We start from the raw sequence: 56,044 nt of genomic DNA, 5'->3' as shown, positions 1-56,044 counted from the left end.
CGGCGTAGAGCAGCATGCTGACGCCCGAGAGGGGTGCCGCGACGAGCACGGGCCACGTGCGGCGCACGATCGTGCCCGGGCGCACGCCGGCGACGAGCAGCCCGGCGAGGCCGAGGACGAGGGCGACCGACGCGCTCACGACGTCGATCGTCGTCAGCAGCGGCAGCGAGAGCACGACGGCGGCGAGGAACGGCGTGACGGGGTTCACGCGATCCAGCAGCGAGGGGCGCTCGATGGCGCGCGTGGCCATCATGCGGCCTCCAGGCGCAGCACGCGGTCGCCGAGGATGCGCACGACGTCGGCGTCGTGCGTCACCGACAGCAGCGCGGCGCCGTCGGCGACGAGCTCGGCCATGAGCGCGACGAGCTCGCGCCACGTGCGTCGGTCCTGCCCGAACGTGGGCTCGTCGAGCACGACGACGCGCGGGCCGGTCGCGAGCACCGTCGCGACCGACAGCCGGCGCTGCTCGCCGCCGGAGAGCGTGAAGGGGTGCGCCGACGCGAGATGGTCGAGGCGCAGCCGGGTCAGGAGCGCGTCGATGCGCGGTGCGTGCTCTGCGACCGGGATGCCGATCGCGCGCAGGCCGACCCCGATCTCGTCGCGCACGGAGCGAGCGACGAGCTGGTGCTCCGGCTCCTGGAAGACGGTGCCGATGCGCGTGGCGAGCGCGCTCGACCGCCACCGTGCCGGATCGGCGCCCAGCCCGTCGGCGAGCGCGGGCTGCGCCACGAGGTCGCCGCCGAGGCGCGGCAGCAGCGACGCCATCGTCAGCGCGAGGGTCGACTTGCCGGCGCCGTTCGCGCCCGTGACGACCGTGGAGGTGCCTGCGGCGAGCGCGAGGTCGACGGGGGCGCCGACGGGCGACGCGCGACCGACGACGAGGTCGGAGGCGACGAGCAGGCTCGCACCGGGGACGACGAGCGGCCGCTCGACGTCGACGGGATGCCCGGGCACCCACACGCCGCGCTCGGCGAGGTCGTCGCCGTGCCGCGCGAAGACCGCCTCGGCGGGCCCGTCGGCGAGCACGCCGCGACCGGGATCGAGCACGACGACCCGGTCGACGACCGGCAGCCACGTGTCGACGCGGTGCTCGACGACCACGAGCGTCGCGCCCGTCGCCTCGAGCATCCGCACGACGGCGTCGCGGACCTCCACGACCCCGGCCGGGTCGAGGTTCGCGGTCGGCTCGTCGAGCAGCACGAGGCCGGGGCGCATGGCGAGGACGCCCGCGAGCGCGAGGCGCTGCCGTTGGCCTCCCGACAGCGCCGACGTCGAGCGCTCGAGCGCGACGTCGAGCCCCACGGCGTCGAGCGCAGCCCGCACGCGCGGCCAGATCTCCTCGCGGGGCACGCGCAGGTTCTCGCAGCCGAACGCGACGTCGTCGCCGACGCGCGACAGGATCGTGTTCGCCTGCGGATCCTGCAGCACGAGGCCCGACGCGCCGCGCGCGGCGGACGGATGGCGGCCGTCGACGGCGAGCGATCCGGTCTCCTCGCCGTCCTCGGCGTCGCCGAGCACGCCCGCGAGCCCCGCGAGCAGCGTCGACTTGCCGGCACCGGAGGGTCCGAGCAGCAGCACGCGCTCCCCCGGCTCGATCGCGAGGTCGAGGCCGGCGACCGCGGGGCGCGTGCGCGCCGCGTGCCGCCAGCCCCAGCCCCGCGCGGCGATGCCGACGGGACGCACGACGTCCGTCACGTGCGGCGCTGCGCCTCGCGGCCGGCCGCGAAGCGCGAGAGCGCTCCCGTCGCCGCGAGCCCGCGGACGATGAGCCAGCCCAGCAGGCCCGCGAGCACGGCGCCGGAGAGGGCGAGCGTGCCGAGGTAGATGCCGAGGAACTCCGGTCCCTTCGCGAGGTTCGCGGACAGGAAGAGCTCGAGCGTCCACGCCGCGACCGCGGCGCCGACGCCCGACGCCATCGCCGCGACGACGCCGAAGCGGCGGTACAGGAGCACGGCGAAGATCAGCTCCGCGCCCAGTCCCTGGGCGAGCCCGGAGTAGACCGTCTCGATCCCCCACTGGCTGCCGAGCAGCGTCGACACGTTGGCGGCGAGCAGCTCGACGAACAGCGCGGCTCCCGGCTTGCGGATGACGAGGCCGCCGATGACGCCGCCGATGAGCCACGGCCCGACGGCGATGCCGCCGAAGCCCGGCGTGAAGGCGTCGGCGATGCCGAACCAGGCGCCGCCGACGCCGTTCCAGAGCACGAAGAGCAGGCCGCACGCGACGGCGAGCACGGATGCCGTGACGATGTCGACGACGCGCCAGCGCAGCCGCGACGCGGTCGGGGCGCCCGTCGGCGCGTGGGTGGTGGTGGTGGACATGCTGTGCCTCTCGTGAGATGGCACGGGTGAGATCGCTCCCTGCGCCGGCATGACCCGGATCAGGTTCGACGGTCGGAGGCTTCGGCCTCCCTCTCAGCCCGGCGCACCGGACTCCCGTGGTTTCCGACCATCGTAGCCGCGCCGTAGCCTGGAGCGATGCATGCGACGCGCCTCGTGGCCATCGGCGACTCGTTCACCGAGGGGTACGGCGACGATCAGCCGGACGGCACCGTCCGGGGCTGGGCCGACCTCGCGGCCGTCGGCATCGCGACGGCGCAGGGCGAGCCGATCGAGTACGCGAACCTCGCGGTGCGCGGACGACTGCTCGCACCGATCCTCGACGAGCAGCTCGACGCCGCCATCGCCCTGCGGCCGTCGCACCTGTCGATCAACGGCGGCGGCAACGACCTCCTGCGCCCGCGCGTGACGATCGAGTGGGTGAGCGGCCGGCTCGAGCAGGCCGTGCATCGCATCCTCGACGCGGGCATCACGCCCGTGATGGTCTCGGGTGCGAACCCATCGGGCGTCATGGCCGGTGGCGGGCTCATGGGCAGGCGCGGCGACGCGCTGCGAGATGCCGTGCGCGCATGGTCGGTCGACCTCGACGTGCCGTTCGTCGACAACTGGACGGATGCGGAGCTGCAGCACGGCCGGTTCTGGACCGACGACCGCCTGCACCTCAACGCGACGGGCCACGCCCGCGCGGCGACGACCTTCCTGGGAGCCCTCGGCCTCGAGGCGCCGGCCGCGTGGCGCGACCTCGTGCCGCGCACGACCGCCGAGGGTCGCCGCGACGCCGTGTACTACCGCACGCACGTCATGCCGTGGATCGGGCGCAGGCTCACGGGCCGCTCGTCGGGCGACGGTCGCGCACCGAAGCTCGCCGCTCCCGTCCTCGTCGAGCCGCTGCGCGCCTGATGGCGGACCCCGGTCCGTCGAGCGGCGATCGACAGGCATCGGCGCAAGGCGCTATCATCGCCACATGACGATGGATGGGACGCGGGTCGCCACGGTGCTGCACGCCCTCTCGGACCCGGGCCGCATCCGGCTCCTCACGCACCTCATGGAGGGCGAGCACCGCGTGCGCGACCTCACCGAGCACCTGCACCTCGCGCAGTCGACCGTCAGCGCCCACCTCGCGTGCCTGCGCGACTGCGGCCTCGTGACCTCGCGCCCCGAGGGCCGCGCCTCCTGGTACTCCATCGTCGCGTCCGACGAGGTCGCGACGCTCCTCGACGCGGCCACGAGCCTCGCGGCGCGCGTCGACGGCGACGCGACCCACGCGCACGAGGGCGCCTGATGGGCGCCGGGCACGACCACGGGCACGCGCACGGCGCGCTCGCGAGCCGTCGCCGCCTCGCGATCGCCCTCGGCATCACGACGAGCGTGCTCGTCATCCAGGCCGTCGGCGCCATCGTCACGGGCTCGCTGTCGCTGCTCGTCGACACGGGGCACATGCTCACCGACGTCGGTGGCCTGCTGCTGTCGCTCGTCGCCGCGACCCTCGCCCTGCGGCCGCCCACCGCGCGCCGCACGTGGGGCTTCGCGCGAGCAGAGGTGCTGAGCGCCGCCGCCCAGGCGGGCGTGCTGCTCGCGATCGGCCTCCTGGCGCTCGTCGAGGGCATCCGCCGCCTGCTCGACCCGCCGGAGGTCGACGGCGGCGTCATGGTCGTGTTCGGCGTCCTGGGGCTCGTGGCGAACGTCGCGAGCATCCTCGTGCTCGCGAGCGCCCGCACGGCGAACCTCAACCTCCGCGCCGCCTTCCTCGAGGTGGTGAACGACGCCCTCGGGTCGCTCGCCGTCATCGTCTCGGCGATCGTCATCGCGATCACGGGCCTCATGCAGGCCGACGCGATCGCCGCGATGGTCGTCGCCTGCCTCATCGTGCCGCGCGCGTTCGTGCTGCTGCGCGCCTCGAGCCGCATCCTGCTCGAGGAGACGCCCGAGGGCATCGACCTGGCCGCCGTGCGCACCCACATCCTTGAGCTCGACCACGTCGCGGCCGTGCACGACCTGCACGCGTCGCAGATCGCGACGGGCCTGCCCGTGCTCACCGCGCACGTCGTCGTCGACGACGGCTGCTTCCGCGACGGGCACGGCGCCGCGATCCTCGCCGAGGTGCAGACGTGCATCGCCGAGCACTTCGACGTCGAGCACTCGACGATCCAGGTCGAGCCCGTGAGCCACGTCGAGCCGCAGGCGCACGCGTAGCGTCGCCGGGCGGCTAGGCCTCGCGCGCGTCGACCGGATCGCGACGACGCCGCGTCGCGACGATGAACGGGATCGCGAGGGCCTGCAGCACCGACGAGGCGACGATCGTCACGCCGTAGCCCTGCAGGTCGGCCGCACGGCCGAACGCGGGCTGCACGAAGCCGCCGACGCTGCCGAGGAGCGAGTCGAACGACAGCACCGTCGCGCGCTGCTGCGACGGGATGACGGCGTTGAGGTACGCGCGCCGCACGGGCATGAGGGTCGACAGCGCGAGCCCCCATGCGGCGAGCGCCACGACGGCGATCCAGAACGACGTCGTGAGGCCGGCGAGGACGAGCGCGAGCGTCGAGGCGATCAGCGCGACGAGCATGAGCGTCGTGCGCCTGCGGACGACGCGTCGCAGGGGTGCGGCGAGGATGCCGCCGATGATCTGCGCCGCCGCGACGAGCGCCGCGACGATGCCCGCGAGCGCGTACGCCTCGGAGTCGCCGTAGAGCTCGAGCAGGTACGGCTGCGCCGCGTAGAAGACGTAGCCCATCGATCCGCCGACGAACGGCCCCGCGAGCATGAGCCATCGCAGCCGACCGTCGCGCAGGCCGACGTCGATCGAGACGCGCAGCAGGCCGCGCATCGCCTCGCCCGCGCGTTGGCGCACGGGCGCGAAGCCGAGGTCGTGCATCCAGATCGCGGCGATGACGAGGCTCGCGAGGAGCAGCGCCGACCGGAGCACGAACGGCAGCCAGAGGCCGACGAGCTGGGCGAGCACCCCGCCGAGCACCGACCCGGCGAGCATCGCGACGCCCGTCGCGGCCTGCGCCCGCCCGAAGACGCCGTCGAGCTCACCCTCGTAGCCAGCCGACCGGAGCGCGTCGACGACCCAGGCCTCCATCGCTCCGGAGAAGAACGTGTAGCCGAAGCCCAGCAGCACCGATGCCGCGGCCCAGGCCCAGAACTGCGCGTCCCACACCCACAGCAGCACGTACAGGCCCGTCGACGCCGCGAGCACGGCCGAGCCGAGCAGGAACGACAGCCGACGGCCGCGCAGGTCGGCGACGACGCCCGTGGGGATCTCGAACAGCAGCAGGCCGACCGTGTAGAACGCGTTCGCCGCGAACGCCTCGAGGTTCGTGAGTCCCGCATCGAGCAGGAAGATCGTGTTGATCCCCCAGATCATGCTCGTGGCGAGCGTCGTCGACCCGGTCAGCAGCAGGTAGGTCGTCTGGATCGCGCGCGGCGTCGTGGCGGCGGTGCTGGCCATGTGCTCAGCATGCACCCCGCCGGGCCTCTCCTCGTGCCGGGATCCCCCGCACGTGCCCGCAGCAGGGCCTAGGCGGTGACGAAGTCGATGAGCTCCTCGACGCGGCCCAGGAGGGCCGGCTCGAGGTCGTTCCAGTCGCGGACGCGGCTCAGGATGCGCTGCCAGCCGCGTGCGACGTCCGCCTGGTCGTCGTGCGGCAGGCCGAGCCTGCGCAGCGTGCCGCGCTTCCAGTCCTCGTCGCGCGGCACGTCGGGCCAGCGCTCGAGGCCGACGCGTGCGGGCTTCACGGCCTGCCAGACGTCGATGTACGGGTGGCCGACGATGCGCACGAAGCGCGCGTGCGGACCGCGCTCGACCTCGGCGGCGATGCGCGACTCCTTCGAGCCGGGCACGAGGTGGTCGACGAGGATGCCGAGCCTGCGCTCGGCGCTCGGCCGGTGGGCGGCGACGAGGCCCGCGAGGTCGTCGATGCCGCCGAGCGGCTCGACCGCGACGCCCTCGACGCGCAGGTCGTGCCCCCAGACCCGCTCGACGAGCTCGGCGTCGTGCGTGCCCTCGACGAGGATGCGGCTCGGCAGCGCGACGCGCGCGCGATGGTCGACGACGGCCCGTGAGCCCGATGCCGTCCTCGTGGGCGCCTGCGCGGCCTCCGCACGCGGCTTCGCGAGCTCGACGGGCTCGCCGTCGACGAGGAATCCGGCGCCGAGCGGGAACAGCCGCACCCGGCCGCGGCGATCCTCGAGCCGCACGTGCCCGACCTCGATGCCGACGACAGCGCCGACGAAGCCGTCGAGCGTCTCGACGACGAGGTCGCGCGTCGCTCCGACGACGCGGGCGGGCCGCGGCGCACGGGCCGCCTTCGCCTCGGCGGAGAGGACGTCGCCGCCCCAGTCGCCCCAGTCGTGCCTCACGAGCGCAGCTCGGCGACCGCCTCGAGCGCCGCGACGTCGCCCTGCACGAGCATGCGCGTCACGACGGTCGACTCCCAGCGCTGCAGGTCGTCGCGCAGCTTCGCCATCGGACCGACGAGGCCGATCTCCTCGACGAGCCGCGTCGGCACGGCGGCGATGGCGCCCGCCCTGTCGCCGGCGAGGTACAGCTCCTGGATGCGATCGCACTCGGCCTCGTACCCGAGGCGCGCGACGGCGTCGAGATGGAAGTTCTGCCCCTTCGCGCCCATCCCGCCCACGTAGAGCGCGATCATGGGCCGCACCTGGTCGGCGGCGCGCTCGACGTCGTCGTCGACGACGACGGGCACCGGCAGCGACACCTCGAAGGCATCGGCGGGCGGCAGCGCCGGATCGCGCCGCGCGAACCCCTCCGCGAGGTTGGCGCGCGCCTCGGCGTCGAGCGCGGGCGAGAGCAGGAACGGCAGCCAGCCGTCGGCGATCTCGGCGGCGAGCGCCGTGTTCCGCGGACCCTCGGCGGCGAGGTGGATGGGCAGGTGCGGCCTCGCGGGGTGCAGCGTCGAGCGCAGCGGCTTGCCGAGCCCCGTCGTGCCCTCGCCCGTGCGCGGCAGCGGCAGCTGCGGCCCGGGCGCCGACACCGGCTCCTCGCGGGCCATGATGCTGCGGAGGATCGCGACGTACTCGCGCGTGCGGGCGAGCGGCCGCGGATACGGCTGCCCGTACCAGCCCTCGACGACCTGGGGCCCCGAGGCGCCGATGCCGAGGATGACGCGGCCGCCCGACAGGTGATCGAGCGTCATCGCCGCCATGGCCGTCGCGGCCGGCGTGCGGGCGGACAGCTGCGCGATGCCCGTCGCGAGGCGGATGGTCGACGTGCCGGCGCCCCACCACGCGAGCGGCGTGAACGCATCCGAGCCGTACGCCTCCGCCGTCCACACCGAGTCGAATCCGAGCCGCTCGGCGGCCTGGATCGTCTCGAGCGCCTGCGGGGGCGGGCCCTGCCGCCAGTACCCGAGCGAGTAGCCGAACTCCATGGCCCCAGCGTACGGGCGCCAGGTGCCGCCGACGCGGGGCGCGCCTAGGCTCGAGGGATGACCCTCCGCATCTTCACCGAGCCCCAGCAGGGCGCCTCCTACGACGAGCTGCTCGCGATGGCGCTGCGTGCCGAGTCCGCCGGCTTCGACGCGTTCTTCCGCTCCGACCACTACCTGCGGATGGGCGACGGCGACCCCGGCCACGGCCCGACCGACGCGTGGACGTCGCTCGCGGGCCTCGCGCGCGACACGTCGACCATCCGCCTCGGCACGCTCGTGTCGTCGGTCACCTACCGACTCCCCGGCGTGCTCGCGATCCAGGTCGCCAACGTCGACGCGATGTCGGGCGGCCGCGTCGAGCTCGGCCTCGGCACCGGCTGGTTCGAGCAGGAGCACGCCGCCTACGGCATCCCCTTCCCGAAGCGCCGCTTCGACCTGCTCGAGGAGCAGCTCGCCGTCGTGACGGGGCTGTGGGAGACGCCGGCGGGCGAGACGTTCTCGCACGAGGGCGAGCACTACCGCCTCGTCGACTCCCCCGCGCTCCCGAAGCCCGTGCAGTCGCCCGTGCCCGTGCTCGTCGGCGGGCACGGTGCGAGGCGGACGCCCGCGATCGCCGCCCGGTACGCGACGGAGTTCAACATCCCGTTCCCCGAGCTCGGCGACGTCGAGGCGACGTTCGGTCGCGTGCGCGACGCCGTCGCGGAGTCGGGTCGCACGGCGCCCATGACGTACTCGGTGGCGCTCGTCGCGTGCGTCGGCGCGACCGAGGAGGCGTTCGTGCGCCGCGCGGCCGCCATCGGCCGCGAGCCCGCCGAGCTGCGCGAGCACGGCATCGCCGGCACGCCCGCCGAGGCCGCCGATCGCCTCGCGCAGGTGCGGGCGATGGGCGCCGAGCGCGTCTACCTGCAGTGCCTCGACATCACGGACCTCGACCACGTCGACGAGCTCGCCGCCCTCGCCTGAGCGCCGACGCGCGCCGCGAGCACGACGAAGGGGGCCGACCGTGACGGTCGACCCCCTTCGAGACGTTCGATCAGGCGCGGGTCTTGCCGCGGCTGCCTCGCGTGATGAGGCCGTAGATCAGCAGCACGATGATCGCGCCACCGATGGCCAGCAGCCACGTGGTGATGTCGAAGAAGCCCTCGAGGCCCACGCCGAAGACGGCAGAGCCGATGAAGCCTCCGAGGAGCGCTCCGACCACGCCGAGCACGAGGGTGATGATCCAGCCGCCACCCTGCTTGCCCGGGAGGATCAGCTTTGCGATTGCGCCGGCGACGAGGCCGAGGACGATCCATCCGATGATGCCCATTGGTGCGTTCCTTCCGTTCTTGGCAGGGCCTGTAGGCCCCGCGAAAGCAACACTGACACCTAGGAGATCCCTAGGACGATCTGGGCCGAGCCCCTTGACGATCGTGAGAAAAGGTGATTCGTCGCCGTCGTCGGCTCGGATGGGATCCGACTCGCGTGTCGGATCCCGACCGATCCTCAGGGCTGTGCGGCGCGCTCCAGCACGATCTCGCGGACGCGTGCGGCGTCCGCCTGACCGCGCATCGCCTTCATGACGGCGCCGATGACGGCACCGGCGGCCTGCACCTTGCCGTCGCGGATCCTCGCGAGCACGTCGGGCTGGGCGGCGAGCGCCTCGTCGACGGCGGCGACGAGCGCCGACTCGTCGGTCACGACCTGCAGCCCGCGGGCCTCGACGACCTCGGACGGGCTGCCCTCGCCCGCGACGACGCCCTCGAGCGCCTGGCGCGCGAGCCGGTCGGTGAGCGTGCCGCCGTCGACCAGCAGCTGCAGCTCGGCGACGTGCGCGGGCGACACGAGCGAGGCGGCGTCGACGCCGCGCTCGTTCGCGACGCGCGCGATCTCGCCCGTCCACCACTTGCGAGCGGATGCCGGGCTCGCGCCGGCGTCGACCGTCGCCTCGATCGTCGCGAGGAGGCCCGCGTTCACGACGTCCTGCAGCTCGAGGTCGGTGAAGCCCCACTCGCCCTGCAGGCGGCGCTTGCGCACGCCGGGCTGCTCGGGCAGCGCCGCACGCAGCTCCTCGACGAGCTCGCGCGTCGGCTGCACGGGCAGCAGGTCGGGCTCGGGGAAGTACCGGTAGTCGTCGGCATCGGACTTCGGACGGCCCGGGCTCGTCGTGCCCGTGTCCTCGTGCCAGTGCCGCGTCTCCTGCGTGATCGTGCCGCCATCGGCGAGGATCGCCGCCTGCCGCTGGATCTCGTAGCGCACGGCGCGCTCGACCGAGCGCATCGAGTTGACGTTCTTCGTCTCGGTGCGCGTGCCGAGGCGCTCCTGGCCGCGCGGCCGCAGCGAGACGTTGGCGTCGCAGCGGAGGTTGCCGCGCTCCATGCGCGCCTCCGAGATGCCGAGGGACAGCACGATGTCGCGGACGGCCGCGACGTAGGCGCGGGCGATCTCGGGCGCGGCGTGCTCGGCGCCGATGATCGGCTTCGTCACGATCTCCACGAGCGGCACGCCGGCGCGGTTGTAGTCGACGAGCGACGAGGACGCGCCCTGGATGCGCCCCGTGGAGCCGCCGACGTGCGTGAGCTTGCCCGCGTCCTCCTCCATGTGCGCCCGCTCGATCGGGATGTCGAGGAGCGTGCCGTCGGCCAGCTGCACCTCGACGGAGCCCTCGAAGGCGATGGGCTCGTCGTACTGCGAGATCTGGTAGTTCTTCGGCGTGTCCGGGTAGTAGTAGTTCTTCCTGGCGAAGCGGCTCGACTCCGCGATCTCGCAGCCGAGCGCGAGGCCGAGCGAGATCGAGTAGCGGATGGCCGTCTCGTTCACGACGGGCAGGCTGCCGGGCAGCCCGAGGCTCAGCGGGTCGACGAGCGTGTTCGGCGGTGCGTCGTGATGGTCCGGGTGCGCCGGATTCGGCGCGGCCGAGAACATCTTCGTGCGCGTGCCGAGCTCGACGTGCACCTCGAACCCGAGCACGGGCTCGTAGCGCTCGAGGGCCTCGTCGAAGTCCATGAGGCGGTCCTTCATCGTGCGACCTCCGTCAGCGTCGGTGCCTGGTGGGCGAGGATGCCGCCCCACTGCTCGGCGAGCAGCGCCTCGATCGTCGCGCCTGCGCGGTAGAGCCGCGCGTCCTCGAAGAGCGGCGCGAGCAGCTGGAGGCCGACGGGCAGGCCGTCGTCGCCGAGCCCCATGGGGATCGACATGCCGGGGATGCCCGCGAGGTTCGCCGGGATGGTCGTGACGTCGTTCGCGTACATCGCGAGCGGGTCGTCGATCTTCTCGCCGAACCGGAAGGCCGTCGTGGGCGCCGACGGGCTCACGAGCACGTCCGCCTGCGCGAACGCGGCGTCGAAGTCGCGCTGCACGAGCGTGCGCACCTGCTGGGCCGAGCCGTAGTAGGCGTCGTAGTACCCGGCGCTCAGCGCGTACGTGCCGAGGATGATGCGGCGCTTGACCTCGGGACCGAAGCCCGCCTCGCGCGTGGCGGCCATGACGTCCTCGACCGTCTGGCCCGGGCGCTCGACGCGCATGCCGAAGCGCACGGAGTCGAAGCGGGCGAGGTTGGAGGAGGCCTCCGCGGGGAGGATGAGATAGTAGGCGGCGACGGCGTGCTCGACGCTCGGCATCGACACCTCGACGACCTCGCCGCCCGCCGACTCGATGACGCGCACGGTCTCGTGGAAGCGCGCCGCGACGTCGGGGGCGATGCCCTCGGCGTCGAGCTCGCGGATGACGCCGACGCGCAGGCCGGCGAGCGACCCGGTCGCGGCGCCCTCGCGGGCGGCGGCGGCGAACGACGGCCAGTCGCGGTCGAGCGACGTGGAGTCGTGCGGGTCGTGCCCGCCGATGACGTCGTGCACGAGGGCCGAGTCGAGCACGGTGCGCGAGACGGGGCCCACCTGGTCGAGGCTCGACGCGAGCGAGATCGCGCCGTAGCGGCTGACGCCGCCGTACGTGGGCTTCACGCCGACGCTGCCGGTGACGGCGGCCGGCTGACGGATCGACCCGCCCGTGTCGCTGCCGAGCGCGAACGGCGCCTCGAAGGCGGCGACCGCTGCGGCCGACCCGCCGCCCGAGCCGCCGGGGATGCGATCGAGCGCCCACGGGTTGCGCGTCGGGCCGTACGCGGAGTGCTCGGTCGACGAGCCCATCGCGAACTCGTCCATGTTCGTCTTGCCGAGCGCGACGAGGCCGGCGGCCTTGAGGCGCGCCACGGGCGTCGCGTCGTACGGCGGCACCCAGCCCTCGAGGATGCGCGAGCCCGACGTCGACGGCATGCCGATGGTGCAGAGGACGTCCTTGATCGCGACCGGTGCGCCCGCGAGCTCGTGGAGCGGCTCGCCCGCGGCGCGGCGCTCGTCGATGCGACGCGCCTCGTCGAGCGCGCCGGCGTTGACGTGGAGGAACGCGTGCAGCTCGCCGTCGACGGCGGCGATGCGGTCGAGGTGGGCCTGCGTGGCCTCGACGCTCGAGACCTCGCCGGAGCGCAGCAGGCCCGCGAGGGCGGCGCCGTCGAGGCGCGTGAGGTCGCTCACTGCTCCTCCCCCAGGATCGCCGAGACGCGGAAGCGCTCGCCGTCGTGGTCGGGGGCGCCGGAGAGCGCCTGCTCGAGCGTGAGGGTCTCGCCCTCGACGTCCGGGCGGGTCACGTTCGCGAGCGGCACGGGGTGGCTCGTCGCAGGCACGTCGGGACCGACGACCTCCGAGATCGTGGCGATGGCGTCGACGATCGCCGAGAGCTCGGTCGCGAGGCTCGCGACCTCCTCGTCGGTGAGGGCGATGCGGGCGAGTCGGCCGAGGTGCTCGACCTGCTCGCGAGTGATGTCGGACATGCGTCTCCCATGCGTCTCGAGAGGGAATGCGTCCATCCTAGGGATGCGTCGACGGGCCGACCCGCGCATCCCCACCGACCGTCAGCCCGCGAGCACGCGCCCGAGTGCGAGGGCGACGACGGCCACGAGCGGCAGCGTCGCCACGGCGACGAGGGCGGCGTGCACGCGCAGGTGGTCGCGCAGCAGCGCGACGTACTCGCGCAGCAGCGCGCTCGGCAGGTAGTAGCGGGCGGTGCGCGCGCCGAGCGCGTGGCCGCGGATGCCGAGCGCCCGCAGGAGCGTCGCGGCGCGGAAGGCGTGGTAGTCGCTCGTCACGACGGTCACCGGCCCCTGCAGCCCTCGCTCGTCGAGGATCGCGCGCGACAGGCGCAGGTTCTCCTCCGTCGTCGTCGACGCGTCCTCGAGCACGAGCCGATCGGCGGCGACGCCGAGCGACGCGGCATGCTCGGCCATCGCCGCCGCCTCGCTGCGGGGCTCGTCCGGCCCCTGGCCGCCCGAGAGCACGAGCAGCGTCCGGCGATCCTCCTGCGCGAGCGCGACGCCACGGGCGACGCGGGCGGCGAGCAGCGGCGAGACGCGGCCGTCGACGAGCCCCGCGCCCAGCACGACGACCGCCGCCGCGACCGGAGCCCGCGCGGCGATGCGCGCGTACGCGAGCGACCACGCGAGGTACGCGACGAGCACGACGCCCAGGTAGCCGACGGGCGCCGCGAGCAGGAGCACGACGATGGCGACCCAGGCGAGCTCGCCCGCGATCGTCACGGCGCCGAGCGCGTAGAGCGCGACGACCGCGACCCCGGCGGCGAGCGACAGCGCGTTGGCGATCGAGCGTCGCTCGCGCCGGAGCATGAGCAGGCCGTTCGCGACGAGCGCGAGGCCGAGCACGAGCCCGGCGAGCGTCGGGACGCCGACGAGCAGGAGCACCTGCCCGAGCACGCGGGCGCGATCGTCGACGCCGAGCAGGAGGCCGACGTCCTCGAGCCCGTCGACGAGCGATGACGCGAGGAGCGACAGGAGCGACGTCGCGGCGAGGGTGAGGAGCACCCCGGGGGCCAGGCGACGCGGGTCGCGGACGGCCAGCACGATCCCGACGATCGCGAGGGCGAGCGTCAGCGGTCCGGGCACCACCCGATCCTAGGGACCGGTCGCGACGCCGCCGACGAGCGCGGCCACGCGTGCGACGCCGAGCAGCGTCGTGCCGACGACGAGGAGCGCGAGGACGATGCCGGTCCCGCGCGCCGGTCGCACGGTCGCGGCGAGCTCGCGCACGAGGGCGCCCGGCCGGTAGACGGGGCTCGACCACGAGCCGAGCGCGTCGCCGTGGATGCGGAGCCGCGCGAGCAGCGTGCGCGTGCGGGGCACGTGGTACTCGCTCGTGACCACGAGCCACGGCTCGGCGGCGCCGAGGGCGCGCGTGAGAAGCAGGTTCTCCTCCGTCGAGGTCGACCCGTCCTCGAGGTCGATGGCGGCAGCAGGCACGCCGCACGCCTCCACGAGGTGCTCGGCCATCGCCGCGGCCTCGCTGCGCGGCTCGTCGTGCCCCTGCCCGCCGGACACGACGATCCGCACCCCCGCGTCGCCCTGCGCGTGCCATGCCGTCGCGGCGCGCTCGACGCGGCGCCGCAGCAGCGGGCCGACGTGCCTGCCCTGCAGCGCTCCCCCGAGCACGACGATCGTGCGAGGCGCGACGCCCGGCGCGAGGGGCCGCGACGTCGCGGCGTGCAGCACGTAGGCGGCGAAGGCGAGCCCGACGACCCAGGCGGGCCAGCAGCAGTGCAGCAGCGCCGTCGCGAGGATCGGCTGCGTCGGCGCGAGCGCCACCGCGACGACGACGACGGCGGCGGCCGCCAGCCCCACGAGCGCGATCGCGAGGTCGTGCCGCTTGACGCGCTGCATCCGTCGCATCGCGACCGCGTGCGCGGCGCCGGCGAGCCCGAGGGTCGGCACGGTCGCGAGCGCCGCGATCCACACGAGCGCGTCGACGACGCCGCCTGCCCCGTCGCGGATGCCGAGCAGCACCGCGAGGGCGACGACGGCGAGTGCGACGACGACGCCCCAGACCTCGAAGCGTCGCGCCAGCACGGTGGCAGCCTACGCGGCGGCGGCGTGCACCTCGTCGGCGTGCGCGGCGAGCACCGGAGCGAGCGAGGCGCCCACGAGCATGGTGCGCAGGGCGCGCTCGGCACCGTCGGCGACGAGCTCGGCGCCGCGCTCGCACGCCTCGGCGAGGTCCATGGGGGCCGGCAGGATGCCCTGCACGGCGTCGATGCCGATCGCGTGGACGCAGTCGGCGTCGGCGCCGATGGTGCCGGCGAGGGCCAGCACCGGCACGCCGGCGTCCATCGCACGCCTGGCGACCTCGGCGGGCACCTTGCCGCGCGGGGTCTGCGCGTCGATCGATCCCTCGGCGGTGATGACGAGGTCCGCATCCGCCATCGCACCGTCGAGGTCGACCTGGTCGAGGAGCACGTCGAACCGGGGTCGCAGCGTCGCGCCGATCGCCGCGAGGCCGGCGCCGAGACCGCCCGAGGCGCCGGTGCCGAGGCCGCGCCGCAGGTCGAGGCTCGCGGCCCCCGGCACGTCGCGCTCGATCGTGCGCGCCCAGTGGGCCAGCGCCTTCGCGAGCCGCTCCACCTGCTTGGGGGTCGCGCCCTTCTGCGGGCCGAAGACGCGTGCGACGCCGCGCGGACCCGTCAGCACGTTCGTCGGGTTGCAGGCGACGGTGATGCCGACGTCGGCGATGCGCGGGTCGAGGCCGGAGACGTCGATGCGGTCGAGGTCGCGGAGGGCGCGTGCACCGTGGCCGATCTCGCGCCCGCGTGCGTCGAGGAGGCGGGCGCCGAGGGCCTGGAGCGCGCCCGCGCCGCCGTCCGACGTGCCCGAGTCGCCGCAGCCGACGAGGATGCGCGTCGCGCCCTCGTCGAGCGCGGCGAGGATGAGCTCGCCGACGCCGTGCGTCGTCGTGCGCAGCGGGTTGCGGCGGTCGCGCGGCACGAGCCGCAGTCCGGCGGCGGCGGCCATCTCGACCACGGCCGTCGTGCCGTCGCCGAGGATGCCGAGGTGGCTCTCGATCGGCTCGCCGACGGGTCCGACGACCGTGCGGCGCACGATGCGTCCGCCGGTCGCGGCGACGAGCGCCGCGGCCGTCCCCTCGCCGCCGTCGACGAGCGGCACGCAGCGCACGTCCGCGTGCGGCAGCACGCGGCGCACGCCCTCGGCGATCGCCTCGGCGACGACGTCGGCGTCGAGCGACTCCTTGAAGCCGCTCGGGGCGACGAGCACGGTGGGTTCGGTGCGCATGGGATCTCCTTCATCGGGTGCCGCGCAGCGGCGGCGTGGTCGGGGTCTCGAGGGGCACGCCGAGGGCGGGCCAGAGCCAGGCGGCGGCGAGCAGCGTGATGCCGACGACGAGCGGGCCGGTCGCGGCGGCGAGCGCGAGCAGCGACGCGCGGTCGAAGGTCGCGATGCCGGGCACCGCCGCGAACATCGCGACGGGCTTCGCCGACGACGTGAGGGTGAGGCAGAAGCCCGCCGCGGCCGTCGATGCGAGCGCGGCCGACACGGGGTTGATGCCCGCGCCGAGCGCGACGACGAGCACGATGGGCAGCAGCACCGTCGCGCGGGCCGTGCGCGACTGCACGACGAGGTGCGCTGCTGCCGACGCCACGACGATCGCCGTGAGGACGACGGCTGGGTGCGCCCCGGCGAGCGCGCCGAGCGAGGCCGACGCGATGCGGTCGGCGGCGCCGCTCGTGACGAGGGCCGTGCCGAGCGCGAGCGTGGCGGCGAGGAAGACGAGCAGCGTCCACGGCACGGCCGCGAAGGCGTGCTTCGGCGTCGTCGAGCCGACGACGGGCAGGACGGTCGCGACCCCCGCGGCGATCGCGACGAGCGCGGGGTGGATGCCGTGCAGCGGCTCCGTGAGCCACAGCGCGATCGTGAGGGCGAGCAGGGCGAGCGCCCTCGCGGCCGCAGGCGATCGGCGCTCGGCCGGGTGGGCATCCCGGACCGCGTTCGCGACGCCGGCGACGTCGATCGCGCGCTGCGCACGGGAGAGCCAGCCGAGCAGCACGAGCTCGGTCGTCGCGACGCAGGTGAGGACGGCGACCGGTGCGCCGAGCAGGAGCCACCACAGGAACGAGATCGTCGTGCCCGTCGCAGCCTCGACGAGGCTCGCGGCGACGAGGTGGGCGCCGGCACCGAGGATCGAGGCGAACGCCGACAGCAGGATCACGGCGGGGAACAGCAGCGACAGCGCGCGCTGATGCGCGGTCGGCAGCGCGGAGGCGATGGTGCGGAACACCGGCATGGCGAGCGCGGCGCGGCCGCTCGTCGCGGGCACGGCGAACGTCGTGAGGATGAGCGCGAGCGTCGTGCGGTGCCACAGGCCCCGCACCGAGCGCGACCGCCCGATCAGCGCGATCGCGGCGCGCTCGGCGACGCCGGAGGCGGACAGCCCGGCGGCGAGCATGCACGAGCCGACGAGGAGCCAGATGGTCGGATCGCCGAGCGAGCCGAAGAGCGCGTCGGCCGGGACGGCGCCGGCGACGGCGAGCGCGACGATCGCGGCGAGCGCGACGACGGCGTCGTCGACGCGCGTCGCGACCCACGCGACGGTCGCGGCGGCGATGGCGGCGACGACGAGCCGCTGGTCGCGCTCCCAGCCCGTCGTCGCGACGAGGGCCGCGATGGCGGCGGCGGCGATCGCCAGCGCGCGCACGCCGCGCACGGCGACGACGCGTGCGGCGGGTGCGGCGGCGGCGATCGAGGTCATGCGCTCCACGGTCGTCCGCGCGGGCGAGACCCTCGTGAGCCGTCGATGAGGGAAGTCTCATGATCGGCTCGGCGCGCCCGCGCGGCCGAGCGACTTGCGCGCGGTTCGAACGTGTGTTCGAATCGTCGGCATGCGATGGGAGCCCCAGCAGTCGACGCACGTCGACGCCGACGCGCTGCCGGGCCTCGAGGAGCGCGGCGCGACGCTCGAGCGCTGGCCGACGCCCGGCTTCGACGGCATGTCGTTCCTCGAGGTGACGGCGCGCTCGGCGCTCAACCACGTCGCGGGCGGCGGTCCGATGGGTGGCGCGTGGACGATCAACCCGTACCGGGGCTGCCAGCACGCGTGCGTGTACTGCTTCGCCCGCGACACGCACCGCTACCTCGACCTCGACTCGGGCGCCGACTTCGACAGCCGCATCGTCGTGAAGGGCAACGTCGTCGAGGTGCTCGAGCGCGAGCTGCGCACGACGCGCCGCGACGTCGACCGCGTGCACCTCGGCACGAACACCGACCCGTACCAGCGGGCCGAGGGCCGCTACCGGCTCATGCCGGGCATCCTGCGAGCGCTCGCCGCCCACGGCGCATCGATCGCGATCCTCACGAAGGGCACGCTGCTGCGGCGCGACGTGCCGCTGCTCGCCGAGCTGGCGAAGGAGGTGCCCGTGTCGATCGCCATGTCGATCGCGGTGTTCGACGATGCGCTGCAGCAGTCGGTCGAGCCCGGCACGCCGTCGACGGCCGCGCGCCTCGGCACCGTGCGGGCGGTGCGCGACGCGGGGCTCGACTGCGAGGTGTTCATGATGCCCGTGCTCCCAGGGCTCACCGACACGCGCGCGCACCTCGATCGCGCCTACGCGGCGATCGCCGAGGCGGGCGCCACGGGCGTCGCGACGTCCGCGCTGCACCTGCGCCCCGGTGCACGGGAGTGGTACCTGCGCTGGCTCGAGGCCGAGCATCCGCAGCTGCAGGAGCAGTACCGGCGCATCTACGGCGGCGGCGCGTACGCGTGCCGCGAGTACCGCGAGTGGCTGCGCGCGCGCACGACGCCGCTCGCCCGCAGGCACGGTCTGCTGCGCTCGCGGGTGGCCGACGGCACGGGCACGAACTTCGTCGTGAACGCATCCCGAGGGCGGGGCGCGCAGCAGCTGCCGTCGCGCCCGGTCGAGCCCGTCGAGGCGCCCGCTCCCCTGTTCTGACGCCCGTCGGGGCGTGGGCCCGGAGCGTGCCGGCCGGCGACCGTCAGGCTGTCCGCGTGGGCTGCTGCAGCTCGACGATCCAGTCGGCCTGGTCGGCCGACTCGGCGCGCACGTACCGCTCGCGGGCTGCGCCATCGGCGACGAGGCCGCGCTCGGCGATCGCGGCGTGCAGGGCATCCCAGGTCGCGCGCACGCCCGACATGGGTCCGCGGTGCTCGAGCACCGCCGCCTGCTCGACGGGTTCGAGGTCGACGGACTCGGCTCCCTCGGGCACGAGCATGCCCACGACGTAGCCGGCGACGACGCGCATGCGCTCGCCGTCGGCCTCGTACGTCGCGATCGGCACGTCCTGGGCGCCGGGCGCATGGCCGAAGACGGCCTGCACCTCCTGGAACAGGGCCTCGACGGTCGAGGCGACGTCGGCGGGCGCCACGACGTCGCTCGCCGCGGCGAGGCGCAGCGCGGGCAGCGGGCGGATGTCGATCTCGGTCATCGTCGGGCCTCCTCGGGCACGTCCAGGCTCATCGGTGCGTGCGGGTGCTCGCCGACGCTACACGCGCCCGGTCAGGATGCCGTGCCAGTAGACCTGCGGCAGCACGTGACGGTCGAGGACGTACCAGGCGCGGTGGGCGCGCAGCTGGTCGCGCACGCGCACGGGCAGCGAGCGGCGCATGCTGCCGCTGCGGTCGTACTCGGCGAACGACAGTCGGCCCCTCCCCGTGGCGACGGGCGCGACCGTGTACCCGTCGTAGCGCTCGAGCGGCTCGCCGGCGCGGGCGTGGCGGATGTTCTCGACGACGATGCGCGTCTGCTTCCGCAGCGCACCGCCCGTGCGGGCGTCGCCGAGCGCGGCCCCGTCGCCGATGCCCCAGATGCGCGGATGCGTGCGGTGCCGCAGGGTCTCGACGTCGACGTCGACGAAGCCGTCGGTGCCGGGCGCGTCGAGCGCGGACGCCGCGACGACGGGCGCTGCGGCGTACGGCGGCAGCAGGTGCAGCAGGTCGACGCGCTCCCTGCGCTCGCCGGCCTCGCTCGCGAGCACGACCTCGTCGCCCTCGACCGCCGCGACGCGCACGCCGAGCCGCACGTCGATGCCGGCGCCATCGAGATGCCGGCGCCATTCGCCCTCGATGTCGGCGACGGGATGCAGGCGGGACTCGTCGTGGACGAGCACGACGTCGATCGCGTCGAGCACGCCCGTGCGCCTCCACAGGTCGCAGGCGAGCAGCAGCGGCTTGAGCGCGGTCTCGCGGCCCGACGCCGGCTGCCCGTGGAGGGTGAAGATCGCCGTGCCCCGCTCGAGCGTGCGGATGCGCTCCCACGCCCGATCGAGCAGCGCGTCGTCGAAGGTCGAGATCGCCAGCCCGCGCTGCAGCGCGTCGGCGGCGCCGGGGACGGCGTCCCAGTCGAGCGTCGCTCCCGGCGCGAGCACGATGTCCGCGCCCGCGACCTCGGTGCCGTCGGCGCACGTCACGACGCGCGTGACGGGGTCGATGGCGACGGCGGCGGTGCGATGCCAGGTGACGCCGTCGGGGATGAGGTCGGCCTGCGGTCGCGAGAGCTCGTCGGTGCGAGCGAGGCCGAGCCCGACGTAGTTCTGCAGCGGCTTGTAGACGTGGCGCTCGGACGGCTCGACGAGCCCGACGTCGGCGCAGCCGCGACGGCGCAGCCTCGCCGCCGTCGCGAGCCCGCCGTTGCCGGCACCGATCACCAGGACGTCGTGCCGATGCGTGGTCATTGCATCCACGCTACGGCCGCGCTCGACGTCGCGGTGGGGCTTGACGCGCGGGCGCGCACGGCTCGCCGCCTCAGCGGCTCGGCCACCGCCACGCGGGGACGTCGAGCGGACCCTCGCGACCGGCGACGACCGTCTCGCCCGCCGACCGCTCGAGCTCGATGCGCGTGCCGGCGAGCGCGTCGGCGAGCGAGCGTGAGTGGGTCACGACGACGACCTGCGTCTCGTCCGCCGCCTCGCGGATGCGGTCTGCGAGCGCGGGCAGCAGGTCGTCGTGGAGGCTGCGCTCGGGCTCGTTCAGCACGAGCAGCCCCGGCCGCTCGACCGATGTGAGGGCGGCCGTGAGCAGCAGGTACTGCATGGTGCCGTCGGAGAGCTCGGGGGCGGTGAGCGCTCGCAGCATCCCGTGCTGCCGCAGCGCGAGGCCGAGGCCGCCGCCCTCGTCGACCATCTCGAGCCGCGACCCGGGGAAGGCCGCCCGGACGGCGCGCTCGACCGTGCCGTCGGCGCGCGTCTCGATCGTCGTCTGCAGCACGGCGGCGAGGTTCGCGCCGTCGTCGTCGAGCCGCACCGCCCGCGTCGCGATCTGCGGCTGCCGCGCTGGGGCGAGCGCGTCGGTGCGCAGCGCATCGTGGAAGCGCCACGACCGCAGCGTGCGTCGCACGCCGGCGATCTCGGGCGCCGCGTCGGCGCCCGCGAGCTCGTCGAGCAGGGAGTCCCACTCGGCCATGGTGCGCGAAAGCTCGTGCCAGCCGTCGTCGCCGCGCGAGCGGGCGAGCGGTCCGACGCGCTCCGCGAGCGTCGCGGCGGGCCGCGGCTCGACGCCTGCGAAGACGTGCTCCTGCTTGATCGACGGATCGCGCACGAAGAGCGACTCGCTGCGCGACGCGGTGATGCCGAGGTCGACGGCGTAGCCGAGGTCGTCGCCGCCGAATCCCAGGCGGAGCGCGATCGGGCCCTTCCGACGCGTGCCCTGCGCCTCGCCGCCGGCGCGGACGGCCGGATCGATCGACTCCTGGCCGGCCCACAGCACGCCCGCGAGGCCGCCGGACGATGCGAGCGACGGCACGACGCGACCTGCGCCGCAGTCGGCGAGCAGGCGCAGCGAGCGGTAGAGGTTGGACTTGCCGCTGCCGTTGGCGCCCGTGACGACGGTGAGCGCCCCGAGATCGACGACGAGGGACCGGATCGACCGGTAGCCGTCGATGGCGAGCCTGCGGATCATGCGCCCAGCAGACCCCGCACGTAGGCGGCCTGACCTGCGTGCTGGATGTCGTCGTCCGCGACGCTCACGAGGCGCGCGCCGAGCGTGACGGGCGGATCCCACGCCTCGTCGACCACGCGGTCGAGGTCGGCGTCGGAGAGCGTGCCGAGATACGCGACGGTGCGCTGCTGCACGGCGTCGGCGTAGGCGAGCAGCGCCTCGACCGACTCGGGCCGCACGCGCGCGACCTCGTCGGCGTCGTGGCCGTAGCCCGTGTCGTCGGGGTCGGGCTCGAGCCCGAACGTCTCGGCCCACACGCCCGTCGCCCACTGCTGCTCGTCGCCCGTGAGCTCGGAGATGTGGTGGTCCTGCACCCGTGCGAGGTGCCAGACCAGCCAGCCGATGGTGTTGGCACCCTCGACCGGCACGGCCACGAGGTGCTCTGGGGTCAGGCCGTCGACCGCGCGACGCACCTCGCCGGGGATGCGTCCGTACAGCTCGTGCAGCAGTGCGATGGCGTCCATCACTCGTCCTTCTCGTCGGTGGTGCTGGTCGTGGGCGCGGCGTCGGCCGCGGCTGCGTCGGCGCCCTCGGGATCGGACGCCTCGGCATCCCCACCCTCCTCGGGCAGCGCGAGCGCGCCGGCGCCCTCGGTGACGAGCACGTGGAACTCGCCCGCGTCGAGGATGCGCAGGCCGAGCGCCTCGGCCTTGCCGAGCTTCGACCCGGCGCCCGGTCCAGCCGCGACGAAGTCGGTCTTCTTCGAGACGCTCGAGGCCGCCTTGCCTCCCGCGCGGATGATGGCCTCCTGGGCCTCCTCGCGCGTGTAGCCCTCGAGCGATCCGGTCGCGACGACCGTGATGCCCGCGAGCACGCCGCCGGCGGCGGCCGCCGCCCCGGGACCGGGGTGGTCGGGCGTCGCGAACCGCACGCCCGCCGCGCGCCAGCGCTGCAGGATCTCGCGGTGCCAGTCGACGGCGAGCCAGTCGATGACGGCGTCGGCGATGATCGGCCCGACGCCCTCGACCTCGGCGAGCTCCTCGCGCGACGCCGCCTCGATGGCCTCGAGCGACCCGAACCAGTCGGCGAGGGCGCGCGCCGCGACGGGGCCGACGTGGCGGATGCTGAGGCTGACGAGCTGCCGCCACAGATCGGTCGTCTTCGCGCGCTCGAGCTCGGCGAGCAGCGTGAGCGCCTGCTTCGACGGCTGCGGACCCTCGAGCCCCTGCTTGCGCTCGGCGGCGGACGGGTTGCGCTGGAACGGCGTGCGATGCGCGATCTCGTCGGTCTTGGCGTCGCGCTTCGGCTCGCCCGTCTCGCCGTCGCGCACGACCACGCGGATGGGGATGAGCTGCTCGATCGTGAGCTCGAACAGCCCGGCCTCGGTGTCGAGCGGCGGCGTCTCGGGCACCTCGGGCTGCGTGAGCGCCGCGGCCGTCACCTCGCCGAGCGCCTCGACGTCGAGCGCGCCGCGGCTGCCGACGTGCTCGACGCGGCCGCGCACCTGCGCGGGGCACGAGCGCGCGTTCGGGCAGCGCAGGTCGACGTCGCCCTCCTTCATCGGTCGCAGCTCGGTGCCGCAGTTCGGGCAGTGCGTCGGCATGACGAAGGCGCGCTCGGAGCCGTCGCGCAGCTCGGCGACGGGACCGAGCACCTCGGGGATGACGTCGCCGGCCTTGCGCAGCACGACCGTGTCGCCGATGAGCACGCCCTTCGCGACCACGACGTCCTGGTTGTGGAGCGTCGCCTGCCGCACGACCGAGCCCGCGACGCGCACGGGCTCCATGACCGCGAACGGCGTCGCGCGACCCGTGCGGCCGACGCTCACGACGATGTCGAGCAGGCGCGTGCGCACCTCCTCCGGCGGGTACTTGTAGGCGATGGCCCAGCGCGGCGCCCGGCTGGTGGCGCCGAGCTCGTCGTGCAGCGCCAGCTCGTCGACCTTGACGACGACGCCGTCGATCTCGTGCTCGACGGAGTGACGCTCGCGGCCGTAGCGCTCGACGAAGTCGACGACGCCGTCGACCTCGTCGACGACGCGCAGGTACGGGCTCGTCGGCAGCCCCCACTCGGCGAGCAGCCCGTAGACCTCGCTCTGGGATGCGACGGGCGGATCCTGCCAGGCGCCGATGCCGTGCACGTAGAGCCGCAGGGCGGCGACGCGCGCGTCGCCCGCCTCGCGCTCGAGGCCCGACTTCTTGTCGAGCTGCTGCCGCAGGCCACCGCTCGCGGCGTTGCGGGGGTTCGCGAAGGCCGGGAAGCGACGCAGCGCGCTCGCGAGCTGCGCCTCCTCGTCGAACGGCCCGCGCGACGCCTCCGGGCGCGCGGCCCAGCGCTCGCGCGAGAGCTCGAGCTGGCGGGCGCGCAGCCGCTCCTGCAGCGCGTTCAGCCGCTCGAACGCCGCGGACGGGATGAAGACCTCGCCGCGCACCTCGACGATGGCCGGATGCCCGGAGCCCGAGAGCTCGCGCGGGATGCCGGCGACGCGCAGCGCGTTCTCGGTCACGTCCTCGCCGACGCGGCCGTCGCCGCGCGTCGCGGCCGTGACGAGCACGCCGTGCTCGTAGCGCAGGGCGATCGCGAGGCCGTCGATCTTGAGCTCGCACAGCCACGCGCCCTCGCGCCCGGCGGAGGCGACGGTCTTCGCCGCCCACTCGCGCAGCTCGTCGATCGAGAAGACGTTGTCGAGGCTGAGCATGCGCTCGGCGTGCACGACGGGGTCGAAGAGCGCCGAGACGCCGCCGCCGACCGTCTGCGTCGGGGAGTCCTGCGTCTGCAGCTCGGCGTGCTCCTGCTCGAGCGCCTCGAGCTCGTGCACGAGCGCGTCGTACTCGGCGTCCGAGAGCACCTGCGCGTCCTGCTGGTAGTAGGCGTCGCGTGCGCGCTCGATCTGCTCCCGAAGCTGCTGTGCGCGGTCGTTCGCGGCGTCGAGCGTCGTCGTCATGGCTCCATCCTGCCGCGAACCTCCCACATCCGATCGAGGCCTTGCGGGCCGCGCGGCAGCGATGCGGGCGTCAGACGGCGGCGGGCTCCGCGGCGACCGTGCGATCGATCGTGCACTGGCCGAGCACGCGCGAGCCGAGGTACAGCACGGCCGACTGTCCCGTGGCGACCCCCATGAGCGGGTCCTCGACGCGGACGACGAGCTCGTCGCCGGCGAGCGTCGCGATCGCGGGCACGGGATCCGCGTGCGCCCGGATCTGCACCTCGACGGCGAGCCCGTCGGCGAGGCCGGGATGCCGCTCCCCCGCCCACGACGTCCGCGCGCCTGCGAGCTCGACGACGGCGAGCGCCTCGTGCGGACCCACGACCACCTCGCGCGTCGACGGCCGCACCTCGAGGACGAACCGCGGGCGGCCGTCCGGGCTCGGCACGCCGATGCCGAGGCCGCGGCGCTGCCCGATCGTGAAGCCGTGGGCGCCCGCGTGCTCGCCGACGACCGTGCCGTCGCGCTCGACGATCGCGCCCGCGGCATCCCCCAGCCGCTCGGCGAGGAAGCCGCGGGTGTCGCCGTCGGGGATGAAGCAGATGTCGTGGCTGTCGGGCTTCGAGGCGACCGCGAGCCCCCGCCGCACGGCTTCCTCGCGCACCTGGGCCTTCGAGGGCGTCGTGGCGAGCGGGAACATGCAGCGCGCGAGCTGCTCGCCCGTGAGGACGCCGAGCACGTACGACTGGTCCTTCGCCCAGTCGGCGGCGCGATGCAGCTCGGGGCCCGCCGCCGTGTCGACGACGCGCGCGTAGTGCCCGGTCGCGACGCGGTCGAAGCCCAGCCCGATCGCGCGGTCGAGCAGCGCGGCGAACTTGATGCGCTCGTTGCAGCGCAGGCACGGGTTCGGCGTGCGGCCGGCCGCGTACTCGGCGACGAAGTCGTCGACGACGTCCTCCTGGAACCGCTCGGACAGGTCCCACACGTAGAAGGGGATGCCGAGGCGGTCGGCGACGCGGCGCGCGTCCATCGCGTCCTCGACGGTGCAGCAGCCGCGCGATCCCGTGCGCAGCGTGCCGGCGTTGCGGTTGAGGGCGAGGTGCACGCCGACGACGTCGTGCCCCGCGTCGACCGCGCGTGCGGCGGCCACGGCGGAGTCGACGCCGCCCGACATCGCTGCGAGCACCTGCATGCGTCCACGGTACCGAGCGCGTGCCCGGCCGGCCTCCCGGCCGATCCCTGCCGGTCCCTGTTCGTCGCTGCCGCTCGCTGCCCGTCCCTGCCCTTCCGTGCCCGAAGCCTCATCCACACGCATGACTGGTCACGATTGCACCTCCGAGGGCCCGTTTCAGGTGCAACAGCGACCACCGTCGGGGCAACCGTGACCAGTCGAGGTGCAACGGTGACCGGTGAAGGTGCAAACGTGACCACTCCCCCTCCGACCGGACCCGCAGAAGCCATGACTGGTCACGCTTGCACCTCGGAGGGGCCTTCTCAGGTGCGACAGCGACCACCGTCGGGGCAATCGTGACCAGTCGAGGTGCGAACGCGACCGGTCTCGACGCCGGCGGGCGACGAGTGCCGGGCTACGCCGACGCGGCCCGGGCCGTCGCGATCGCCGACGGCAGGGCGGCGCAGAGCGCGTCGACGTCGTCGTCGGTCGTCGTGCGGCCGAGGGAGATGCGCAGGGGCGCGAGGTGGCCGAGGCCCATGGCGCGCAGCACGTGCGACGGCTCCTGCACGCCCGCGGTGCACGCGGAGCCGTTCGAGACGGCGAGGCCGAGGCGGTCGAGCACGAAGACGAGCGTCTCGGCGGCGACGTCGGCGATCGCCAGGTGCGCGACGTGCGGGGCGCACGCGTCGGCGGGCGCCGTCGCGACGACGCCGGGCACCGCGACGCCCGCGGCGAGCACGCGGTCGCGCAAGCTCGACAGGCGCACGGCCTCCGCGGGCAGCTCGGCGACGGCCTCGGCGATCGCGAGGGATGCCAGATGGGCGCCGAGCACGTCCTGCGTGCCCGAGCGCAGGCCGCGCTGCTGGCCGCCGCCGTGCACGATCGGCGCGATCGGCGCATCCCGAGCCACGAGCAGCACGCCGACGCCCACCGGCCCGCCGACCTTGTGCGCCGACAGCCCGATCGTGGCGACGCCCGCCGCGCGAAGGCCCAGCTGCCGCGCCGAGACGGGGACGTGCCCGAGCGCCTGCACGGCGTCGACGTGCATCGGCACGCCCGCCGAGGCCGCGGCAGCGGCGAGCCCGGCGACGTCCTGCACGGTCCCGATCTCGTTCGACACCCACAGCGACGTCGCGAGCGCCGCGCCGTCGAGCGCTGCCGCGAAGGCGTCGGCGTCGACGACGGCCGTGCGCGAGATGGGCACCCACCGCACCTCGCGGCCGCTCGCGGCGAGCGCCTCGGCGGTGTCGAGGGTCGCGTGGTGCTCGCCGTCCGGCACGACGATCGCCCCGCCTCGCACGCGCGCCATCCCCTGCAGCGCGAGGTTCGTCGACTCGGTGCCGCCGGAGGTGAGCACGACCTCGGTCGGATGCGCGTCGACGGCCGCCGCGATGCGCTCGCGCGCCTCCTCGAGCATCGCCGCGGCGCGCTGGCCGGCGCGATGGGTCGACGCGGGGTTCGCGAGCACGGGCGCGTCGGCGAGCGCGGCGCGCACCCACGGGCGCAGCGGCGTCGTGGCGGCGTGGTCGAGGTAGCGCATGGCGTCGCCTAGCCTATGGATGTGCATGGGCTCGTCGGCGACCTCGGGCTCCGTGCGACGGCGTCCGGTCACGGACTGCGCGTCTGGTCGCGCAGCGCGACCACGATGGAGCTGCGCATCTTCGACCCGGCCGACCTCGACGTCGTCGCGCATCGGCTCGACATGGCGCGCGGCGCCGACGACGTGTGGAGCGTCGAGAGCGACCTCCTGCAGCCGGGCGTCGCCTACGCGATCGGCGTCGACGGTCCGACCGGTCCCACGCATCGCTTCGACGTCTCGCGCCACGCGCTGCCGCCGCACGCGAAGGGCATCCAGCGCACCCGCTCGGGCGAGCACCGCGCGACGGTCATCGACTCGACGTTCGACTGGGGCGACTCGATGCGGCCGATGACGCCGCTCGACGAGACGGTGATCTACGAGGCGCACGTGAAGGGCCTCACGCGCATGTCGCCGCACATGCCGCCCGAGCTGCGCGGCACGTACGCGGGCCTCGCGCATCCGAGCACCATCGCGTACCTCAAGGACCTCGGCGTCACGGCCGTGCAGCTGCTGCCGATCCACTACTTCCTGTCCGAGCAGCGCCTGCTCGAGCAGGGCCGCGTCAACTACTGGGGCTACAACACGCTCTCGTGGCTCACGCCGCACAGCGCGTACGCGTCGCGCGCGAACCGCCTCGACGGCACGGGTGGCGTGCTGCGCGAGGTGAAGGGCATGGTGCGGCTGCTGCACGAGGCGGGCATCGAGGTCTACCTCGACGTCGTCTACAACCACTCGGCGGAGGAGGGCCCCGGCGGCCCGCCCGCGAGCCTGCGCCTCATCGACGACGCCTCCTACTACCGGCAGACGCCCGACGGGCGCTACGTCGACGTCACGGGCTGCGGCAACACCGTCGACTTCTCGCTGCCCGCCGCGCAGGCCCTCGTGCTCGACAGCCTGCGCTACTGGGCGCGCGACGTGCAGATCGACGGCTTCCGCTTCGACCTCGCCGTGACGCTCGGGCGCGGCGAGGACGCGTCGTTCTCGCCCGACCATCCGCTGCTGCGCGCCATCGCGACCGACCCCGAGCTGCGGGGCGTGAAGATGATCGCCGAGCCGTGGGACGTCGGGATGGGTGGCTGGCAGGTCGGGCAGTTCGGCGACGGCTGGAGCGAGTGGAACGACGGCTACCGCGATCGCGTGCGCCAGTTCTGGCTGGGCGACTATCGCAGGCTGCGCCACGGGGAGGCGGCGACGACGAGCGTCGGACCCATCGCGCACGCGATCTCCGGCAGCCAGGGATCGTTCACCGGCAGGCGCGGACCGCTCGCGAGCGTCAACCTCGTGACGGCGCACGACGGCTTCACGCTCACCGACCTCGTGCGCTACGACGAGAAGCACAACCTCGCGAACGGCGAGGACAACCGCGACGGCACGAGCGACAACCGCTCGTACAACCACGGCGTCGAGGGGCGCACGGAGGAGGTGGAGGTGCAGCTCGACCGCCGCCGGTCGATGCGCAACGTGCTCGGCACGCTCCTCACCTCCGCCGGCATCCCCATGCTCACCGCGGGCGACGAGTTCGGCCGGACGCAGCGCGGCAACAACAACGCGTACTGCGTGGACTCGGCCCTCACGTGGATGCCGTGGGTGCGCAAGCCGTGGCAGGACGAGTTCCTCGAGCAGACGCGCAGGCTCATCCGCCTGCGCCGCGAGCATCCGGCGCTGCGGCCGCTCGAGTTCGGCCGCGACGACCTGCGCGTCGCCGGCTCGAGCCGCATGGAGTGGTTCAACGCGTTCGGCGCGCCGATGACGATCGACGACTGGGAGCACGCGCACGATCGCACGCTGCAGTACATGTGCGAGTCGACGCCGATCGACGAGCCGTACTCGCGCGTCCTCGTCGTGCTGCACGGCTCGCCGCGCGAGACGGAGGTCACGCTGCCGAACGCCGACGGCGTCGAGGCGCTCGCGCTGCTGTGGTCGAGCGCCGACGACCGGCACGACGGCGACGTGCAGCAGCCGGGCGACACCGTGACGATGCAGCCGATGAGCCTGCGCATCTACCGCGTCGACGGCGTGCCGGCTGCGGGCGTGCCCGAGGCCGAGCTCGTGGTCGTGCGCTCGCGGTCGACGCCGCCGCCGCCCCCGCCGCCCACGGTCGGCTGAGCGGCCGTCGGCACGCGCACGCCGCAGCATGGCGTGTCACCCCTCGTGTCACCCGTATGCTGAGCGAACCTCACAGAAATGGGTTCGCTCCATGCCTCGTCGTCTCCTCGGTGCCGCCGTCCTCGGCCTCTCCTTCGTCGTCCTCGGAGCGGGGGTGGCTGCGCAGACGGCCGTCGCCGCGCCGCCCGACACCGTCGACATCCGGGTCGAGATCGACCTGACCGACCCCTCGGGCGCATCGCAGCGCCAGGGCGCCGCCGTCTTCGAGGTCCAGGACGCGACGATCGGCGCGGGCTCCGAGCTCGATGCGACCGACCTCGTGGCGAATCCCTCCGGCTGGTGCGGGAGCCTGCAGGTGGACGTCGACACGGCCGCCTCCCCGATGACGATCGCCGTGAGCCCGGACGCGCCGTGCGACTTCACGGACGTGCGCGTGCAGGTCGCCGCCGCAGGGATCTGCCCGGTCACGCTCGTCGAGGACGCGCTCTTCGGCGGCGACTCGTCGCAGTTCGCGCTCACGACCACCTGCACCGACGACGTGCTCTCGGCCACCTGGGCGCTCGTGCAGCCCGGCTCCGGCTCGTTCAACTTCACGGGCACGACGACGTTCTCGTTCGTCGACGCGCCCGATCCCGAGCCCAGCCCCTCCCCAGACCCCGAGCCCAGCCCCTCGACGGATCCCGAGCCGAGCGCCTCCGCCGACCCGGAGCCGAGCGCGTCCGCGGACCCGGAGCCCAGCCCCTCCACCGACCCGGAGCCGAGCGCATCCGCAGGCCCCAGCGCATCCGCAGCACCCAGCGCCCCGCCCGCGGGCACGACGCCGAACGAGGCGGCACCCGCGCAGTCGGCCGTCGCCCCCGCGCCCACGACGTCCGCGGCACCGTCGGCCGCCGCCGACGAGCGCCTGCCGCAGACAGGTGCCGCGCACGAGCCGCTCGTCGTCGTCGCCGCGGTCCTCGTGCTCCTCGCCGGTGCCGCGCTGCTGCTGGCGCGCCGCCGCTCGCACGCCTGACCCTCGGGCACGGGCTCGCCGACGCCGGTCGTCGGCGGGCCCGTCCTGCGCGTCCGCGCCGAGCGCCTCAGCCCGCGAGGGCGACGAGCCCGAGCTCGGCGACGGTCGCGAGGTGCGGATGCGACGGCACGACGCGCACGCCGTAGCCGAACGTGCCTGCGCGGCCCACGGGCAGCGCCGCCGCGAAGCGGTGCGCCGACGCCGCGGCGCCCTCGTGCCGCAGCAGATGCGGCTCGGTGTCGTGCAGCTCGCCCGACTCGCCCATGCGGCCGGAGACGACCTCCACGCGCACGTCCTCGGGTGCGAGCGACCCGAGCTCGACGAACGCGCGGACGTCGATGACGTCGCCCACGACGGGCGTGCGGTCGACGCCGTCGATCTCGACGTGCAGCACGCGCACGTCGCCGAAGCCGGCACGCACGCGCGCGGTCCATGCCGCGAGCTCGCGCGCCGCGGCGAAGTCGTCGGCCGCGATGGCGCGCTCGGCCACCGCGGCGGGCGCGTACAGGTCGCGCACGTATTGCTGCAGCATCCGCTCGGCGCTCAGCTCGGGGCCGAGCGCCTCGAGCGTGTGCCGGATCGAGCGGATCCACGTGCGCGGCAGCCCGCCCTCGTCGCGGTCGTAGAACCGCGGGGCGACCTGGTGCTCGACGAGCTCGTACAGCGCCGTCGCCTCGAGCGCGTCGCGCGTCGCCGCGTCGACGCGCTCGTTCGCCGACGGGATCGCCCAGCCGTTCTGCCCGTCGTGGTGCTCGTCCCACCAGCCGTCGAGGATCGACAGGTTGAGCGATCCGTTGAGCGCGGCCTTCATGCCGCTCGTGCCGCAGGCCTCGAGCGGGCGCAGCGGGTTGTTGAGCCACACGTCGCAGCCCGGGTAGAGGGTCTTCGCCATGGAGATGTCGTAGTCCTCGAGGAAGACGATGCGCTCGCGCACCGCGGGGTCCTGCGAGAAGCGCACGAGCTCCTGGATCAGCTGCTTGCCCTGCTCGTCCGCAGGATGCGACTTGCCGGCGATCACGAGCTGCACGGGCCGCTCGGGATGCGTGAGGAGCGCGCGCAGGCGCTCGCGGTCGTGCAGCATGAGCGTGAGCCGCTTGTAGGTGGGGACGCGGCGTGCGAAGCCGATCGTCAGCACGTCGGGGTCGAGCAGCCGGTCGATCCAGCCGGGCGCCGTGCCCTGGTTGCGCTCGTGCTGCGCGCGCGTGCGACGCCGCGCCTCCTCGACGAGCTGGGCGCGCATGTCGCGTCGCACCGACCACAGCCGGTCGTCGCCGAGCGCCTCGGAGCCCCAGTCGGCCTTCGTCGTGTCGCCGACGCCGAGCACGTCGGCGGCGAGGCGCTTGAGGTGCGGCGACGTCCACGTCGCGGCGTGCACGCCGTTCGTCACCGAGCCGATCGGCACGTCCTCGCCGTCGAAGCCCGGCCAGAGCGCGCCGAACATCTCGCGCGACACGCGACCGTGCAGGCGCGAGACGCCGTTGGCGCGCTGCGCGAGGGCGAAGCCGAGCCGTGCCATGTTGAAGACGGCCGCGTCGTCCTCGGCGCCGAGCGCGAGGACGTCGTCGGCGTGGACGCCGGGCACGAGCTCGCCCGACGCGAAGTGCGCGCGCACGAGCGCGGCGTCGAAGCGGTCGATGCCGGCGGGCACGGGCGTGTGGGTCGTGAAGACCGTGCCGGCGCGCACGACGCGCAGCGCCTCGTCGAACGCGAGGCCCTGGGCGACGAGCCGGCCGATGCGCTCGAGGCCGAGGAAGCCCGCGTGGCCCTCGTTCGAGTGGAAGACCTCGGGCAGCTCGCGACCGGTGCGCTCCGCGTAGGCCGCGAGCGCCCGCACGCCGCCGATGCCGAGCAGCAGCTCCTGCACGAGCCGGTGCTCGCCGCCGCCGCCGTACAGCCGGTCGGCGACGCCGCGCAGCTCGGGGGCGTTCTCGCGCACGTTCGTGTCGAGCAGCAGCAGCGGCACGCGACCCACGCGCGCCTCCCAGATGCGCGCGTGGAGCGTGCGGTGCCCTGGCAGCGCGAGCGAGACGAGCACGGGCGCGCCCGCGTCGTCGCGCAGCACCGTGAGCGGCAGGCCGTCGGGGTCGAGCACGGGGTACGACTCCTGCTGCCAGCCCTCGCTCGAGATCGCCTGCCGGAAGTAGCCCGACTGGTAGAAGAGGCCGACGCCGACGATGGGGATGCCGAGATCGCTCGCCGCCTTGAGGTGGTCGCCCGCGAGGATGCCGAGGCCGCCGGAGTACTGCGGCAGCGCGCTCGTGATGCCGAACTCGGGCGAGAAGTAGCCGATCGAGCGGGGCGCCGCCTCGAGCGACTGGTACCAGCGCGCCTCCGACAGGTAGTCCTCGAGGCCCTGCGCCAGCCCGTGCACGCGTGCGACGAAGGCCTCGTCCGCGGCGAGCTCGGCGAGGCGGTCCTGGCCGACGCGCCCGAGCATCTGGATGGGATCGTGGCCCGCACCGAGCCATGCGTCCGGCGAGACCTCGCGGAACAGCTCGCGCGTGGGCTCGTGCCACGACCAGCGCAGGTTGGTCGCGAGGGCCTCGAGCGGGCGCAGGCTCTCGGGCAGCGACGATCGGACGGTGAACGTGCGGATGGCCTTCACGAGGGCAGCGTAGCGACCTCGCGGGCGTGCATGGGAGCGTCTCCGGCGCGGATCCGCGCGCGTCGCCTGCCCGACGCCGGATAGCACACGGGGGCGAGGGCCCCGCAATCCCCCACCTCCGGCACGGGGTGCGCCCGCCGCTTCGATAGCGTGGGGCTCGTGGCGAAGGAGAAGCGCCGAGGCGCGTTCACCAGACGGCAGCCCGAGCAGGCGGCAACGCCTCCGGAGGCGGTGGTGCCCGACCATGCCCCCGGGCAGTCGGCGGCCGAGCCGCCGTCCGATCCGCCGGCGCCGGCCGGGCCCCCAGCGCCCGCCGAGCCGCCCGCACCCGCCGAGCCGGCGGCACCCGCGGAGCCGGCGGCACCCGCGGAGCCGCCGCGCGCGCCGACCCTCGGCCTGCGACGCCCCGCGTCGGCGCCGCGTCCCGCGGCGTCGGCGACGACGTCTGCCGGACAGCCCCCGGTCGTGCCCGAGCCGGAGCCCGCAGCCGCGCCCGACGCGACGGCGACGCAGCAGGCACCGCCGACCGGTCAGCCCGGTCAGCCCGAGCAGCCCGAGCAGCCCGAGCAGCCCGAGGCACCGTCCGAGGCGCCGAAGGCCGCCCCGACGGCGCCGTCGTACGCGGCCGAGCCGGCACCCGCCGCGCCCGGCGGGCAGGACGACCCGCGCACGCAGACGCGCACGGGCCGCATCCCCGTGCGCGACCTGTTCCCCGTGATCCCCGGCTCGCCGCACCCGGCGAAGGCCGTCGTCGGCGAGGTCGTGGCGTTCTCGGCCACCGTCTTCCGAGAGGGCCACGACCAGATCGGCGCGACGCTCGTGCTCACCGCGCCCTCGGGCGCCGTGCACCGCGAGCGCATGGCGCTCGTCGCCCCCGGCACCGACCGGTACTCGGCGCTCGCCGCGATCGACGAGCAGGGCATGTGGTCCTGGCACGTCGAGGGCTGGAGCGACGACTGGGGCACGTGGATGCACGATGCCGAGATCAAGATCGGTGCGGGCATCGACGTCGAGGTCATGCTCGAGCTCGGCGCCCTGCTGCTCGAGCGGTCGATCGAGCAGGCCTCCGGGCCCGCGTCGCTCGCCGACGTCGCCGCCGTCCTGCGCGACGCCGACCGCTCCCCCGAGTCGCGCTGGCACGCGGCGTCGAGCCCCGACGTCGACGCCGCCGTGCGCGCGCACCCGCCGCGCGCGCTCGTCTCCACGTCCGAGGACGTGCCGCTGCGCGTCGAGCGCTCCCGCGCCCTCGTGGGCTCGTGGTACGAGTTCTTCCCCCGGTCCGAGGGTGCGCAGCGCACGGAGGACGGCTGGATCTCCGGCTCGTTCCGCACGGCGCAGGCGCGCATCCCCGGCGTCGCCGCCATGGGCTTCGACGTGCTCTACCTCCCGCCGATCCACCCGATCGGCGAGGTGAACCGCAAGGGACCGAACAACACCCTCACGCCAGCGCCCGGCGATCCCGGCAGCCCGTGGGCCATCGGCTCGCACCTCGGCGGCCACGACGCGATCCACCCCGACCTCGGCACGATCGACGACCTGCGCGACTTCGTCGCGGAGGCCGGGCGGCACGGCATCGAGGTCGCGCTCGACTTCGCGATGCAGTGCGCACCCGACCACCCGTGGGTCACCGAGCACCCCGAGTGGTTCACGCACCTGCCCGACGGCACCATCGCATTCGCCGAGAACCCGCCGAAGAAGTACCAGGACATCTACCCGGTCAACTTCGACCAGGACCCCGCGGGCATCTGCGCCGAGACGGTGCGGCTGCTCGAGCAGTGGATCGACTGCGGCGTGCGCATCTTCCGCGTCGACAACCCCCACACGAAGCCCGTCTGGTACTGGGAGTGGGTCATCCGCGAGATCACCGACCGTCACCCCGACGTCATGTTCCACGCGGAGGCGTTCACGCGTCCCGCGATGATGCAGACGCTCGCGCAGGTCGGCTTCCAGCAGTCCGTCACGTACTACGCGTGGCGGAACTCGAAGGAGGAGCTCGCGGAGTACCTCGCGGAGGTCTCCGGCGAGCAGGCCGCGTGGTTCCGTCCGAACTTCTGGACGAACACGCCCGACATCCTCACGGAGTTCCTGCAGTTCGGCGGCGTCCCGGCGTACAAGATCCGTGCCGCGATCGCCGCGACGGCCGTGCCGTCCTGGGCGGTGTACGCCGGCTACGAGCTCATCGAGGACGTCGCGCGTCCCGGCTCCGAGGAGAACGTCGACAACGAGAAGTACGAGTACAAGGATCGCGACTGGGACCGGGCAGAGCGCCTCGGCACGTCCATCGCGCCCTACCTCACGCGACTCAACCGCATCCGCCGCGAGCACCCCGCGCTGCAGCAGCTGCGCAACCTCACGGTGCACTGGAGCGACGACGATGCGGTGCTCGTCTACTCGAAGCACCTCGACGGCCGCTTCACGCCCTCCGGCGAGACCGACACGATCCTCGTCGTCGCGAACGTCGACCCCCACTCGGTGCGCCAGACGATGGTGCACCTCGACCTCGCCGCCCTCGGCCTCGCCCCCGGCTCGACGTTCGAGGTCCACGACCTCGTGACCGACCAGGTGTGGCAGTGGGGCGACGACGCGTTCGTCCGACTCGACGCATTCGTCGAGCCCGTCCACATCCTGCACGTGAGGCACCCATGACGAAGATCGACGACGCCACCCTCGAGCGGCTCGCGAGCGGCACGCACGCGACCCCGCACGACGTGCTGGGCGCCCATCCGAGCGGCGACGACCACGTCGTGCGCGTCGTGCGCAGGCTCGCCGTGACGGTCGAGGCCATCCCGGAGGGTGCGGACCCCGTCGCCCTCGAGCACGTCGGCCACGGCGTGTGGGAGGGCTCGGTGCCCGGACCGGTCATGCCGTACCGCGTGCGCGCCACGTACGACGACGGCGTGCCGCACGAGGCGGAGGACCCGTACCGGTTCCTGCCGACCGTCGGCGAGCTCGACGCCCACCTGTGGCACGAGGGCAGGCACGAGCAGGCCTGGGAGGTGCTCGGCAGCCACGTGCGCGAGCACCAGGGCGTCGCGGGCACGTCGTTCGCCGTGTGGGCGCCCAACGCGCGCGCCGCGCGCGTCATCGGCGACTTCGACGGCTGGGACGGCACCGACCACGCCATGCGCTCGATGGGCGTCTCCGGCATCTGGGAGCTCTTCGTCCCCGGCGTCGGACCGGGCGACGCGTACAAGTACGAGCTGCTCACCGCCGACGGCTGGGTGCGGCGCGCCGACCCGTTCGCGCGCTTCACGGAGGTGCCGCCGGCGACGGCGTCGAAGACCGGCGTGTCGCAGTTCGAGTGGAGCGACGACGAGTGGATGCGCGCCCGCGCGCAGACCGACCCGCACCAGGGCCCGATGTCGGTGTACGAGATGCACTTCGCGTCGTGGCGCCCCGGCCTCTCGTACCGCGAGATGGCCGACCCGCTCATCGCCTACCTCGACGAGACGGGCTTCACGCACGTCGAGTTCCTGCCGCTCGCCGAGCACCCGTTCGGCGGCTCGTGGGGCTACCAGGTCACCGGCTACTACGCGCCGACGAGTCGCTTCGGGCACCCGGACGACCTCAAGTACCTCATCGATCGTCTGCACGGCGCCGGCTACGGCGTCATCGTCGACTGGGTCCCGGCGCACTTCCCGAAGGACGAGTGGGCGCTCGCGCGCTTCGACGGCACGCCGCTGTTCGAGCACGGCGACCCGCGTCGCGGCGAGCAGCTCGACTGGGGCACGAACGTCTTCGACTTCGGGCGCAGCGAGGTCCGCAACTTCCTCGTCGCGAACGCGGTGTTCTGGCTCGAGGAGTTCCACGTCGACGGGCTGCGCGTCGACGCCGTCGCATCGATGCTCTACCTCGACTACTCGCGCGCCGAGGGCCAGTGGGTGCCGAACGTGCACGGCGGCCGCGAGAACCTCGAGGCCATCTCGCTGCTGCAGGAGGTCAACGCGACCGCCTACCGCCGCTGCCCCGGCATCGTCATGATCGCCGAGGAGTCGACGTCGTGGCCGGGCGTCACGCAGCCGACCGACCAGGGCGGCCTCGGCTTCGGCATGAAGTGGAACATGGGGTGGATGCACGACACGCTCCGCTACATGCAGGTCGACCCCATGTACCGGGGCCACCACCACCACGACATCACGTTCTCGTTCCTCTACGCGTTCTCCGAGACGTTCACGCTGCCGATCAGCCACGACGAGGTCGTGCACGGCAAGGGCTCGCTGCTCGGCAAGATGCCCGGCGACCACTGGCAGCAGCTCGCCTCGGTGCGCGCCTACCTCACGTTCATGTGGGCGCATCCTGGCAAGCAGCTGCTCTTCATGGGCCAGGAGTTCGGCCAGCCGAGCGAGTGGAGCGAGTCGCGCGGCCTCGACTGGTGGATCCTCGACCAGCCGGCGCATCAGGGCCTGCAGCGGCTCGTGGGGCGCCTCAACCGCGTCTACCGCGAGCAGGAGGCCCTGTGGGGCCGCGACTCCGAGCCGCAGGGCTTCGAGTGGATCGACGGCGGCAACTCGTCCGACAACGTCGTGGCGTTCCTGCGCTGGGGCCACGACGGCAGGCCCGTCGCGGCGATCCACAACTTCTCGGGTCGGCCCGTGCACGACTACCGCATCGGGCTGCCCGAGTCGGGGCCGTGGACCGAGCTCGTGAACTCGGATGCGTCGGAGTACGGCGGATCGGGCGTCGGCAACCTCGGCACGGTCCACGCGACCGACGAGGCGTTCGGCGGTCGCCCGGCGTCCGCGACGCTCACGATCCCGCCGCTCGCGGGGCTCCTGCTCACGCCCGAGCGCTGAGCCGCGAACGACGAGGGCCGGATCGGCGATGCCGATCCGGCCCTCCTCGCGTGCGAGCGGCGCGTGGGCGCCGACCGCTCAGAACAGGAGCGTCGTGAGCCGGCGCCGCGCCTGCGCGACGCGCGGGTCGTCGGAGCCGACGATCTCGAACAGGTCGACCAGCCGGAGGCGGACGTCCTGCCGCTGCGGCCCGGTCGTGGCCGCGACGAGGTCGAGCAGCCGCACGAAGGCGTCCTCGACGTGCCCGCCGGAGACGTCGAGGTCGGCGACGAGCATCTGCGCCTCGAGGTCGTCGGGCGCGTCGGCGGCGGCCTGTCGCACCGCGTCGGCCGTCGTGCCGTGCAGGCGATCGAGCAGGCGCACGTTCGCCAGCCCCGCGATGGCCTCGCCGTCGCGCGGGTTGGCGACGACCGCGCGCTCGAAGGCGTCGATCGCGGCCGCGTGGTCGCCGCGCTCGAGCGCGTCGTGCGCCTCCTGGTGCAGCGGCGGCAGCGGCGGCTCCTGCGGCTCCTGGGGCTCGTCCCCCGGCTCGCCGACCGGCAGCCGACCGGTGATGCCCTCCTGGGCCGCGAACGCCAGCACCTGCTCGAGCACGTCGGCGACCTGCGCCTCGGGGATCGCGCCGGTGAAGAGCGCTGCCGGGCGACCGCCGATGACGGCCGCGACCGTGGGGATCGACTGCGCCTGGAAGGCCTGCACGAGCTGCGGGTTCTGGTCGGCGTCGACGCGCGCGAGCACGATGCGGCCCTGGTAGGCCGTCACGAGCCGCTCGAGGATGGGCGTGAGCTGCTTGCACGGCCCGCACCACTCCGCCCAGATGTCGATGACGACCGGGACGGTCTTCGACAGCTCGACGATCTGCGGGAAGTCGGCGTCGGTGACGTCGACGATCACGCCGACGGCGCCCGCAGCGCCCTGGGGCGCACCCGAGGGCTGCGCGCCCGGCTGCTGCGGTGCCGCGGGTCGCGCGTGGCGCGCCGCGAGGCCGGACAGGTCGACGGCTCCCGCCATCGACGCGGGCAGACGATCGGTCATCCCTGGACCTCCTGGACGTCGAGCAGGGCCTGCGCGTACCCGAGCAGCACGAGCGGCTGCTCCTCATCGTCGCCCGAGGTGGGCGGCACGTAGAACAGGGCCTGCAGCTGGTAGGTGACGGTGAGCCCCGTCGACGACTCGGCGACGGGCGACAGCACCGAGACGGCGCCGGCGGGTGGGCTCACGGTGACGCCCTCCTCGCGCGGCGTGTACGTCGTGGACTCGGTGAACGACGTCGCGACGTACGCGCCGCCGTCCGCGTCGGCGACGAGCGTCACGGGCGGCTGGTCGTCCTCGCCGACCGCGAACGCGATGTTCGCGTTCTGGCCGGTGTCGGCCGAGACGAGCCCCTGCTTGTAGTCGTAGCCGATCTGCTCCTGCAGCGTGTCGTTGTCGGCCGGGAAGCGCGCCGCCGACGACGAGTTCGGTCCGTTCACGAGCACGTCGCCGTAGGCGGCCGCGATCGACTCGGGGGCGAGGGCGAGCAGCGGCGTGTTCGCGGGCAGGCCGGGAGCGCCGACGTCGGCCGACGCGCCCGTGAGCTGGTTGCCGCCCTGGAGCCGGTACTGGTAGACGAGCCGGTAGTCGTCGCGCGCCGTCTCCTGCACGAAGACGAGCGCCGACTGCGCCTGCGTCTCGTCCTGCGAGCCGACGACGGCCAGCACGGACCGCGGCCACACCTCGCTCTGCTGCGGCAGCAGCAGCTCGACGTCGCCGTCGGGGATGCCCGTGGCGGCCGCGACGCTGCCGTCCTCCGCACGCACCTCGTAGCTGACCTCGCGGGCCTCGAGCTGCGGGCCGCCGAGGCGCTCGGCCGCGAGGGCCGGGTCGAGGGCGGCGTCGGCCGCCGCGACGACCTCGCGGGTGTCGGCGAGGATGCGCTCGAACTGCCGCACGGTCACGGCCGCGGGCGGGAGCGTGTCCTCGAGGCTCGTGGGCTCGGGCGTGCCCGACGGCGACGCCGACGGCTGCGCGAGATCGGGCCAGTACTGCGGGCCGCAGCCGGTGAGCAGCGCGGCGCCCATCGCGATCGGCACGACGAGGCGCATGCGCCGCAGCACGGCGCGGTGGCGCGGCACGGCGCGACGCTCGGTGCGGCGGACGTCGTCGGCGGACGCGGCATCCGTGCCGGGCGTCTCCGGCTCGGCGCTCGGAGCGTCCGACGACGGGACGTCGCCCGACGCGGGGACGTCGGAGGGGGTCGACGCGTCGTCGACGGGCGCGTCGGGCGACGTGGCCTCGATGGCGGGCGGGGCCACGGGAAGGCCGCGGCGCGAGCCGCGCTCGATCTCGCGGCGCTCGCGCCGCGACGGGGCCGGCGACAGGCGACGCTGGGGGCCGCGGTGCCTGCGGTGCCGGCGCACGGCGAGCAGCAGCAGGAGCAGCGCGAGCGCCGCGAAGACGAAGCCGGCGGCCATGAGCGGGCCGAAGAGCGGCATCGACCGCTCGTTGGGCCACTCGACGCGCACGTCGCTCGGGGCGGCGGCCGTGCCGTCGCTCACGATGGCGATCGAGTAGTCGAGGGGTGCGGCGAGCTCGAGCGAGATCTCGCCCTCGCCCGTGACCTCCTGGACCCAGAGGTCGCTGCCGGCGATCTCCGGCACCGTCGCCTCGCCGCCGGTCTCGGCGTCGAGCGCGAGGCCCTCCTCCTCGGCGACGACGATCGAGTGGTCGCCCTCGCCGATCCAGCCGAGGACGTCGCTCGTGCGGCCGACGACGGCCGTCACGGTGCCCTCGCCCGCGACCGTGATGGTCTGGCGGCCGTCGTGCGTCGCGAGCACGTCGCCACCGAGCACGAGCACGGGAGTCTCGACGGGCTCCTGCAGCTGCTCGACGATCGTCTGCGGCGGCGCCCAGATCGTGCGCTGGCCGATGGCGAGCGCGAAGCAGGTCAGCGCGAGCACGATGCTCACGGCCGACAGAAGATATCGCATGCAGGTTCCCTCCGCGCGGCGACGGATGGTCGAGCCGCGGCGTCCAGCCATCCAGGGTACCCGAGGCGGCAGTGGGGCTCCCATCCGAGGTGTCCAGGAGTCGCGCATGCGCACCCTATGCTTGCCGGATGAGGGTCAAGGGTGCGTTCCAGATCGGCCTGCTCGGCGGGCTCGGCGTGCTGCTCGCCATCGCGATCGCCGGCGCGATCGGGCAGATCTCCTCCGTCCTCATCTACGCCTTCGCCGCGATCTTCCTCGCGCTCGGCATCGACCCGATCGTGCAGTTCCTCACGCGGCACCGCTTCCCGCGGTGGCTCGCGGTCCTCACGGTCATCATCGTCATCCTCGGCGCCTTCACGGGCATCGTGCTCATCGTCGTCCCCGCGATCGTCGACCAGTTCTCCGCGCTCATCGCCGGCATCATCGCCGCCTTCCAGGCCGGGCTGCTCGACGACATGCTCGACTGGGCGCAGGCGACCTTCCCGGGCCTCGACTGGCAGGCGATGATCGACGACACCCTGCAGGCGCTGCAGGACCCCGACACGTACGCGTCGCTCCCGCCGCAGCTCGGCGGGATCGTGACGAGCATCATCGGCGCCGTGGGCGCCACGGCCGCGACGCTCTTCGGCGGCTTCATCATCTTCGTGCTCATGCTGTACTTCATGGGCTCGCTGCCCTCGCTGAAGTCGGCCATGTACCGCCTCGTTCCCGCCTCGCAGCGCCCGACCTTCATCCGCATCGCGGAGGAGATCATGGCGGCGATCGGCAAGTTCGTCACCGGCCAGTTCCTGCTGGGTCTGTGCAACGGCGTCCTGTCGTTCATCATGCTCTCGATCGTCGGATCCGAGCTCGCCGCCGTCTACGCGTTCCTCGCGTTCCTCGCGTCGACGATCCCGCTCGTGGGCACGATCACGGCGTCGGTGACGATCTCGCTGCTCGTCCTGCTGCTCGACGGCCCGCAGACGGCGCTGCCGGTGGCGATCTACTACGCCGTCTACATGCAGTTCGAGGCGTACGTGCTCAGCCCGCAGATCATGAACCGCGCCGTGAAGGTGCCGGGCGTCGTCGTCGTGCTCGCCGCGCTCACGGGCGGCACGCTGCTCGGCATCCTCGGCGCCCTCGTCGCGATCCCGGTCGCCGCGGCGATCCAGCTGATCCTCAAGGAGGTCGTCATCCCGAGACAGGATGCGCTCTAGCCTCGGCTAGCGCTCCTGCCTCGTCGAGACGACGGGCCCGCTCCACTCGGTCGGCAGCGGCAGCGCCTCGGGGTGCACGTGCCGCACGATCTCGGTCAGCACCGTGCGCACCTGGCCCTCGCCCACCCACAGGTGGCGCCCGCCCGGCACGTCGACGACCTCGAGGCCGGGCACGCGGGCGAAGCGCTCGCGCGCCTCGGGCGGGCGCAGGTAGTCGTCGAGCTCGGGCACGACGGCGACGAGTGGCGGCCCGCCCACCCAGCGGTCGAGGTCGTCGTCGGTCGCGCGGTGCAGCGGCGGCGACAGCAGGACGGCGCCGGCGATGCGGGCGTGCGCGGCGTGCTTGAGGATGACCTCGGTGCCGAACGACCAGCCGACGAGCCACGGCGTCGGCAGGCCGCGCTCGGCGACGAGGCCCAGCGCGGCGACGAGATCGGCACCCTCGCCCGCTCCCCCGTCGAACGCGCCGTCGCTCGTGCCGCGCGGCGACGTCACGCCGCGGAAGTTGAAGCGCAGGATCGCGACGTCGGCGATGGCCGGCAGCCGCGCGGCGGCCTTGCGGATGACGTGGCTGTCCATGAAGCCGCCGTGCGTCGGCAGCGGATGCAGGAAGACGATCGTCGCGACGGGCTCGCGCTCGGGCGGCAGCGACAGCTCGCCGACGAGCGTGAGCCCGTCGATCGTGTGCAGCTCGACGTCCTCGCGGCGTGCCGGCAGGACGACGGCGGATCGGATCTCGGTCATGCGACCCTCCAGCATGCGTCGTGCCAGTGCCTGCGGTCCTCGACGGCACGGTCGCCGAAGATGCTGTCGGCGCGCCACACCACGACGTGCGCGACGCCGGGCTCGACGAGCGTCGCGCAGCCGGGGCAGCGATACGCCTTCTGCGCGTTGGTCGAGCTCATGGGCTGCACGGTCCACGCGAAGCCCATGCGGGTCTCGGTGCGCTTCGACCCGAGCAGGATGCGGTCGACGTCCAGCGGGACGTGCTCGGTCGGCCTGCGCCTGGGCCTGCGCCCGGGCATGGGCTCAGTACCAGCCGACGGACTCGGAGTGCCCCCACGCGCCGCACGGCGTGCCGTAGCGCCCGGCGATGTAGCCGAGGCCCCACGAGATCTGCGTCGCGGCGTTCGTCTGCCAGTCGGCGCCGGCCGTGGCCATCTTGGAGCCCGGCAGCGCCTGCGGGATGCCGTACGCACCGCTCGAGACGTTCTGCGCGTACACGTTCCAGCCCGACTCCCGCTGCCACAGGCTGTAGAGGCACTGGTACTGGTCGTCGCCCCATCCGCGTGCGAGCACCATGTCGCGCGCGACCGCCTGGGCCGAGCCCGGGTCGGGTGCCGCGACCGTCGGCAACGGGATCGAGGGGGCCGAGCCCGAGGCCGTCGCACCTGCGGCAGCGGGTGCCGCCGACGGCGTCGGGGTGGGCGTCGGGGTCGGCGTCGGGCTCTCGACGACGAGGTCGTCGCGCGTCACCGAGTCGCCGGAGCCGGAGACCTCGTCGACGCCCTGGCCGAGGAGGTTCTCGCTCTCGAGGCCGCCGGACTCGGCGTAGGTCGCGACGCTGGGGTCGACGATCGACACCGCCACGAATCCGCTGGCCGCGACGAGCGCGAGGATCGAGACGACGCCGCGCGTGCGAGCGCGGCGCGACGAGGCATCGGTACGAGAGAACATGAGGTTCGACCGTATCACGGGATGGTAACGAGCGTCCCGCCCGCGACGACCTCGCGCGTCAGCGCACCGCGAGCATGAGCGAGACGACCGAGTCGAGCACGAGGTCGACCTGGTCCTCGTCGTAGCCGCCGCGCTGCGCGGGGAATTGCACGGTGCGGACCTCGCGCGGCGTGATCTCCGGGCCGTCGGCGAGGTAGTCGGCGAGCCGGCCGGCGAACGCGTCGACGTCGGCCACGCGGTAGCCCTTCGTGAGCGACCCGACGCGACGGAACCGCTCGCCGTCGGGACGCTGCAGCCGTGCGAGGGTCTCCTCCGCCTGCAGGCGGATCGACTCGAAGAACGCAGCCTCGCCCTTCGTGGCGATGCCGCGCTCGCGCTCCCGGTTCGCGAACGCCTCCTCGAGGCGCTCGAGCGCCGCGTCGACGTGCGCGGGCGAGTAGCCGGACTTCGCCAGCGCGAACGACGCCTGGCGGATCTGCGACGAGTCGAGGGCCGTGGGCGAGTCGCTCGCGTACGCGCGGCGAGCGTCCTCGAGGAAGTCCTCGACCTGCTCGACGTCGTAGCCGAGCTGGCCGCGACGAACCTTCGGGAACGTGGCGCTCATGCCTGGAATCCTCTCACGATGCGCGTGCGCCGGATCCGCAGCGCGCTCGTGGCAGGGGCGGTCACAGCGATGCGAGCCTGGAGATCTCGTAGAGCGCGTACATGACGACGGCGCTCGGGAGGCTCGAGTCGAGGCGGTCGAGGAAGCCGCCGTGGCCGGGCAGGAACGTGCCGATGTCCTTGATGCCGAGGTCGCGCTTGATGAGCGACTCGGCGAGGTCGCCGATCGTCGCCGTCGCGAGGATCGCGACGCCGATGATGGCGCCGTACCAGAACGGCACGTCGAGCATGAGGACGCCCATGACGATGGCGGCGGCGACCACGAGGACGGCGGCGCCGCCGAAGCCCTCCCACGTCTTGCCGGGGCTGATGCGCGGCGCGAGCTTCGTCTTGCCGAGCAGCACGCCGGCGGCGAGCGCGCCCGTGTCGTTCACGATCGCGAGGCCGAGGAATCCGAGCGTCCACAGCTCGCCGCCCGGCTGCGCCGTCAGGAGCACCGAGAACGCGCCGAGCACGCCGCAGTAGGCGATGCAGAACGCGCCGGCGGAGATGTCGGTCGCGATCGCTCGCGCGCCCGTGCGCGTCGAGGGCACGACCGCGGCCTCGACGAGGCGGTAGAGCGCGACGACGACGATCGCGACGAGCGCGCCGTACCAGAGGCCCTCGGCGCCGAGGAACCACGTCGCGACCTGCAGCGCGACGCCGAGCACCACGAGCGGCAGACGCGGCACGTCGCGCCCGGCGAAGCGCAGCGCGCTCGCGAGCTCGTAGAGCGTGAAGGCGACGAGCACGCTGCAGAACAGGACGTAGACGCCCTTGAACAGCAGCAGGCTCGCGAGCAGCGTGACGCCGAGCACGACGCCCAGCCCGATCGCGACGGGCAGGTTGCGTCCGGCCCGCGTGCTGGCGCGCTCGTTCGCGGCCTCGATCTGCTCACGCGCCGCGTGGATCTGGGCCTGGATCTGCGCCTCGATCCGACGAGGGTCGCGCTCAGCCACGCATGCCTCCTGCAGCCGGCTCGCTCAGACCTCGAGCAGCTCGGCTTCCTTCTTCTTCAGCGCGTCGTCGATCTGGTCGACGGCGGCCTTCGTCGCGGTCTCGAGCTCCTTCTCGGCGCGGGCGATCTCGTCGTCGCCCACCTCGCCGGTGAGGGCGTCGAGGTCGCTCTTCGCTGAGCGACGCACGTTGCGGATCGCGACGCGGGCCGTCTCGGCCTTGTCGCGCACGATCTTCACGTAGTCCTTGCGGCGGTCGGCCGTCAGCTCGGGCATCGTGATGCGGATGATCTGGCCGTCGTTGTTCGGCGAGGCACCCAGGTGCGGCGCGGCGACGATGGCCTTCTCGATGTCCTTGAGCGCCGACTTGTCGAACGGCGTGATGACGAGCACGCGCGCCTCGGGCTGCTGGAAGCCCGCGAGCTGCACGAGCGGCGTCGGCGTCCCGTAGTACTCCACGAGCAGCTTCTGGAACAGCGCGGGGTTCGCCCGCCCTGCCGACACGGTCGCGAAGTCGTCCTTCGCCACCTCGATCGACTGGGCCATCTTGTCCTTGGCCTCGGTCATCACGTCGTTGATCACGGCGCCTCCATCCGTTCGATTCAGTCTAGGTGCGTGGGTCAGCCGTGGACGACGGTGCCGAGGCGCTCGCCACGGATGGCGCGCGCGATGGCGTCGCCCTCCATGCCGAACACGAGCATCGGCATGCCGTTGTCCATGCAGAGGCTGAATGCGGTCGCGTCGACGATCTTGAGGCCGCGCACGAGGGCGTCCTGGTAGGTGATGTCGTCGATGCGGGTCGCGGTCGGGTCCTTCTTCGGATCCGCGGTGTAGACGCCGTCGACGCCGTTCTTCGCGACGAGGACCTCGTCGGCACCGATCTCGAGCGCGCGCTGCGCCGCGACGGTGTCGGTCGAGAAGTACGGCAGGCCGGCGCCGGCGCCGAAGATCACGACGCGGCCCTTCTCCATGTGGCGCTCGGCGCGCAGCGGGATGTAGGGCTCGGCGACCTGGGTCATCTGGATCGCCGACTGCACGCGCGTGGCGGCGCCCGCCTGCTCGAGGAAGTCCTGCAGGGCGAGGGCGTTCATGACGGTGCCCAGCATGCCCATGTAGTCGGCGCGCCCGCGGTCCATGCCGCGCTGCGAGAGCTCGGCGCCGCGGAAGAAGTTGCCGCCGCCGACGACGATCGCGATCTCGACGTCCTTCGACGCCTCGGCGATCTGCGCTGCGACGCCCTGCACGACGTCGGGGTTGACGCCGAGCGAGCCGCCGCCGAACGACTCCCCGGAGAGCTTGAGGAGGACTCGCCTGCGGCGGGTGCGTGCGTCGTCGGTCATGCGTGCTCCGTCGGGTCGTGCGGCCAGGCCGTCTTCGACCCTATCGGTCCCCGGAGGCACGGGACGCCCGTGCGAGCGCGTCCTGCGCGCGCAGGGCCCCCGGACGCGACGAAGGGGGCCGGACGAGCCGGCCCCCCCTCGGGTGATGCTGCGTGCGTGCTACGCGCCGACCTTGAAGCGCGCGAACGACTGCACGTCGACGCCGGCGGCCGCGAGGACCTTGCCGACCGTCTGCTTGCTGTCGCGTGCGTAGTCCTGGTCGACGAGGACGATCTGCTTGAAGAAGCCCGTGAGGCGTCCCTCGATGATCTTCGGCAGGGCGGCCTCGGGCTTGCCTTCGCCGAGCGCGATCTCGGTGACGAGCGCGCGCTCCTTCTCGACCTGCTCCGTCGGCACGTCGTCGCGGGTGACGACCGTGGGGTCGAACATCGCGATGTGCTGCGCGACCGCGCGGGCCGTCTCGGCGTCGTCGCCCTGGAACGCGACGACCACGCCGACCTGCGGGGGCAGGTCCTTGCTCGTGCGGTGCAGGTACGTCGCGAAGGCGTCGCCCGTGAGGGTCGTGACCTTGACGAGCTCGATCTTCTCGCCGATGGTGGCGGCCTGCTGCTCGATGAGCTCGCGGACCGTCATGCCCTCGGCGTCGGCGGCGAGCGCCTCGTCGACGGTCGTCGCGCCGGCGGCGGCCACCGCGGCGACCACCTTGTCGGCGAGCGCGATGAACTTGTCGTTCTTCGCGACGAAGTCCGTCTCGCAGCCGAGCTGGATGAGCGTGATCGAGCGCTCGCCCTCCGCGACGGCCACGAGGCCCTCCGACGTGGTGCGGTCGGCACGCTTCGCGTTGCCCTTCGCACCCTTGAGACGCAGGATCTCGGTGGCCTTCTCGACGTCGCCACCGGCCTCCTCGAGGGCGGCCTTGGTGTCGGACATACCGGTGCCCAGCTGCTCGCGCAGCGCCTTCAGGTCAGCGATGTTGACTGCCATGTGGTGCCTCGTCCCTACTGCTTGGCGGACGCGGTGGCGTCCTCGGTGTCGGTGTCGGTGGCTGCCGCGACGTCAGCGGGCGTCGCCTCGGCGGCGGGCTCCTCGGCTGCGGGCTCCTCGGTCGCCTCGGCAGCCTCGGGCTCGGCTGCTGCCTCGGTGGTCTCTGCGGCGGCCTCGGTGGTCTCGGCTGCTGCCTCGGCCTCGGTCGACGCCTCGTCGGCGGCGGGCTCGGTCGCGGCGGCCTCGGCCTGCTCGGCCGTCGCCTCGGTCGCGGCGGCGCCCTCGGAGAGCAGCTCGCGCTCCCACTCGGCCATCGGCTCGGCGGCCTCCTCGGACGAGCCCTGGTGGCGCTCCATGAGGCCCTCGGCTGCGGCGTCGGCGATGATCTTGGTGAGCAGGCCCACCGAGCGGATCGCGTCGTCGTTGCCCGGGATCGGGAACTGCACGTCGTCGGGGTCGCAGTTCGTGTCGAGGATGGCGATGACCGGGATGCCCAGCTTCTTCGCCTCGTCGACCGCGAGGTGCTCCTTGTTCGTGTCGACGATCCAGATCGCCGACGGCGTGCGCTGGAGGTTGCGGATGCCGCCGAGCGACTTCTGCAGCTTCGTCAGCTCGCGCTGCTTGAGCAGGAGCTCCTTCTTCGTGAAGCCGGAGCCTGCGACGTCCTCGTAGTCGATCTCCTCGAGCTCCTTCATCACCGCGAGGCGCTTGGAGACCGTCTGGAAGTTCGTGAGGAGGCCACCGAGCCAGCGCTGGTTCACGTAGGGCTGGTTGACGCGGGTCGCCTGCTCGGCGATCTGCTCCTGCGCCTGCTTCTTCGTGCCGACGAAGAGGATCGAGCCGCCACGCGACACGGTCTCCTTGACGAACTCGTACGCCTTGTCGATGTACGCGAGCGACTGCTGGAGGTCGATGATGTAGATGCCCGAGCGCTCCGTGAAGATGAAGCGCTTCATCTTGGGGTTCCAGCGACGGGTCTGGTGCCCGAAGTGGACGCCGCTGTCGAGCAGCTGGCGGGTGGTGACGACGGCCATGAGCCATCTCCTGATCTGTTGCGGTTGGCGGAGCGATCGGCGATCGCTCCCCTGGCGCCCTGCGAGGCCCCGCCGGCAGTGCCGGACCATGTGGAGGCCGTCGCGTTCTCGGACGCGCGAAGTCACCCCCTCTCAGGGGTGCTCCCGCCATGCTACACGCTCGATCCCGCGTCGTGGCGCGCTCGCCGCTCCCCCACAGGCCGGCCGATCCCGCGCCGCCTCCGCACGCCGCCCGGGCGTCGCACGGGCAGGCGAGGGTGTCCGCATGCACCACAGGCTCCCCACGATCCTCGCCGCCGCCCTCGCGACGCTCGTGCTCGCGCCGTCGTCGGCCGCTGCGACCGGTCCGCCGTCCGTCGCGTCGGCGTCGGCGGAGGTGCCGGAGGCCCTGCGCGGCAGCCTCGCGTGGCCCGTGCCGAGGGCGGAGGTGGTGCGCGCGTTCGCGGCGCCGTCGACGCGCTGGGGCGCGGGCCATCGCGGCATCGACGTCGCAGCCGTGCCGGGCACGGAGGTCGTCGCGCCGACGACGGGCGTCGTGACGTTCGCGGGGGTCGTCGTCGACCGCCCCGTCGTGACGGTGCGGATGGCGAACCTCGGGGCGGAGGTGCTCGTGACGGTCGAGCCGGTGCAGCCGAGCGTCGCGGTCGGCGACGCCGTCGTGCAGGGCGGGCCGATCGGCACGCTCGTCGGCGGTCACCGCCCGTGCGGCGCCTGCGTCCACCTCGGCGTGCGCATCGACGACGCCTACGCGAACCCGATGGCGCTGCTGGGGGCCGAGCGCGCCGTGCTGCTGCCGACCACGTCCGTCGAGGCGGGAGGTGCGGGTGCGGCGAGGGCGGATGCCTACGCGCGCGGATGCGCCGTGCGGTACGACTCGCTGAGCCGCTCGAGCGAGACGTGCGTGTAGATCTGCGTCGTGCCGAGGCTCGCGTGGCCGAGCAGCTCCTGCACGGCGCGCAGGTCGGCGCCGCCGTCGAGCAGGTGCGTCGCTGCCGTGTGCCGCAGGGCATGCGGGCCTGCGGGGCCGGAGCCGGGCACGTCCTCCAGCAGGCGGGCGACGAGCGCGTGGACGGCGCGCTGGCCGAGCCTCCCGCCACGGGCGCCGAGCAGCAGGGCACGCGACTCCGCGCCGGTCGCGAGCGCGGGCCTGCCCAGCCGGATCCACTCGTGGACGGCGTCGAGCGCCGGCACGCCGAAGGGCACGACGCGCTCCTTCGCACCCTTGCCGAGCACGCGCACCGTGAGGCGCTCGAGGTCGACGTCGTCGACGTCGAGGCCGACGAGCTCCGACACCCGCAGCGCGCTCGCGTAGAGCAGCTCGACGATGGCGAGGTCGCGACGGGCGAGCGGGTCGTCCGTGGCGGCATCCTCCTCGAGACGTGCGACGATGCCGTCGATCGCGCCGCGGGAGAGCACGCGAGGCAGGTGCGACTCCCGCTTGGGTGTGCGCAGCCGTGCGGCGCCGATCGCGACGCCCTCGCGCTCGAGCCACGCGCCGAGGCCGCGCGCCGATGCGCCGCGGCGGGCGAGGGTCGCGCGTGCGAGGCCGCGCTCGCTCGCGGCGAAGAGCCAGTCGCGCAGCACCTCGAGGTCGAGCGCCGCGACGTCGTCGATGCCGTGGGCGGCGCAGTGCTCCGCGAGGCTCGCGAGGTCGGATCGGTAGGCGCGCACCGTGCGGGGGCTCGCGGCGCGCTCGCGCTCGAGGTGCGTCAGGTAGCCGTCGATCGCCGCCTCGACGCGCATGCTCAGCGCTTCCTGCTGAAGCGCTCGATGCGCGCGGCCGGGTCGAGCGCCGCGAGCTCGGCGTGGAGCCCTGCGGGCAGCGGCGACAGCGACGGGTGCACCTGCCCGGGCACCACCGAGTGCGCGACCGTATGGGCGTAGACCTCGAGCACGTTCGCCGACTGCGCACCGTCGATGCCGGTGAACGCCGTGGGTCCCGCGGCGAGGTCGTCGGCGTAGGAGGTCGCGTTGGCGAGCACGACGGGCACGCCGGCGAAGGTGCCGGAGCCGTTGACGTGCAGGTGGCCGGAGAGGATCGCGCGCACGTCGGAGCCGTCGAGCACCTCGGCGAGCCGCGGCTCGTCCTGGAACTCGAGGACCTGCAGGATGCGTGCCCGGTACGGCAGCGGCGGGTGGTGCATGACGAGCAGCGTGCCGTGCTCGGCGGGCGTCGCGAGCGCGTCGGCGAGCCACTGCGCCTGCCCCTCGTCGAAGCCGCCGTGGTGGAAGCCGGCGAGGCTCGAGTCGAGCGAGACGATGCGCAGGCCGCCGACGTCGTGCACGTGGTCGTACGGGGCGTCGGATGCGATGCCGTGCAGCGCGTGCCACATCGGCTCGCGCTCGTCGTGGTTGCCGGCGGCGTACACGACGATCGCCCCCATGCGCTCGGCGACGGGCTCGACGATCTCCTGCAGGAGCCGGTAGGCGTCGGGCTCGCCGAGGTCCGTGCAGTCGCCCGAGACGACGAGCGCATCGGCCGCGGGCGCGGCGAGCTCGAGCCGCGCGAGGGCGTCGCGCAGGTGCGCCGCGGTGTCGATGGCGCCGCCGAGCAGCGCGCCACCCGCGAGGAGGTGCGTGTCGCTCAGGTGGGCGACGACGTGCGTCGGCGGCGCATGCTGGCCCAGTCCGTCGTGCATGGCTCCAGGGTAGGCCGCACCCTCCGTCACGTCGGGGCGCCCCGCTGTCCACAGGCGCGGCGCGTGCGCCGAGCATTCCTCGACGGTTGCCGCACACTGGCTGCATGGGATCCGCTCTGACGACGATCGGCCTGCCGGTCGCGCTCGGCATCATCATGTTCGGCCTCGGCCTCGGCCTGACGCTCGGCGACTTCGCGAGGGTCGCGAGGCATCCGCGCGCCGTCGTCGTCGCGCTCGTCTGCCAGCTCGTGCTGCTGCCGGCGATCTGCCTGGGTCTCGTGGCGCTCTTCCAGCTGCCTCCCGTGCTCGCGGTGGGCATGATGCTGCTGGCCGCATCGCCCGGTGGCACGGTGGCGAACCTCTACAGCCACCTCTTCCACGGCGACGTCGCGCTCAACATCTCCCTCACCGCGATCAACTCGGTCGTGGCCGTCGTCACGCTGCCGCTCATCACGAACCTCGCGATCGCGATCTTCGACCCGTTCGACGGGCAGCTGGGCCTGCAGGCGGCGAAGGTCGTCGAGGTCTTCCTCGTCGTCCTCGGCCCGGTGGTGCTCGGCATGCTCGTGCGTCGCATCCGACCGGGGTTCGCCGACCGCATGGACCGCCCGGTGCGCGTCGGATCGCTCGTGGTGCTCGTCGTCGTCATCGCTGGCGCGGTCGCCTCGAACTGGGCGATCCTCGTCGCGAACGTCGCGACCCTCGCACTCATCACCGTCGTCTTCTGCGCCGTGAGCCTCACGATCGGCTTCCTCGTGCCGCGCATGCTCGGCGTCGGCCGTCGCCAGGCCGTCGCCTCGTCGTTCGAGATCGGCATCCACAACGCCGTGCTGGCGATCGTCATCGCGCAGACCGTGATCGGCTCGGTCGAGCTGAGCCTGCCCGCCGGCGTCTACGGCGTGCTCATGCTCTTCGTCGCCGGCGCGTTCGGCCTGCTCATCCGCGAGCGCGGCACGACGACGCGGGCAGCGGGCACCACGGCCTGACGCTCAGCGAGACGCGGGCCGCCGCACCCACCCGCTCCCCCGCTGCTCGACGCGACCCGCGAGGTCGAGCAGGCCGAGCGTCGCCTCCACCTCGACGACCGACATGCCCGCACGAGCCGCGAGGTCGTCGGCGTCGCGGGCGCTGCGCACGCTCAACGCATCGAGCAGTCGCGTCTCCTCCGCACCCGCACGCAGCTCGAGGCCCGACGTCGGCCCCTCGCCGTCGACGAGCGCCCGCATCTCGTCGGCGCCCTGCACGAGCTGCGCGCCGTAGTCGCGGATGAGGCGATGGCAGCCCGCGCTCGCACCGCTCGTCACCGGCCCGGGCACCGCCCCGAGCGGCCGCCCGAGCGTCGCAGCGTGGCCCGCGGTGTTGATCGACCCCGACCGCACGCTCGCCTCGACGACGACCGTCGCCTGCGCGAGCGCCGCGATCAGCCGGTTGCGCGCGAGGAACCGCCATCGGCTGGGCGTCGATCCGCAGGGGACCTCGGCGACGAGGGCGCCCTCGCGGTCGACCCGTCGCAGCAGGTCGTCGTTGCCCGGCGGGTAGAGGCGGTCGAGGCCGCCGGCCATGACCGCGATCGTCGTGCCGCCCATGGCGAGCGTCGCGCGGTGCACGCACGCGTCGATGCCGTACGCGGCACCCGAGACCGTCGCGAACCGGTGCCGCACGAGGCCCTCGACGGCCTCCATCGCCACGTGCTCGCCGTACCCGCTCGCCGCGCGCGAGCCGACGAGCGCGATGGACCGGCCGACGTCGGCGAGCGCGTGCAGCGAGCCGCGCACCCACAGCGCCGCGGGCGCATGCGGGCCGAGGTCGTCGAGGCCGGTCGGCCACTCGTGCGCGAGCGGCGACAGCAGCGTCTGCCCCCATGCGGCGCCCTGCTCGAGGGCGCGGCGCACGCGCGCGTCGTCGAGCCTCGGACGCCATCGGTCGACCGCGGCGTCGAGGTGCCGTACGAGGTCGGGCGCGACGTCGCCCGCCTCGAGCAGCCAGCGGCTCGGCGCGGCGCCGGCGACGAGCAGCTCGAGCGCGCGCACGTCGCCGATCGCAGCGCGCACCGTGCCCGCGACCGCGTCGCCGGGCTCCGGGATGCACGACCAGGCGGCGGCGGCGAAGAGCTCGACCTCGACGTCGTCGCCCGCCTCGGCGAGGCTCGGCGGGGCGACGCCCGCGACGAGCTCGCGGATGGTCGACGTCGCGATGCGCAGCCTGCTCATGCGGGGATCCCCTGTCGGTAGAAGAGCGCGCGACCCACGTGCTCGCGGCGCACGGGCGCATCGTCGAGGTCGGCGACGGTGCAGGCGACGCGCAGCGTGCGGTCGTAGCCGCGCATCGAGATCGCGCCGCGCGCCAGCGCCTCGTCGAGCGGCGCCGCGACGTCGGGCGGCAGCGGATGGCGTCGCCGCAGCCACGGCCCGTCGACGTGGCCCATGGCCCGCCACGGCGTGTCGCGCAGGCGATGCGCCGCCCGCTCGCGCGCCGCGGCGACGCGCTCGCGGGCCACGGCCGTCGTGATGCGCGGCTCGTCGGCGCGCGACGCGGCCTCGACGGGCCGAACGCGATCGACGGTCACCTGCAGGTCGACGCGGTCGAGCAGCGGCCCCGACAGCCTGCCGAGGTACCTGCGGCGCTGCGTGGGCGCGCAGCGGCACCGGCCGGTCCCGTGGTGGCCGCACGGGCACGGGTTCGCGGCGAGCACGAGCTGGAACGCGGCGGGGAACGCCGCCGTCGCGGCCGCGCGGTGGATCTCGATGACGCCCGACTCGAGCGGCTCGCGGAGGCCGTCGAGCACGACGCGAGAGAACTCCGGGCACTCGTCGAGGAAGAGGACGCCGTGGGACGCGCGCGAGATGGCCCCGGGCCGGATGAGCGCTCCCCCGCCGCCGACGAGGGAGCCGGCGGTCGCCGAGTGGTGCGGCGCCTCGAACGGCGGCGTGCGATCGAGATGCTGGCATGCGATGCCCGACAACGAGCGCATCGACGCGACGTCGAGCGCCTGGTCGACGTCGAGCTGCGGCAGGAGGCCGGGCAGGCGGGAGGCGAGCATCGTCTTGCCCGCGCCGGGCGGACCGAGCATGAGCATGTGGTGCGCGCCCGCGGCGGCGACCTGCAGCGCCTCGACGGCGTGGAGGTTGCCGATGACGTCGACGAGGTCGGGCACGCTGCGCGGCTCGGCCACCGGCACGCGCAGCGTCGCGGGCTCGACGGGCACCGACTCGACGTCGGCGCCCAGGACGATCGCCGCCTCGCGCAGGCTCGCGACGGCGCGCACGTGCACCCCCTCCACGAGGCTCGCCTCGTCGGCGTTCGCGTGCGGCACGAGCACCTCGTCGGCGCCGTCGAGCGCCGCGGCGCGCACGAGCGGCAGCACGCCCCGCAGCGGCTGCAGCCTGCCGTCGAGCCCCAGCTCGCCGAAGAGCGCCGCCTCGCGACCCGCCGGCACGACGCCCGTCGCGCGCAGCACCGCGATCGCCATCGGCAGGTCGAGGTGCGACCCGGCCTTCGGCAGCGACGCGGGCGTGAGGTTGACGAGCACGCGCGTCGCGGGGAACTCGAAGCCGGACGTCTCGATCGCCGACTGCGTGCGATGCTGCGCCTCGCGGATGGCCGCGTCGGGCATGCCGACGACGCGCACGCTCGGCAGCCCGCTCGCGACGTCGACCTCGACGTCGACGCGACGGCCCGCGAGGCCCTGCAGCGCGATGGTGCGGGCGACGCCGACGATGCGGACGTCGCTCATCGGATGCCCCGGACGTGCTCGAGACGCATGGGCGCGTCACGAGGCGCGTCGACGGCGATGGCATCGAGGCGCATGGGGCCGCGGACGTCGTGCGCCTGCATCCAGAGCGTGGCGAGCGTGCGGAGCCGACGCAGCTTCTGCCGCGTGATGGCCTCGAGCGGGTGGCCGTAGCGCCGCCCGCGCCGCGTCTTCACCTCGACGAAGACCCACGTCACGCCATCGCGTGCGACGACGTCGAGCTCGCCGTGGCGGCAGCGCCAGTTGCGATCGACGACGCGCATGCCCGCGGCGATCAGCAGATCGGCGGCGGCGTCCTCACCTGCTCGTCCGAGCTCGTCCTTGGGGTGCATGCCGCACATCCCACGGCATCGGGTGCCCGGCGCGTCGCACGCGACCGCCACGGGTGGCGAGGAGCGGCGCAGGTCGCGCCTGTGCGGGACGCACGCGCCCCACGGGGCCTAGCCCTCGATCGCGAGGTCCTTCGGCAGCTCGAGATCGCGGTCGGAGAGCTCCTCGACGTTGACGTCCTTGAACGTCAGCACGCGCACGTTCTTCACGAACCGGTCGGCGCGGTAGATGTCCCACACCCACACGTCGGTCAGCACGAGCTCGAAGTAGAAGTCGTTGCCCGCGTCCTGCCGCGTGAGCGTGACGTCGTTGGCGAGGTAGAACCGCCGCTCCGTCTCGACGACGTATCGGAACGTGCCGACGACGTCGCGGTACTCGCGGAAGAGCTGCAGCTCGACCTCGCGGTCGTAGTCGTCGATGTCCTCAGGCTCCACGAGGACGATCCTACGCGGCGGCGGAGGCGCGCACGGCACCGTCGCTCTTCAGCCACGTCCGCCGGTGCAGTCGCGTCGGCCCGAGGGTGGCGATGCCCTCCATGTGCACGGCGGCCGCGTAGCCCTTGTTCGAGGCCCAGCCGTAGCCGGGGTGGTCCTCGTCGTGCGCGACCATGAGCGCGTCGCGCTCGACCTTCGCGACGCACGCGGCGCCGGCGACCGAACCGCAGTCGCGGTCGGCCTTGGGACGCGTCGTGATCGCGAGCGGCCGCCGCAGGCGAGAGCTGAGCCAGTCGTGGGAGCCGTCGAGCAGCACGGCGCTGCCGACGACGTCGACGCCCGCGAGATGCAGCGCCTCGAGCGCCCGACGACCCGCGATCGCCAGCGCGGCCATGATGCCGACGGCGTCGATCTCGGCGGCGCTCGCGTGCCCGACGGCGGCGACGCCCC

52 protein-coding genes and 1 riboswitch (2 of these 53 cut by a window edge) are annotated in these 56,044 nt (G+C 73.9%); of the genes, 12 read left to right on the top strand and 40 right to left on the bottom strand.

The window, feature by feature from the left end; genetic code table 11:
• The 3 genes in view from ABD249_RS05945 to ABD249_RS05935 are tightly spaced (each overlapping or abutting the next) and all read right to left on the bottom strand, a layout consistent with a single transcriptional unit that may run on beyond the window.
• Positions 1-253 carry the 5' portion of an energy-coupling factor transporter transmembrane component T family protein gene (locus tag ABD249_RS05945; protein WP_344341455.1) on the bottom strand. 527 nt of this gene lie to the left of the window's left edge, so the window shows 253 of its 780 coding nt (coding positions 1-253); its start codon is at positions 251-253; its stop codon lies beyond the left edge, outside the window.
• Positions 250-1,695 carry an ABC transporter ATP-binding protein gene (locus ABD249_RS05940; protein ID WP_344341453.1) on the bottom strand — a complete coding sequence of 482 codons (1,446 nt, stop codon included), beginning with the start codon at positions 1,693-1,695 and terminating at the stop codon, positions 250-252. Before ABD249_RS05940 ends, ABD249_RS05945 begins: the two co-directional genes overlap by 4 nt.
• Positions 1,692-2,321 carry an ECF transporter S component gene (locus ABD249_RS05935; RefSeq protein ID WP_344341450.1) on the bottom strand — a complete coding sequence of 210 codons (630 nt, stop codon included), beginning with the start codon at positions 2,319-2,321 and terminating at the stop codon, positions 1,692-1,694. Before ABD249_RS05935 ends, ABD249_RS05940 begins: the two co-directional genes overlap by 4 nt.
• 19 nt (positions 2,322-2,340) lie before the next feature.
• Positions 2,341-2,449: riboswitch (TPP riboswitch) on the bottom strand.
• A gap of 28 nt (positions 2,450-2,477) precedes the next feature.
• Here ABD249_RS05935 and ABD249_RS05930 point away from each other — a divergent pair.
• The 3 genes from ABD249_RS05930 to ABD249_RS05920 all read left to right on the top strand — a co-directional run bounded on the left by ABD249_RS05930 (position 2,478) and on the right by ABD249_RS05920 (position 4,532).
• Entirely contained in the window at positions 2,478-3,239 is a 762-nt protein-coding gene (locus ABD249_RS05930) for an SGNH/GDSL hydrolase family protein (protein WP_344341447.1), read from the top strand.
• A 64-nt stretch (positions 3,240-3,303) separates the two neighbouring features.
• Positions 3,304-3,621: an ArsR/SmtB family transcription factor gene (locus ABD249_RS05925; protein ID WP_344341443.1), complete on the top strand. Its 318-nt coding sequence runs from the start codon at positions 3,304-3,306 to the stop codon at positions 3,619-3,621.
• Positions 3,621-4,532, top strand: a complete 912-nt coding sequence (locus ABD249_RS05920) for a cation diffusion facilitator family transporter (RefSeq protein ID WP_344341440.1) — start codon at positions 3,621-3,623, stop codon at positions 4,530-4,532. Before ABD249_RS05925 ends, ABD249_RS05920 begins: the two co-directional genes overlap by 1 nt.
• A 13-nt stretch (positions 4,533-4,545) precedes the next feature.
• On the opposite strand, the gene ABD249_RS05915 is transcribed toward ABD249_RS05920, so the two are convergent.
• The 3 genes from ABD249_RS05915 to ABD249_RS05905 form a co-directional block, all read right to left on the bottom strand.
• Positions 4,546-5,790, bottom strand: coding sequence for an MFS transporter (locus tag ABD249_RS05915; RefSeq protein ID WP_344341437.1), 1,245 nt, complete (start codon positions 5,788-5,790; stop codon positions 4,546-4,548).
• Between the two features lie 68 nt (positions 5,791-5,858).
• Positions 5,859-6,701, bottom strand: a complete 843-nt coding sequence (locus tag ABD249_RS05910) for a DUF3097 family protein (protein WP_344341434.1) — start codon at positions 6,699-6,701, stop codon at positions 5,859-5,861.
• Positions 6,698-7,732: an LLM class F420-dependent oxidoreductase gene (locus ABD249_RS05905; protein WP_344341431.1), complete on the bottom strand. Its 1,035-nt coding sequence runs from the start codon at positions 7,730-7,732 to the stop codon at positions 6,698-6,700. Before ABD249_RS05905 ends, ABD249_RS05910 begins: the two co-directional genes overlap by 4 nt.
• Before the next feature lie 57 nt (positions 7,733-7,789).
• Between ABD249_RS05905 and ABD249_RS05900 the strand changes: the two genes are divergently transcribed.
• Complete coding sequence (locus ABD249_RS05900) at positions 7,790-8,695, top strand: LLM class F420-dependent oxidoreductase (RefSeq protein ID WP_344341428.1); 906 nt, start codon at positions 7,790-7,792, stop codon at positions 8,693-8,695.
• Between the two features lie 70 nt (positions 8,696-8,765).
• Here ABD249_RS05900 and ABD249_RS05895 read toward each other — a convergent pair whose 3' ends face one another.
• The 8 genes from ABD249_RS05895 to ABD249_RS05860 all read right to left on the bottom strand — a co-directional run bounded on the left by ABD249_RS05895 (position 8,766) and on the right by ABD249_RS05860 (position 17,310).
• Positions 8,766-9,041 (bottom strand): GlsB/YeaQ/YmgE family stress response membrane protein, encoded by a 276-nt coding sequence (locus ABD249_RS05895; RefSeq protein ID WP_144718482.1) that lies wholly within the window; start codon positions 9,039-9,041, stop codon positions 8,766-8,768.
• A 176-nt stretch (positions 9,042-9,217) separates the two neighbouring features.
• Entirely contained in the window at positions 9,218-10,732 is a 1,515-nt protein-coding gene (gene gatB / locus ABD249_RS05890) for an Asp-tRNA(Asn)/Glu-tRNA(Gln) amidotransferase subunit GatB (protein WP_344341423.1), read from the bottom strand.
• On the bottom strand, positions 10,729-12,240 hold the full coding sequence (gene gatA, locus ABD249_RS05885) for an Asp-tRNA(Asn)/Glu-tRNA(Gln) amidotransferase subunit GatA (RefSeq protein WP_344341421.1): 1,512 nt from the start codon (positions 12,238-12,240) through the stop codon (positions 10,729-10,731). The genes gatB and gatA overlap by 4 nt, the downstream gene beginning before the upstream one ends.
• Positions 12,237-12,536, bottom strand: a complete 300-nt coding sequence (gene gatC / locus ABD249_RS05880; protein WP_344341419.1) for an Asp-tRNA(Asn)/Glu-tRNA(Gln) amidotransferase subunit GatC — start codon at positions 12,534-12,536, stop codon at positions 12,237-12,239. Before gatC ends, gatA begins: the two co-directional genes overlap by 4 nt.
• Positions 12,537-12,617: 81 nt before the next feature.
• Entirely contained in the window at positions 12,618-13,661 is a 1,044-nt protein-coding gene (locus ABD249_RS05875; RefSeq protein WP_344341417.1) for a YdcF family protein, read from the bottom strand.
• 9 nt (positions 13,662-13,670) lie between these two features.
• Positions 13,671-14,618 carry a YdcF family protein gene (locus ABD249_RS05870; protein WP_344341415.1) on the bottom strand — a complete coding sequence of 316 codons (948 nt, stop codon included), beginning with the start codon at positions 14,616-14,618 and terminating at the stop codon, positions 13,671-13,673.
• 9 nt (positions 14,619-14,627) lie between these two features.
• Positions 14,628-15,836 carry a glycerate kinase gene (locus tag ABD249_RS05865; protein WP_344341413.1) on the bottom strand — a complete coding sequence of 403 codons (1,209 nt, stop codon included), beginning with the start codon at positions 15,834-15,836 and terminating at the stop codon, positions 14,628-14,630.
• 10 nt (positions 15,837-15,846) lie between these two features.
• Complete coding sequence (locus tag ABD249_RS05860; protein WP_344341411.1) at positions 15,847-17,310, bottom strand: SLC13 family permease; 1,464 nt, start codon at positions 17,308-17,310, stop codon at positions 15,847-15,849.
• Between the two features lie 130 nt (positions 17,311-17,440).
• On the opposite strand from ABD249_RS05860, the gene ABD249_RS05855 reads away from it, so the two are divergent.
• Positions 17,441-18,508 carry an Rv2578c family radical SAM protein gene (locus ABD249_RS05855; protein ID WP_344341409.1) on the top strand — a complete coding sequence of 356 codons (1,068 nt, stop codon included), beginning with the start codon at positions 17,441-17,443 and terminating at the stop codon, positions 18,506-18,508.
• 43 nt (positions 18,509-18,551) lie between these two features.
• Here ABD249_RS05855 and ABD249_RS05850 read toward each other — a convergent pair whose 3' ends face one another.
• From ABD249_RS05850 to ABD249_RS05820, 7 genes are all read right to left on the bottom strand, one after another.
• On the bottom strand, positions 18,552-19,001 hold the full coding sequence (locus ABD249_RS05850; RefSeq protein WP_344341407.1) for a GyrI-like domain-containing protein: 450 nt from the start codon (positions 18,999-19,001) through the stop codon (positions 18,552-18,554).
• A 57-nt stretch (positions 19,002-19,058) separates the two neighbouring features.
• A complete protein-coding gene (locus tag ABD249_RS05845; protein ID WP_344341404.1) occupies positions 19,059-20,246 on the bottom strand; it encodes an NAD(P)/FAD-dependent oxidoreductase in 1,188 nt (395 codons plus the stop codon).
• A 70-nt stretch (positions 20,247-20,316) separates the two neighbouring features.
• Positions 20,317-21,468: an AAA family ATPase gene (locus ABD249_RS05840; protein ID WP_344341402.1), complete on the bottom strand. Its 1,152-nt coding sequence runs from the start codon at positions 21,466-21,468 to the stop codon at positions 20,317-20,319.
• Complete coding sequence (locus ABD249_RS05835; protein ID WP_344341400.1) at positions 21,465-21,971, bottom strand: mycothiol transferase; 507 nt, start codon at positions 21,969-21,971, stop codon at positions 21,465-21,467. Before ABD249_RS05835 ends, ABD249_RS05840 begins: the two co-directional genes overlap by 4 nt.
• Positions 21,971-24,391 carry an NAD-dependent DNA ligase LigA gene (ligA, locus tag ABD249_RS05830; protein ID WP_344341398.1) on the bottom strand — a complete coding sequence of 807 codons (2,421 nt, stop codon included), beginning with the start codon at positions 24,389-24,391 and terminating at the stop codon, positions 21,971-21,973. Before ligA ends, ABD249_RS05835 begins: the two co-directional genes overlap by 1 nt.
• Positions 24,392-24,461: 70 nt before the next feature.
• Entirely contained in the window at positions 24,462-25,565 is a 1,104-nt protein-coding gene (gene mnmA, locus ABD249_RS05825; RefSeq protein WP_344341396.1) for a tRNA 2-thiouridine(34) synthase MnmA, read from the bottom strand.
• 394 nt (positions 25,566-25,959) lie between these two features.
• A complete protein-coding gene (locus tag ABD249_RS05820) occupies positions 25,960-27,087 on the bottom strand; it encodes a cysteine desulfurase family protein (RefSeq protein ID WP_344341394.1) in 1,128 nt (375 codons plus the stop codon).
• A gap of 21 nt (positions 27,088-27,108) precedes the next feature.
• On the opposite strand from ABD249_RS05820, the gene glgX reads away from it, so the two are divergent.
• Together glgX and ABD249_RS05810 are read left to right on the top strand one after the other, a co-directional pair.
• Positions 27,109-29,232, top strand: a complete 2,124-nt coding sequence (gene glgX, locus ABD249_RS05815; protein ID WP_344341392.1) for a glycogen debranching protein GlgX — start codon at positions 27,109-27,111, stop codon at positions 29,230-29,232.
• 91 nt (positions 29,233-29,323) lie between these two features.
• Entirely contained in the window at positions 29,324-30,244 is a 921-nt protein-coding gene (locus ABD249_RS05810) for an LPXTG cell wall anchor domain-containing protein (protein WP_344341390.1), read from the top strand.
• A gap of 67 nt (positions 30,245-30,311) precedes the next feature.
• Here ABD249_RS05810 and glgP read toward each other — a convergent pair whose 3' ends face one another.
• Positions 30,312-32,849, bottom strand: coding sequence for an alpha-glucan family phosphorylase (gene glgP, locus ABD249_RS05805; RefSeq protein ID WP_344341387.1), 2,538 nt, complete (start codon positions 32,847-32,849; stop codon positions 30,312-30,314).
• A 159-nt stretch (positions 32,850-33,008) separates the two neighbouring features.
• Here glgP and ABD249_RS05800 point away from each other — a divergent pair, with 159 nt between their 5' ends.
• On the top strand, positions 33,009-35,495 hold the full coding sequence (locus ABD249_RS05800; protein ID WP_425546289.1) for an alpha-1,4-glucan--maltose-1-phosphate maltosyltransferase: 2,487 nt from the start codon (positions 33,009-33,011) through the stop codon (positions 35,493-35,495).
• Positions 35,492-37,642, top strand: coding sequence for a 1,4-alpha-glucan branching protein GlgB (gene glgB, locus ABD249_RS05795; protein ID WP_344341385.1), 2,151 nt, complete (start codon positions 35,492-35,494; stop codon positions 37,640-37,642). Before ABD249_RS05800 ends, glgB begins: the two co-directional genes overlap by 4 nt.
• Before the next feature lie 78 nt (positions 37,643-37,720).
• On the opposite strand, the gene ABD249_RS05790 is transcribed toward glgB, so the two are convergent.
• Both ABD249_RS05790 and ABD249_RS05785 read right to left on the bottom strand, forming a co-directional pair.
• Positions 37,721-38,677: a tetratricopeptide repeat protein gene (locus ABD249_RS05790; protein WP_344341383.1), complete on the bottom strand. Its 957-nt coding sequence runs from the start codon at positions 38,675-38,677 to the stop codon at positions 37,721-37,723.
• Positions 38,674-40,611 (bottom strand): DUF8094 domain-containing protein, encoded by a 1,938-nt coding sequence (locus tag ABD249_RS05785; protein ID WP_344341381.1) that lies wholly within the window; start codon positions 40,609-40,611, stop codon positions 38,674-38,676. The genes ABD249_RS05790 and ABD249_RS05785 overlap by 4 nt, the downstream gene beginning before the upstream one ends.
• 128 nt (positions 40,612-40,739) lie before the next feature.
• On the opposite strand from ABD249_RS05785, the gene ABD249_RS05780 reads away from it, so the two are divergent.
• Positions 40,740-41,807, top strand: a complete 1,068-nt coding sequence (locus ABD249_RS05780) for an AI-2E family transporter (protein ID WP_344341379.1) — start codon at positions 40,740-40,742, stop codon at positions 41,805-41,807.
• A gap of 6 nt (positions 41,808-41,813) precedes the next feature.
• On the opposite strand, the gene ABD249_RS05775 is transcribed toward ABD249_RS05780, so the two are convergent.
• The 9 genes from ABD249_RS05775 to rpsB form a co-directional block, all read right to left on the bottom strand.
• Positions 41,814-42,551 carry an alpha/beta hydrolase gene (locus tag ABD249_RS05775; protein WP_344341376.1) on the bottom strand — a complete coding sequence of 246 codons (738 nt, stop codon included), beginning with the start codon at positions 42,549-42,551 and terminating at the stop codon, positions 41,814-41,816.
• Positions 42,548-42,832 carry a hypothetical protein gene (locus ABD249_RS05770; protein WP_344341374.1) on the bottom strand — a complete coding sequence of 95 codons (285 nt, stop codon included), beginning with the start codon at positions 42,830-42,832 and terminating at the stop codon, positions 42,548-42,550. The genes ABD249_RS05775 and ABD249_RS05770 overlap by 4 nt, the downstream gene beginning before the upstream one ends.
• A gap of 4 nt (positions 42,833-42,836) precedes the next feature.
• Positions 42,837-43,484, bottom strand: coding sequence for an aggregation-promoting factor C-terminal-like domain-containing protein (locus ABD249_RS05765; RefSeq protein WP_344341372.1), 648 nt, complete (start codon positions 43,482-43,484; stop codon positions 42,837-42,839).
• Between the two features lie 58 nt (positions 43,485-43,542).
• Positions 43,543-44,088: a DivIVA domain-containing protein gene (locus ABD249_RS05760; RefSeq protein ID WP_344341370.1), complete on the bottom strand. Its 546-nt coding sequence runs from the start codon at positions 44,086-44,088 to the stop codon at positions 43,543-43,545.
• Positions 44,089-44,149: 61 nt separating this feature from the next.
• On the bottom strand, positions 44,150-45,085 hold the full coding sequence (locus tag ABD249_RS05755; protein WP_344341368.1) for a phosphatidate cytidylyltransferase: 936 nt from the start codon (positions 45,083-45,085) through the stop codon (positions 44,150-44,152).
• 24 nt (positions 45,086-45,109) lie between these two features.
• Positions 45,110-45,664 (bottom strand): ribosome recycling factor, encoded by a 555-nt coding sequence (frr, locus tag ABD249_RS05750; RefSeq protein ID WP_344341366.1) that lies wholly within the window; start codon positions 45,662-45,664, stop codon positions 45,110-45,112.
• Between the two features lie 38 nt (positions 45,665-45,702).
• Complete coding sequence (gene pyrH, locus ABD249_RS05745) at positions 45,703-46,422, bottom strand: UMP kinase (protein WP_344341364.1); 720 nt, start codon at positions 46,420-46,422, stop codon at positions 45,703-45,705.
• A gap of 159 nt (positions 46,423-46,581) precedes the next feature.
• The gene (gene tsf / locus ABD249_RS05740; protein ID WP_344341362.1) at positions 46,582-47,406 is read right to left on the bottom strand and encodes a translation elongation factor Ts; all 825 of its coding nucleotides are present in this window, start codon (positions 47,404-47,406) and stop codon (positions 46,582-46,584) included.
• Positions 47,407-47,420: 14 nt separating this feature from the next.
• Positions 47,421-48,440, bottom strand: coding sequence for a 30S ribosomal protein S2 (gene rpsB, locus ABD249_RS05735; RefSeq protein WP_344341360.1), 1,020 nt, complete (start codon positions 48,438-48,440; stop codon positions 47,421-47,423).
• 265 nt (positions 48,441-48,705) lie between these two features.
• Between rpsB and ABD249_RS05730 the strand changes: the two genes are divergently transcribed.
• Positions 48,706-49,347 carry a peptidoglycan DD-metalloendopeptidase family protein gene (locus ABD249_RS05730; protein ID WP_344341358.1) on the top strand — a complete coding sequence of 214 codons (642 nt, stop codon included), beginning with the start codon at positions 48,706-48,708 and terminating at the stop codon, positions 49,345-49,347.
• Here the strand turns inward: ABD249_RS05730 and ABD249_RS05725 are convergent.
• On the bottom strand, positions 49,284-50,183 hold the full coding sequence (locus ABD249_RS05725; protein ID WP_344341356.1) for a tyrosine recombinase XerC: 900 nt from the start codon (positions 50,181-50,183) through the stop codon (positions 49,284-49,286). The two genes, ABD249_RS05730 and ABD249_RS05725, sit on opposite strands and share 64 nt — an antisense overlap.
• A gap of 2 nt (positions 50,184-50,185) precedes the next feature.
• Entirely contained in the window at positions 50,186-51,079 is an 894-nt protein-coding gene (locus tag ABD249_RS05720; protein ID WP_344341353.1) for a metallophosphoesterase, read from the bottom strand.
• An 86-nt stretch (positions 51,080-51,165) separates the two neighbouring features.
• On the opposite strand from ABD249_RS05720, the gene ABD249_RS05715 reads away from it, so the two are divergent.
• Positions 51,166-52,065: a bile acid:sodium symporter family protein gene (locus ABD249_RS05715; RefSeq protein ID WP_344341351.1), complete on the top strand. Its 900-nt coding sequence runs from the start codon at positions 51,166-51,168 to the stop codon at positions 52,063-52,065.
• Between the two features lie 3 nt (positions 52,066-52,068).
• Here ABD249_RS05715 and ABD249_RS05710 read toward each other — a convergent pair whose 3' ends face one another.
• The 5 genes from ABD249_RS05710 to ABD249_RS05690 all read right to left on the bottom strand — a co-directional run.
• Positions 52,069-53,289, bottom strand: a complete 1,221-nt coding sequence (locus tag ABD249_RS05710; RefSeq protein WP_344341349.1) for a DNA-processing protein DprA — start codon at positions 53,287-53,289, stop codon at positions 52,069-52,071.
• The gene (locus ABD249_RS05705) at positions 53,286-54,812 is read right to left on the bottom strand and encodes a YifB family Mg chelatase-like AAA ATPase (protein ID WP_344341347.1); all 1,527 of its coding nucleotides are present in this window, start codon (positions 54,810-54,812) and stop codon (positions 53,286-53,288) included. The genes ABD249_RS05710 and ABD249_RS05705 overlap by 4 nt, the downstream gene beginning before the upstream one ends.
• Complete coding sequence (locus ABD249_RS05700) at positions 54,809-55,162, bottom strand: YraN family protein (RefSeq protein WP_344341345.1); 354 nt, start codon at positions 55,160-55,162, stop codon at positions 54,809-54,811. The genes ABD249_RS05705 and ABD249_RS05700 overlap by 4 nt, the downstream gene beginning before the upstream one ends.
• A 108-nt stretch (positions 55,163-55,270) precedes the next feature.
• Positions 55,271-55,594, bottom strand: coding sequence for a DUF2469 domain-containing protein (locus ABD249_RS05695; protein WP_344341343.1), 324 nt, complete (start codon positions 55,592-55,594; stop codon positions 55,271-55,273).
• A 10-nt stretch (positions 55,595-55,604) separates the two neighbouring features.
• On the bottom strand, positions 55,605-56,044 hold the 3' portion of the coding sequence (locus ABD249_RS05690) for a ribonuclease HII (RefSeq protein ID WP_344341341.1). It continues 214 nt past the right edge of the window; 440 of the gene's 654 nt are visible here — the last part of the coding sequence; its start codon lies off the right edge, out of view; it ends in the stop codon at positions 55,605-55,607.

It is taken from the genome of Agrococcus versicolor (assembly GCF_039531815.1).
In the GTDB taxonomy this organism is placed as follows: domain Bacteria; phylum Actinomycetota; class Actinomycetes; order Actinomycetales; family Microbacteriaceae; genus Agrococcus; species Agrococcus versicolor.
This window is presented reverse-complemented; position numbering and strand designations above follow the sequence as displayed.

Coding starts and splice junctions, on each gene's coding strand:
- gatC (WP_344341419.1), bottom strand. CDS start 12,536: ATGTCCGACATCACTCGCGAGCAGGTCGAGCACCTCGGCCGACTCGCC.
- ABD249_RS05935 (WP_344341450.1), bottom strand. CDS start 2,321: ATGTCCACCACCACCACCCACGCGCCGACGGGCGCCCCGACCGCGTCG.
- ABD249_RS05705 (WP_344341347.1), bottom strand. CDS start 54,812: ATGAGCGACGTCCGCATCGTCGGCGTCGCCCGCACCATCGCGCTGCAG.
- ABD249_RS05810 (WP_344341390.1), top strand. CDS start 29,324: ATGCCTCGTCGTCTCCTCGGTGCCGCCGTCCTCGGCCTCTCCTTCGTC.
- ligA (WP_344341398.1), bottom strand. CDS start 24,391: ATGACGACGACGCTCGACGCCGCGAACGACCGCGCACAGCAGCTTCGG.
- ABD249_RS05790 (WP_344341383.1), bottom strand. CDS start 38,677: ATGACCGATCGTCTGCCCGCGTCGATGGCGGGAGCCGTCGACCTGTCC.
- ABD249_RS05820 (WP_344341394.1), bottom strand. CDS start 27,087: ATGCGCTACCTCGACCACGCCGCCACGACGCCGCTGCGCCCGTGGGTG.
- glgB (WP_344341385.1), top strand. CDS start 35,492: ATGACGAAGATCGACGACGCCACCCTCGAGCGGCTCGCGAGCGGCACG.
- pyrH (WP_344341364.1), bottom strand. CDS start 46,422: ATGACCGACGACGCACGCACCCGCCGCAGGCGAGTCCTCCTCAAGCTC.
- ABD249_RS05900 (WP_344341428.1), top strand. CDS start 7,790: ATGACCCTCCGCATCTTCACCGAGCCCCAGCAGGGCGCCTCCTACGAC.
- ABD249_RS05720 (WP_344341353.1), bottom strand. CDS start 51,079: ATGCACGACGGACTGGGCCAGCATGCGCCGCCGACGCACGTCGTCGCC.
- gatB (WP_344341423.1), bottom strand. CDS start 10,732: ATGAAGGACCGCCTCATGGACTTCGACGAGGCCCTCGAGCGCTACGAG.
- ABD249_RS05845 (WP_344341404.1), bottom strand. CDS start 20,246: ATGACCACGCATCGGCACGACGTCCTGGTGATCGGTGCCGGCAACGGC.
- ABD249_RS05785 (WP_344341381.1), bottom strand. CDS start 40,611: ATGCGATATCTTCTGTCGGCCGTGAGCATCGTGCTCGCGCTGACCTGC.
- ABD249_RS05725 (WP_344341356.1), bottom strand. CDS start 50,183: ATGCGCGTCGAGGCGGCGATCGACGGCTACCTGACGCACCTCGAGCGC.
- ABD249_RS05925 (WP_344341443.1), top strand. CDS start 3,304: ATGACGATGGATGGGACGCGGGTCGCCACGGTGCTGCACGCCCTCTCG.
- ABD249_RS05850 (WP_344341407.1), bottom strand. CDS start 19,001: ATGACCGAGATCGACATCCGCCCGCTGCCCGCGCTGCGCCTCGCCGCG.
- ABD249_RS05765 (WP_344341372.1), bottom strand. CDS start 43,484: ATGTTCTCTCGTACCGATGCCTCGTCGCGCCGCGCTCGCACGCGCGGC.
- mnmA (WP_344341396.1), bottom strand. CDS start 25,565: ATGCAGGTGCTCGCAGCGATGTCGGGCGGCGTCGACTCCGCCGTGGCC.
- ABD249_RS05775 (WP_344341376.1), bottom strand. CDS start 42,551: ATGACCGAGATCCGATCCGCCGTCGTCCTGCCGGCACGCCGCGAGGAC.
- ABD249_RS05760 (WP_344341370.1), bottom strand. CDS start 44,088: ATGAGCGCCACGTTCCCGAAGGTTCGTCGCGGCCAGCTCGGCTACGAC.
- ABD249_RS05840 (WP_344341402.1), bottom strand. CDS start 21,468: ATGATCCGCAGGCTCGCCATCGACGGCTACCGGTCGATCCGGTCCCTC.
- ABD249_RS05915 (WP_344341437.1), bottom strand. CDS start 5,790: ATGGCCAGCACCGCCGCCACGACGCCGCGCGCGATCCAGACGACCTAC.
- ABD249_RS05730 (WP_344341358.1), top strand. CDS start 48,706: ATGCACCACAGGCTCCCCACGATCCTCGCCGCCGCCCTCGCGACGCTC.
- ABD249_RS05920 (WP_344341440.1), top strand. CDS start 3,621: ATGGGCGCCGGGCACGACCACGGGCACGCGCACGGCGCGCTCGCGAGC.
- ABD249_RS05835 (WP_344341400.1), bottom strand. CDS start 21,971: ATGGACGCCATCGCACTGCTGCACGAGCTGTACGGACGCATCCCCGGC.
- ABD249_RS05860 (WP_344341411.1), bottom strand. CDS start 17,310: ATGACCTCGATCGCCGCCGCCGCACCCGCCGCACGCGTCGTCGCCGTG.
- ABD249_RS05855 (WP_344341409.1), top strand. CDS start 17,441: ATGCGATGGGAGCCCCAGCAGTCGACGCACGTCGACGCCGACGCGCTG.
- ABD249_RS05865 (WP_344341413.1), bottom strand. CDS start 15,836: ATGCGCACCGAACCCACCGTGCTCGTCGCCCCGAGCGGCTTCAAGGAG.
- ABD249_RS05780 (WP_344341379.1), top strand. CDS start 40,740: ATGAGGGTCAAGGGTGCGTTCCAGATCGGCCTGCTCGGCGGGCTCGGC.
- ABD249_RS05770 (WP_344341374.1), bottom strand. CDS start 42,832: ATGCCCGGGCGCAGGCCCAGGCGCAGGCCGACCGAGCACGTCCCGCTG.
- tsf (WP_344341362.1), bottom strand. CDS start 47,406: ATGGCAGTCAACATCGCTGACCTGAAGGCGCTGCGCGAGCAGCTGGGC.
- ABD249_RS05895 (WP_144718482.1), bottom strand. CDS start 9,041: ATGGGCATCATCGGATGGATCGTCCTCGGCCTCGTCGCCGGCGCAATC.
- ABD249_RS05710 (WP_344341349.1), bottom strand. CDS start 53,289: ATGAGCAGGCTGCGCATCGCGACGTCGACCATCCGCGAGCTCGTCGCG.
- rpsB (WP_344341360.1), bottom strand. CDS start 48,440: ATGGCCGTCGTCACCACCCGCCAGCTGCTCGACAGCGGCGTCCACTTC.
- ABD249_RS05930 (WP_344341447.1), top strand. CDS start 2,478: ATGCATGCGACGCGCCTCGTGGCCATCGGCGACTCGTTCACCGAGGGG.
- ABD249_RS05905 (WP_344341431.1), bottom strand. CDS start 7,732: ATGGAGTTCGGCTACTCGCTCGGGTACTGGCGGCAGGGCCCGCCCCCG.
- ABD249_RS05700 (WP_344341345.1), bottom strand. CDS start 55,162: ATGCACCCCAAGGACGAGCTCGGACGAGCAGGTGAGGACGCCGCCGCC.